Source organism: Arthrobacter sp. zg-Y179, from assembly GCF_020907345.1.
In the GTDB taxonomy this organism is placed as follows: Bacteria; Actinomycetota; Actinomycetes; order Actinomycetales; family Micrococcaceae; genus Arthrobacter_B; species Arthrobacter_B jinronghuae.
Map to the genome: position 1 here is coordinate 1 of NZ_JAJJOB010000014.1, position 56071 is coordinate 56071.

General features: G+C 66.3%; 54 protein-coding genes (1 of these 54 cut by a window edge). 11 read left to right on the forward strand and 43 right to left on the reverse strand.

Annotated features, from left to right (window positions below):
• Window positions 1-611: 611 nt before the first annotated feature.
• The 3 genes from tyrS to LOC56_RS15135 form a co-directional block, all read right to left on the reverse strand.
• Window positions 612-1937, reverse strand: a complete 1326-nt coding sequence (gene tyrS / locus LOC56_RS15125) for a tyrosine--tRNA ligase (RefSeq protein ID WP_229953099.1) — start codon at window positions 1935-1937, stop codon at window positions 612-614.
• 13 nt (window positions 1938-1950) lie between these two features.
• A complete protein-coding gene (locus tag LOC56_RS15130; protein WP_229953100.1) occupies window positions 1951-4212 on the reverse strand; it encodes a HelD family protein in 2262 nt (753 codons plus the stop codon).
• A gap of 149 nt (window positions 4213-4361) precedes the next feature.
• On the reverse strand, window positions 4362-4916 hold the full coding sequence (locus LOC56_RS15135) for an adenine phosphoribosyltransferase (protein ID WP_229953101.1): 555 nt from the start codon (window positions 4914-4916) through the stop codon (window positions 4362-4364).
• Window positions 4917-5136: 220 nt separating this feature from the next.
• On the opposite strand from LOC56_RS15135, the gene LOC56_RS15140 reads away from it, so the two are divergent.
• Window positions 5137-6129 (forward strand): aldo/keto reductase, encoded by a 993-nt coding sequence (locus LOC56_RS15140; RefSeq protein ID WP_229953102.1) that lies wholly within the window; start codon window positions 5137-5139, stop codon window positions 6127-6129.
• Window positions 6130-6187: 58 nt separating this feature from the next.
• Here LOC56_RS15140 and LOC56_RS15145 read toward each other — a convergent pair whose 3' ends face one another.
• Together LOC56_RS15145 and LOC56_RS15150 are read right to left on the reverse strand one after the other, a co-directional pair.
• Complete coding sequence (locus LOC56_RS15145; protein ID WP_229953103.1) at window positions 6188-6841, reverse strand: DNA-3-methyladenine glycosylase; 654 nt, start codon at window positions 6839-6841, stop codon at window positions 6188-6190.
• A 47-nt stretch (window positions 6842-6888) separates the two neighbouring features.
• Window positions 6889-7743: an SRPBCC domain-containing protein gene (locus LOC56_RS15150; protein ID WP_229953104.1), complete on the reverse strand. Its 855-nt coding sequence runs from the start codon at window positions 7741-7743 to the stop codon at window positions 6889-6891.
• A 167-nt stretch (window positions 7744-7910) separates the two neighbouring features.
• Between LOC56_RS15150 and LOC56_RS15155 the strand changes: the two genes are divergently transcribed.
• Entirely contained in the window at window positions 7911-9488 is a 1578-nt protein-coding gene (locus tag LOC56_RS15155; protein ID WP_229953105.1) for an HNH endonuclease, read from the forward strand.
• Between the two features lie 57 nt (window positions 9489-9545).
• Here LOC56_RS15155 and LOC56_RS15160 read toward each other — a convergent pair whose 3' ends face one another.
• From LOC56_RS15160 to argC, 9 genes are all read right to left on the reverse strand, one after another.
• The gene (locus LOC56_RS15160; protein ID WP_229953106.1) at window positions 9546-10067 is read right to left on the reverse strand and encodes a pyridoxine/pyridoxamine 5'-phosphate oxidase; all 522 of its coding nucleotides are present in this window, start codon (window positions 10065-10067) and stop codon (window positions 9546-9548) included.
• 128 nt (window positions 10068-10195) lie between these two features.
• Window positions 10196-11653 carry an argininosuccinate lyase gene (gene argH / locus LOC56_RS15165; protein WP_229953107.1) on the reverse strand — a complete coding sequence of 486 codons (1458 nt, stop codon included), beginning with the start codon at window positions 11651-11653 and terminating at the stop codon, window positions 10196-10198.
• Between the two features lie 4 nt (window positions 11654-11657).
• Complete coding sequence (locus tag LOC56_RS15170; RefSeq protein WP_229953108.1) at window positions 11658-12866, reverse strand: argininosuccinate synthase; 1209 nt, start codon at window positions 12864-12866, stop codon at window positions 11658-11660.
• Window positions 12867-12964: 98 nt separating this feature from the next.
• The gene (locus LOC56_RS15175) at window positions 12965-13501 is read right to left on the reverse strand and encodes an arginine repressor (protein WP_227924562.1); all 537 of its coding nucleotides are present in this window, start codon (window positions 13499-13501) and stop codon (window positions 12965-12967) included.
• Window positions 13498-14463, reverse strand: coding sequence for an ornithine carbamoyltransferase (gene argF, locus LOC56_RS15180; protein ID WP_229953109.1), 966 nt, complete (start codon window positions 14461-14463; stop codon window positions 13498-13500). Before argF ends, LOC56_RS15175 begins: the two co-directional genes overlap by 4 nt.
• Window positions 14460-15788, reverse strand: coding sequence for an acetylornithine transaminase (locus LOC56_RS15185; protein ID WP_229953110.1), 1329 nt, complete (start codon window positions 15786-15788; stop codon window positions 14460-14462). Before LOC56_RS15185 ends, argF begins: the two co-directional genes overlap by 4 nt.
• Window positions 15781-16707 (reverse strand): acetylglutamate kinase, encoded by a 927-nt coding sequence (gene argB, locus LOC56_RS15190; protein ID WP_229953111.1) that lies wholly within the window; start codon window positions 16705-16707, stop codon window positions 15781-15783. Before argB ends, LOC56_RS15185 begins: the two co-directional genes overlap by 8 nt.
• A 13-nt stretch (window positions 16708-16720) precedes the next feature.
• Window positions 16721-17932, reverse strand: coding sequence for a bifunctional glutamate N-acetyltransferase/amino-acid acetyltransferase ArgJ (argJ, locus tag LOC56_RS15195; protein ID WP_229953112.1), 1212 nt, complete (start codon window positions 17930-17932; stop codon window positions 16721-16723).
• On the reverse strand, window positions 17932-18963 hold the full coding sequence (gene argC, locus LOC56_RS15200) for an N-acetyl-gamma-glutamyl-phosphate reductase (protein WP_229953113.1): 1032 nt from the start codon (window positions 18961-18963) through the stop codon (window positions 17932-17934). The genes argJ and argC overlap by 1 nt, the downstream gene beginning before the upstream one ends.
• A gap of 122 nt (window positions 18964-19085) precedes the next feature.
• Between argC and LOC56_RS15205 the strand changes: the two genes are divergently transcribed.
• Together LOC56_RS15205 and LOC56_RS15210 are read left to right on the forward strand one after the other, a co-directional pair.
• Window positions 19086-20048 carry a quinone oxidoreductase family protein gene (locus LOC56_RS15205; protein ID WP_229953114.1) on the forward strand — a complete coding sequence of 321 codons (963 nt, stop codon included), beginning with the start codon at window positions 19086-19088 and terminating at the stop codon, window positions 20046-20048.
• 115 nt (window positions 20049-20163) lie between these two features.
• The gene (locus LOC56_RS15210; protein WP_229953115.1) at window positions 20164-20550 is read left to right on the forward strand and encodes a hypothetical protein; all 387 of its coding nucleotides are present in this window, start codon (window positions 20164-20166) and stop codon (window positions 20548-20550) included.
• A 51-nt stretch (window positions 20551-20601) separates the two neighbouring features.
• Here the strand turns inward: LOC56_RS15210 and LOC56_RS15215 are convergent, their stop codons facing one another.
• From LOC56_RS15215 to pheS, 3 genes are all read right to left on the reverse strand, one after another.
• The gene (locus LOC56_RS15215) at window positions 20602-21207 is read right to left on the reverse strand and encodes an HAD family hydrolase (protein ID WP_229953116.1); all 606 of its coding nucleotides are present in this window, start codon (window positions 21205-21207) and stop codon (window positions 20602-20604) included.
• Between the two features lie 135 nt (window positions 21208-21342).
• Window positions 21343-23880 carry a phenylalanine--tRNA ligase subunit beta gene (gene pheT / locus LOC56_RS15220; protein WP_229953117.1) on the reverse strand — a complete coding sequence of 846 codons (2538 nt, stop codon included), beginning with the start codon at window positions 23878-23880 and terminating at the stop codon, window positions 21343-21345.
• A complete protein-coding gene (gene pheS, locus LOC56_RS15225; RefSeq protein WP_229953118.1) occupies window positions 23881-24978 on the reverse strand; it encodes a phenylalanine--tRNA ligase subunit alpha in 1098 nt (365 codons plus the stop codon). It abuts the gene before it with no gap.
• Between the two features lie 103 nt (window positions 24979-25081).
• On the opposite strand from pheS, the gene LOC56_RS15230 reads away from it, so the two are divergent.
• Both LOC56_RS15230 and LOC56_RS15235 read left to right on the forward strand, forming a co-directional pair.
• Window positions 25082-25579, forward strand: coding sequence for a hypothetical protein (locus LOC56_RS15230; RefSeq protein WP_229953119.1), 498 nt, complete (start codon window positions 25082-25084; stop codon window positions 25577-25579).
• Between the two features lie 38 nt (window positions 25580-25617).
• A complete protein-coding gene (locus tag LOC56_RS15235; protein WP_442860113.1) occupies window positions 25618-26760 on the forward strand; it encodes an Rv2578c family radical SAM protein in 1143 nt (380 codons plus the stop codon).
• On the opposite strand, the gene LOC56_RS15240 is transcribed toward LOC56_RS15235, so the two are convergent.
• Both LOC56_RS15240 and LOC56_RS15245 read right to left on the reverse strand, forming a co-directional pair.
• Window positions 26757-27236: a (deoxy)nucleoside triphosphate pyrophosphohydrolase gene (locus LOC56_RS15240; RefSeq protein ID WP_229953121.1), complete on the reverse strand. Its 480-nt coding sequence runs from the start codon at window positions 27234-27236 to the stop codon at window positions 26757-26759. The genes LOC56_RS15235 and LOC56_RS15240 overlap by 4 nt on opposite strands.
• A gap of 9 nt (window positions 27237-27245) precedes the next feature.
• Entirely contained in the window at window positions 27246-28058 is an 813-nt protein-coding gene (locus LOC56_RS15245) for a putative protein N(5)-glutamine methyltransferase (RefSeq protein WP_229953122.1), read from the reverse strand.
• Window positions 28059-28270: 212 nt separating this feature from the next.
• Here LOC56_RS15245 and LOC56_RS15250 point away from each other — a divergent pair, with 212 nt between their 5' ends.
• On the forward strand, window positions 28271-29524 hold the full coding sequence (locus LOC56_RS15250; protein WP_229953123.1) for an MFS transporter: 1254 nt from the start codon (window positions 28271-28273) through the stop codon (window positions 29522-29524).
• On the opposite strand, the gene LOC56_RS15255 is transcribed toward LOC56_RS15250, so the two are convergent.
• From LOC56_RS15255 to infC, 5 genes are all read right to left on the reverse strand, one after another.
• Entirely contained in the window at window positions 29457-30404 is a 948-nt protein-coding gene (locus tag LOC56_RS15255) for a cation diffusion facilitator family transporter (RefSeq protein ID WP_229953124.1), read from the reverse strand. The genes LOC56_RS15250 and LOC56_RS15255 overlap by 68 nt on opposite strands.
• Before the next feature lie 144 nt (window positions 30405-30548).
• Window positions 30549-31484: a TrmH family RNA methyltransferase gene (locus tag LOC56_RS15260; protein WP_229953125.1), complete on the reverse strand. Its 936-nt coding sequence runs from the start codon at window positions 31482-31484 to the stop codon at window positions 30549-30551.
• Window positions 31485-31502: 18 nt separating this feature from the next.
• Window positions 31503-32156: a 50S ribosomal protein L20, sunset domain variant gene (gene rplT / locus LOC56_RS15265; RefSeq protein WP_229953126.1), complete on the reverse strand. Its 654-nt coding sequence runs from the start codon at window positions 32154-32156 to the stop codon at window positions 31503-31505.
• 118 nt (window positions 32157-32274) lie between these two features.
• A complete protein-coding gene (gene rpmI / locus LOC56_RS15270) occupies window positions 32275-32469 on the reverse strand; it encodes a 50S ribosomal protein L35 (protein WP_146363238.1) in 195 nt (64 codons plus the stop codon).
• Between the two features lie 110 nt (window positions 32470-32579).
• Window positions 32580-33593: a translation initiation factor IF-3 gene (gene infC, locus LOC56_RS15275; RefSeq protein WP_229953127.1), complete on the reverse strand. Its 1014-nt coding sequence runs from the start codon at window positions 33591-33593 to the stop codon at window positions 32580-32582.
• 389 nt (window positions 33594-33982) lie between these two features.
• Here infC and LOC56_RS15280 point away from each other — a divergent pair, with 389 nt between their 5' ends.
• Complete coding sequence (locus LOC56_RS15280; protein ID WP_229953128.1) at window positions 33983-34411, forward strand: DUF1844 domain-containing protein; 429 nt, start codon at window positions 33983-33985, stop codon at window positions 34409-34411.
• A 119-nt stretch (window positions 34412-34530) separates the two neighbouring features.
• On the opposite strand, the gene LOC56_RS15285 is transcribed toward LOC56_RS15280, so the two are convergent.
• From LOC56_RS15285 to LOC56_RS15320, 8 genes are all read right to left on the reverse strand, one after another.
• Window positions 34531-35841, reverse strand: a complete 1311-nt coding sequence (locus tag LOC56_RS15285) for an MFS transporter (protein WP_229953129.1) — start codon at window positions 35839-35841, stop codon at window positions 34531-34533.
• A 33-nt stretch (window positions 35842-35874) separates the two neighbouring features.
• Complete coding sequence (locus LOC56_RS15290; RefSeq protein ID WP_229953130.1) at window positions 35875-36723, reverse strand: SseB family protein; 849 nt, start codon at window positions 36721-36723, stop codon at window positions 35875-35877.
• Between the two features lie 2 nt (window positions 36724-36725).
• A complete protein-coding gene (gene priA / locus LOC56_RS15295) occupies window positions 36726-37475 on the reverse strand; it encodes a bifunctional 1-(5-phosphoribosyl)-5-((5-phosphoribosylamino)methylideneamino)imidazole-4-carboxamide isomerase/phosphoribosylanthranilate isomerase PriA (RefSeq protein ID WP_229953131.1) in 750 nt (249 codons plus the stop codon).
• 22 nt (window positions 37476-37497) lie between these two features.
• Window positions 37498-37656: a hypothetical protein gene (locus LOC56_RS15300; protein WP_229953132.1), complete on the reverse strand. Its 159-nt coding sequence runs from the start codon at window positions 37654-37656 to the stop codon at window positions 37498-37500.
• Window positions 37657-37664: 8 nt separating this feature from the next.
• Window positions 37665-38303 carry an imidazole glycerol phosphate synthase subunit HisH gene (hisH, locus tag LOC56_RS15305; RefSeq protein WP_229950135.1) on the reverse strand — a complete coding sequence of 213 codons (639 nt, stop codon included), beginning with the start codon at window positions 38301-38303 and terminating at the stop codon, window positions 37665-37667.
• Window positions 38300-38917 (reverse strand): imidazoleglycerol-phosphate dehydratase HisB, encoded by a 618-nt coding sequence (gene hisB / locus LOC56_RS15310; protein WP_227924520.1) that lies wholly within the window; start codon window positions 38915-38917, stop codon window positions 38300-38302. Before hisB ends, hisH begins: the two co-directional genes overlap by 4 nt.
• Before the next feature lie 115 nt (window positions 38918-39032).
• On the reverse strand, window positions 39033-40133 hold the full coding sequence (locus LOC56_RS15315; protein ID WP_229953133.1) for a histidinol-phosphate transaminase: 1101 nt from the start codon (window positions 40131-40133) through the stop codon (window positions 39033-39035).
• 109 nt (window positions 40134-40242) lie between these two features.
• Window positions 40243-40659 carry a LysM peptidoglycan-binding domain-containing protein gene (locus tag LOC56_RS15320; RefSeq protein WP_229953134.1) on the reverse strand — a complete coding sequence of 139 codons (417 nt, stop codon included), beginning with the start codon at window positions 40657-40659 and terminating at the stop codon, window positions 40243-40245.
• A gap of 450 nt (window positions 40660-41109) precedes the next feature.
• On the opposite strand from LOC56_RS15320, the gene lexA reads away from it, so the two are divergent.
• Window positions 41110-41922, forward strand: coding sequence for a transcriptional repressor LexA (lexA, locus tag LOC56_RS15325; RefSeq protein WP_229953135.1), 813 nt, complete (start codon window positions 41110-41112; stop codon window positions 41920-41922).
• 107 nt (window positions 41923-42029) lie between these two features.
• On the opposite strand, the gene LOC56_RS15330 is transcribed toward lexA, so the two are convergent.
• Together LOC56_RS15330 and hflX are read right to left on the reverse strand one after the other, a co-directional pair.
• Window positions 42030-44075, reverse strand: a complete 2046-nt coding sequence (locus LOC56_RS15330) for an ATP-dependent DNA helicase (protein WP_229953136.1) — start codon at window positions 44073-44075, stop codon at window positions 42030-42032.
• A complete protein-coding gene (gene hflX / locus LOC56_RS15335; protein ID WP_229953137.1) occupies window positions 44068-45639 on the reverse strand; it encodes a GTPase HflX in 1572 nt (523 codons plus the stop codon). Before hflX ends, LOC56_RS15330 begins: the two co-directional genes overlap by 8 nt.
• Window positions 45640-45807: 168 nt before the next feature.
• Between hflX and LOC56_RS15340 the strand changes: the two genes are divergently transcribed.
• On the forward strand, window positions 45808-46419 hold the full coding sequence (locus tag LOC56_RS15340; protein ID WP_229953138.1) for a class I SAM-dependent methyltransferase: 612 nt from the start codon (window positions 45808-45810) through the stop codon (window positions 46417-46419).
• Here LOC56_RS15340 and dapF read toward each other — a convergent pair.
• The 8 genes from dapF to LOC56_RS15380 form a co-directional block, all read right to left on the reverse strand.
• Window positions 46416-47375, reverse strand: a complete 960-nt coding sequence (gene dapF / locus LOC56_RS15345; protein ID WP_229953139.1) for a diaminopimelate epimerase — start codon at window positions 47373-47375, stop codon at window positions 46416-46418. The two genes, LOC56_RS15340 and dapF, sit on opposite strands and share 4 nt — an antisense overlap.
• Entirely contained in the window at window positions 47372-48307 is a 936-nt protein-coding gene (gene miaA / locus LOC56_RS15350; protein WP_229953266.1) for a tRNA (adenosine(37)-N6)-dimethylallyltransferase MiaA, read from the reverse strand. The genes dapF and miaA overlap by 4 nt, the downstream gene beginning before the upstream one ends.
• Before the next feature lie 66 nt (window positions 48308-48373).
• A complete protein-coding gene (miaB, locus tag LOC56_RS15355) occupies window positions 48374-49894 on the reverse strand; it encodes a tRNA (N6-isopentenyl adenosine(37)-C2)-methylthiotransferase MiaB (RefSeq protein ID WP_331460959.1) in 1521 nt (506 codons plus the stop codon).
• Window positions 49895-49952: 58 nt separating this feature from the next.
• Entirely contained in the window at window positions 49953-50729 is a 777-nt protein-coding gene (locus LOC56_RS15360; protein WP_229953140.1) for a hypothetical protein, read from the reverse strand.
• A gap of 100 nt (window positions 50730-50829) precedes the next feature.
• Window positions 50830-52149, reverse strand: coding sequence for a coiled-coil domain-containing protein (locus tag LOC56_RS15365; RefSeq protein WP_229953141.1), 1320 nt, complete (start codon window positions 52147-52149; stop codon window positions 50830-50832).
• A 171-nt stretch (window positions 52150-52320) separates the two neighbouring features.
• Window positions 52321-53196 (reverse strand): regulatory protein RecX, encoded by an 876-nt coding sequence (locus LOC56_RS16340; RefSeq protein ID WP_331460960.1) that lies wholly within the window; start codon window positions 53194-53196, stop codon window positions 52321-52323.
• A gap of 231 nt (window positions 53197-53427) precedes the next feature.
• Entirely contained in the window at window positions 53428-54480 is a 1053-nt protein-coding gene (gene recA, locus LOC56_RS15375; RefSeq protein WP_229953142.1) for a recombinase RecA, read from the reverse strand.
• A 235-nt stretch (window positions 54481-54715) separates the two neighbouring features.
• Window positions 54716-54940: a DUF3046 domain-containing protein gene (locus tag LOC56_RS15380; RefSeq protein WP_229953143.1), complete on the reverse strand. Its 225-nt coding sequence runs from the start codon at window positions 54938-54940 to the stop codon at window positions 54716-54718.
• Window positions 54941-55045: 105 nt separating this feature from the next.
• Between LOC56_RS15380 and LOC56_RS15385 the strand changes: the two genes are divergently transcribed.
• Window positions 55046-55603: a MarR family winged helix-turn-helix transcriptional regulator gene (locus LOC56_RS15385; protein WP_229953144.1), complete on the forward strand. Its 558-nt coding sequence runs from the start codon at window positions 55046-55048 to the stop codon at window positions 55601-55603.
• Between the two features lie 186 nt (window positions 55604-55789).
• Here LOC56_RS15385 and LOC56_RS15390 read toward each other — a convergent pair whose 3' ends face one another.
• Window positions 55790-56071 carry the 3' portion of a helix-turn-helix domain-containing protein gene (locus LOC56_RS15390; protein WP_269438011.1) on the reverse strand. It continues 144 nt past the right edge of the window, so the window shows 282 of its 426 coding nt (coding positions 145-426); its start codon lies off the right edge, out of view — the gene reads right to left on this strand; it ends in the stop codon at window positions 55790-55792.

Below are 56071 nucleotides of genomic sequence, written 5' to 3' on the forward strand. Positions count from 1 at the left end.
CTAAATTCGAAACCGGCTAAAAAAACCGTCCCATACCCACGGGGTGGGCGGAAACGGCCTGTTCAACCAATCAAAATAAATTGGTATCAATAAACTTGGCACACTATTGAGTTCTCAAACAACAGACGCAATCCGAAAATACTCGGGAAAACAATGTTTTCCTTTTCTTCTTCGCTGCAATGTTTTATATCTTATTCCATTCCGGCGTTTTTTGCAATTCGCGGTTTCCCTCGTCGGGACCCCGTGAAAAGCGTTTTCCGCCGTTCCGGACCCAGCATCAACCGGAGTCTTTCCTGCCGGCCCCGCGAAGGGCGCGCACTGGTTGGACTCTGTTTTTTGTTGGGGTTTGCCGCCATGCTCGGGCGCTTTTCCAGCGTCCCGGCCGCGGCGACTCATGTAACTTTACACATCGCTTCCGGTCCTTGCAAACCGGTTCGAAGTGATCCGCCGCACAAGTCTCGCGTCCCCTTCATCAGGGCCGGCAGCCCCGCCGTTATCCGGCGGGGACTGTCCGAAGTCCTGCGGGGTTCCACCGAAGTGGCCCCCCTTGCTCCCCTGAAAGTCCCCCAGTGGAAGTCCCCAGTGGAAGTCCCTCGAAGGAAGCATTAAAACTATACGGCGGAGACCTCAACGCTTGCAAGGTTCCGCTTTCCACGCCGGAGTACCAGGAACCGGCCGTGTAGCAGGTCCTTCGAATCCACTACTGCGTCGGCGTCCGTGACCTTGATGTTGTTCACGTAGGCACCGCCCTCGGACACCGTGCGGCGTGCTTCAGACTTGGTCTTGGAAAGCTTCGAGGCTACAAGCAGGTCGATGATGCCCAGGGAATCCGGGGACACCACGGCAGCCGGCAGCTGTTCCGTCGCGGCTTTCAAGGTGGCTTCGTCGAGTTCAGCCAGTTCCCCCTGCCCGAACAGTGCGGCGGACGCGGCGATAGCCTTGTCGGTTGCCTCGGTGCCGTGGATCAGTGACGTCACGTCGTAGGCCAGGGCTCGCTGTGCCTCCCGCTTGTGCGGCGCTTCCTGCACGGCACGCGCCAGCTCTTCGATCCGTGCCCGGCTCATGAAGGTAAAGACCTTGAGCCTGTCGACCACATCGGTATCGGAGGTATTGAGCCAGAACTGGTACATGGCGTACGGGCTGGTCATGGTGCCGTCCAGCCAGACTGCGTTGCCTTCGCTCTTGCCGAACTTGGTGCCGTCACTGTTGGTGATCAGCGGGGTGCCCAGCGCGTGGACCGTCTTGCCCTCTACCTTGCGCACCAGTTCGGTGCCGCTGGTGAGGTTCCCCCACTGGTCGGAGCCGCCCGTCTCGAGCACGCAGTTGTACTGGCGGAAGAGCTCCAGGTAATCCATGCCCTGCAGGACCTGGTAGCTGAACTCTGCGTAGCTGATGCCTTCATCGGAGTTCAGGCGCGAGGAAACGATTTCCTTCTTGATCATCGTGCCCACCCGGAAGTGCTTGCCGACGTCGCGCAGGAAATCGATGGCACTCATCGGAGCTGTCCAGTCCAGGTTGTTCACCATGCGGGCGGCGTTGTCACCCTCGAAGCTAAGGAAGCGCTGCACCTGTCCCTGGAGGTACCCCACCCACTCGCCAACGGTTTCCTTGGTATTCATGGTGCGTTCCGCCGTCGGGCGCGGATCTCCGACCAACCCGGTGGAACCGCCGACCAGTGCGAGTGGCCGGTGGCCGGCAAGCTGCAGGCGCCGCATGGTGAGCAGCTGCACCAGGTTGCCCAGGTGCAGGCTCGGTGCCGTCGGGTCGAAGCCGCAGTAATACGTTATCGGTCCCCCGGCCAGAAGTTTTTCCAGTTCCGCCTCATCGGTGGAGACGTGCACAAGGCCTCGCCACTGGAGTTCCTGCCAGATGTTGGCAAAGGAGGAATCATTCTGCTGGGCGTCGAGGCCCTCGGAGTTCACGATATTGTCTGACACGCCTTCTAAATTATCAGTCTTCGGGAATACCTGCCGGGATCCCGCTTGCAGCAATCAGACGCAGCCGCTGCGTGGGGCGCGTCATGGCGACATACAGATCCCCCACCTTGCCCGCTGCTGCGGTAAGCAGTTCGGACGGTTCCAGGATGACGACGCCGTCGAACTCCAGGCCCTTCGCCTCCCGCGGCGAGGTCACCACGATGTCCTGCTCCAGGCCGCCGGCTCCGGAGCCCACACGGGCTCCGTACACCTCGGTCAGTGCGCGGCGGACCGCGGAAAGCCGGTGGTCCTCGGCGATGACGGCGAGCAGACCGCCGTCGAGCGCGTCCAGGTCCTCGGGCAGGGTCTGGAGCAGGCGCTGGATCAGACCGTCTTCGGGCACCTCGTCAATGAACGGAGCCCAGCGCCCCTCGCGCACGGCCTTCGGGGCGGAGACCACAAGACCGGCAGCGTTGGCCATGCGTACCGCGGCCTCGGCGATCTGCGCAGGGGTGCGGTAGTTCACGGTGAGCTCTTCGAGCGTCCACCGCTCCCCCACGAACGGATCCAGTGCTGCCTGCCAGGACGTTGCCCCGGCAGCCGAGCTGGTCTGGGCAATGTCGCCGACCACAGTGAAGGACTTCAGCGGGCAGCGGCGCATCAGCAGCCGCCACTGCATGGCGGAGAGTTCCTGCGCTTCATCGACCACGATGTGCCCGAAGGCCCAGGTGCGGTCGACGGCGGCACGGTCGGCGGCGGTCAGGCGCTGCTCCCCCACCGCGTTGTGGTCTGCCAGGTCTTCCGCAGACAGGATGCCGTGGGCGCCGGAATCCTCGAGGAAGCCTTCCGTATTGGCAATGGCGCTTTCGGCATTGGCGAGGTCGCGCTTGCGCTGTTCTTCCCGGAGGGCGTTCTCCCGGCCGGCGGAGGCGTCAAGCTCGCCGAGGAGCTCGGCGGCTTCGTCCAGCAGCGGCACGTCGGATTCGGTCCACGGCGCGTCGGGGCTACGGCGCAGCAGGTCCAGTTCCGCGTCGGTGAGGTCCGGGGCGGCAGATTCAAGGTGCCCCGGCTTGCTGAACAGCTCGGTGATGAGCTTTTCCGGGGTCAGCGGCATCCAGCACAGGTTCAATGCCACGCGCACGTCGCGGGCACTGCGGACGTCCTCTGCGAGGTAGGCCCGGTCGGTGCTGTTGCCGGCACCGGCCGATTCCTCGAGCTGTTCGGTCAGCTGCTCGGTCAGTTCGCGCAGCAGGATCTTGACGAAGGTGACACGCGCCTCGTTGTGGGGCTTGCCGGTGGCACGGGCCTTGTCACGGGCGCGCTGCACCTGCTTGGGGGTCAGCGTAAGGATGGTGCCCTCGACGTTCAGCTTCCGCGGCTCGCGCGGCAGGCGCTGCCGGTTGGCAACCGCACGCGCGACGACGTCGGCCATGTACAGCCGGCCCTTAACCTCGGCGACGGCCGGGTCCTCTTCATGCGCTGCGGTGATGCCGGGCATCAGCTGTCCGAGGCTGGACATTACGACGCCGGTCTCGCCCAGGGAGGGCAGCACCCGTTCGATGTACCGGATGAAGGCATTGGACGGCCCCACCAGCAGCACACCTGCGGACTTCAGCCGCTCCCGGTGCGTGTAAAGCAGGTACGCGGCGCGGTGCAGCGCCACGGCGGTCTTGCCCGTACCGGGACCGCCCTGGACCACCAGGGTGCCGGACAGCGGAGCACGGATGATGCGGTCCTGTTCGGCCTGGATGGTGCCCACGATGTCGGACATCTGCCCGGTCCGCTTGGAGTTCAATGCTGCCAGGAGCGCGCCTTCGCCCTGCAGTGCCTCCTCGTCCTCGAGCATGGAGTAATCCAGCACGTCATCCTCGATGGCCTGCACGTCGCGGCCCTTCAGGATCAGGTGCCGGCGGCGTCGTACGCCCTGGCGCTCAAAAGCGGTTGCCTGATAGAAGGTGCCGGCTTCGGGCGCGCGCCAATCGACCATCAGGCGCTGCAGCTCCGCCGTCGAAAGGCCGATGCGGCCGATGTAGCGTTCTTCGCCGTCGTCGAGGTCCAGGCGGCCGAACACGAGCCGGTCGTCGACGGCATTCAGCTGCGCGAGGCGGTCCTCGTACATGGTGGCAAAGGCGTCCCGCTCGGAGCGGTTCTGGTGGGAACCGGAGGCATGGCTGCGCCGGATTGCGGCCAGCTGTTCCCGCTTTTCCTCACGCAGCTCATCAAGACGTGAGTACAGACCGGCGACGTACTGACGCTCGTGTTCCAGCTCGTTGGAAGCTGAAGGTGTTTCAGGCATGTTCGAGTTCCCTCTCGCAAAGGCAGAGCGTCAATCTTACAGTGCATTTGGACTTTTGCAGGTCACTAATGTATGCGGTTTCTCTCTCAGCTGCTGCCTGCGAGGAACGCGTGTCGTACCGGCGGTGTCCCCTCATTGAGGGGACGGTCCTAGTAGGCGACCAGAGCGGTAACCGGGGTGTCGCCGAGGCGGTCCCGGCCGCCGAGGTCGCCCAGTTCCAGCACGACGCCGAATCCGGCCACTTCGGCACCTGCCTTGCGGATCAGGCGCGCCGCCGCGCCGAGGGTTCCACCGGTGGCCAGCACGTCGTCAAGGATCAGGACGCGCGAGCCGACGGGCATGTCGTCGCGGTGCAGTTCCAGGGTGCTGTCGCCGTACTCCATGGAGTAGCTCTCGGAGAACACTTCGCGGGGCAGCTTACCGGGCTTGCGCACGGTGATGACGCCCTTGCCGGAGGCGTAGGCGGCGGCTGCCGCGAGCAGGAAGCCGCGTGCTTCCACGCCTGCCACAAAATCGAACTGCCCTTCAAAGGGGGCAATGAGGGCATCTACTACGCCCCGGAGGGCCGGCCCGTCCGCAAAGACTGGAGTCAGATCCCGGAAAACGATCCCGGGCTTGGGGTAATCGGGGATTACAGCGCCCAGGCGTTCGATGGTTTGTTCAATGGACTCGTGGTTATCCGGTTCTGCCGGGGCATGTTTCACCCGTCCACCTTACCCGTTCCACCCGGTTTGGCCGGAGCCGTGCGCGCTCCTGTGGCACTTGTCTCGCCGACTCTCCAGCACCGTCGATGCGGCCGGTGGAGGACCAGCCGGAGGACCCGCCGGAGGAATAAAGGACAACCCGTGCCGGTTGCCCAGTCCATGGTCCCTTGTGACAGGGCCCGGAATTTACCGCACCAACAGTTCAAGGATTGCAACACATATGGCTAACCTGCACGAAGTGCTCAAGAACAAGATCGGATTCGGCACAGCTCCGCTGGGAAACATGTTCCGTGACATTCCCCAGGATGAGGCGCTGGCAACGGTTGAAGCCGCATGGAGCGAAGGCATCCGTTACTTCGACACCGCTCCCTTCTACGGCGCCGGCCTCGCGGAATCCCGTCTGGGCGAGGTCCTTTCCCAGCACAACCGCGACGAGTACGTGCTAAGCACCAAAGTGGGACGGCTGATCCTGGATGAGGAAGAAGAAAAGGGCTCCGGCCTCTTCACCCACGGGCGTTCGAACAAGATCGCCACGGATTACACCACGGACGCCACTCTGCGGTCCATCGAGGAGAGCCTGAACCGGCTCAAGACGGACCGTCTGGACTTTGTGTTCATCCACGACACGTCCCGGGACTTCCTGGGTGACGAGTGGATCTCCAAGTTCGAGGAGGCTCGGACCGGTGCGTTCCGGGTACTCGCCCGCCTGCAGGACGAAGGCGTCATCAACGGCTGGGGCCTCGGCGTCAACACCACCGAGCCCATCGAGCTGGCCATGGACATGGACGAAGCGGCTCCGACCATGAGCCTCTCCGCCACTCAGTACACGCTGCTGCAGCACGAGCGTGCCCTGCAGCGCATGATGCCCATGGCGCAGGAAAAGGGGGTGGGCATCGTCGTCGGCGGTCCCTTCAACTCCGGTGCCCTGCTGGGCGGCGACAAGTTCGACTACGCGGACATTCCTCCGCAGGTTCAGGCACGGATTACTGAGCTGACCTCGGTGGCCTCTCGGCACGATGTGAGCCTGAAGGCAGCTGCCCTGCAGTTCTCCGCCGCTCACCCCGCTGTGGCTGCGGTCATCCCGGGCTCCAGCCGGCCCGGACGCGTCGCAGAGGATGTCGCGGCGATGAAGGCAAAAATCCCGGGCGCCTTCTGGGACGAGCTGCTGGAAAAGAAGCTCATTTCCGCGCAGGCTCCGCTTCCGCGCTCCTAGTAGCAGCTTCGCAGAACGGCGTTCCGGGAAACAGTTATCCGGAACGCCGTTCTGTGTTTCACGGCCGCAGGGCCGTAGCTCCCGCGGACGCCGGCTGCTTGCGCGGCTGGGCGGGACGGTACTTGGACACAGTCGGGTCACCGGTGAGCCAGTACCGCCACGGATATTCGTCTGAACCGCCGGGGCCGCTGACTCCCACTCGCGGTCCGGTTGACAGGAGTTCCCGGCTCACCGGTTCGGCAGGCATTGCCAGATGCAGGGGGTGAGCGAACACATCCGCCCCGTCCAGCGGCCGGGAAATGCCCAGGGCCTGGGCAAGGCGAGCCGGGCCTCGTGCCAGGTCCAGCGGATTGCGCGGATTCCCGCGCCGGACGGCGGCAATCTCCGCGCCCTCGACGATTTCGCCCGCTCGCAGCAGCAGCCCGGTGGCATCGCCTTCCGTTCCGCAGACTATGTTGGCGCAGTAGTGCATGCCGTAGGTGAAGTACACGTAGAGGTGTCCCGCCGGCCCGAACATGGTGGCGTTTCGTGCAGTCTGTCCCCGGAACGCGTGCGAGCCGGGATCGGCGTCGCCCATGTAGGCCTCCACCTCGGTGATCCGCACACTGACGCGTTCGCCGTCGACGTCGTGGGTCAGGACCGCACCCAACAGCTGGGGTGCCGCCTGCGTGGCCGGGACGGCCAGACGTTCTCGTTCACTCGCAAAAGCCATACTCCGACGGTAGCAAGGTTCATTCGCGGGATTTTCCGCGCTGCTGCTCAGCTGCTCCCGGCAGAGGCTCCGTAGAACTCCTTCAGTGCCGCCAGCCTCCGCGAACTGGGATGCCAGGGGTTTCCGGCAACGTGGTCGCCGGCCGCGTCCAGAGCCTGGTGCCACGCGGCGAGCCGGGCAGACGCCGCGTCGCGGTTTCCGCTGCTCAGCGGTTGCCGGACGACGACGCGGGTCCGGCCGCCGTCGTCGTCCGTGACGTCGACGGAGGCCTCCGCACCGAGGCCGAGTTCCGACGTCGCCCGGTCCAGTGCGCGGCCGACCTCGCCGGCGGGTGCGTCGTACCAGCGTTCGAAGACGATCCCAGCCTCATCCACCTGTCCCATCGTGGGCGAGACGCCGAATTCCTCGGCGTACGCGTCGCGGAGGGCCCGCCACTGGTCCATGGACGCGCGGGCAGGTTCCCGGCCCGCGGCGACGTCGTCGAACGCGTCCAGGATCCCCTGCCACCCCGCGGCGCCTTCGGTGAGGAAATCCGCACTTTCCTCGTGCGTACGGAACTGCAGCAATGCACCGTCAGGGGTTTCCAGCACCTGCCAGTCGAGGACGGATTCGTCCCCCAGCGGGTCCTCCCAGGTGAACTGCAGGCTAAGTCCGGGGCTCATCTGCAGCACGGTTCCGGTGACCTCCGCGTTCCCCATGTCCAGCCGGTATTCCTTGCCGAGCTGCCAGCCGGGAGTCACCGTGCCGAGCCACTGGGCCACCTTGTCCCCGTTGGTCAACACTTCCCAGATGTACCCGGCGGGAAAATCGAACCGGCGCTCAAACATCAGGGTGTATCCGCCGGGGCGGCGCTCGATTCTTCCGGCGGGAACCGGCGTTTCAAGGGGGCTGGACTCGGTCATGGCGCGTCCTCCTGGGGTTCTTCCAAGGGTAACTTCGGCGGGGGCGCCGCTGGGAGGGGCTGGTAGGTAGTTTGAGGAAAAAGACGGGTATCCGGGAGGTCCGGTTGCGGGGTGATTTGGCAGGTTTTCGGTCCGGAAATGTCGGTGCGGGCTGAAAGCCTTGAGGTATGGAAAAGCACGGATATGAAACCGGCGGCGGGGTCGGAGGCGGGGGCACTGCCGGGGTGTTTTATGCCCGGCCCGACAGCCCGGAACGCCGGACCAGGTTTCCGGACGGGTTCACCGGCACCCTGGCCCTGCGGAACCCTGCCCGCCTGAACGAGGAAGCCACGGCGGCCGTCCTGCAGCGCCTGCACGCCCTGGAGGCCTGGCGGTACGCCCAGCAGGCCCGCACCCTTCACCGTCTGCACGAACATGTCCGGGACGCCTGCAGCATCCCGGGGAAGCCGGGTGCGGGAGCGTCCGGGGCGGGAGCACATACGGACCATTCGCAGGTGTTCAGCCTGACCGCCACCGAGGTCCAGACCCTGTTGTGCCTCTCCTACCAGGCAGCCGCCCGGCTGCTGGCCGACGCCTTGGACCTCTGCACCGGCTTCACCGCTACCCTCGCGGCTTTGGAGGCCGGGACCCTGTCCTGCCGGCAGGCCGCGACCATCCTGGACCAGTGCCGGTTCCTGGACGGAGCCGAGCAATCCCGTTTCGAGGCGGACCTGCTCGCCCGCGCCCCTGGGCACACAGACGCCCAGTTCACCCGGACCGCGGTAGGGCTGCGCGAACGCCTGCACCCTGAAACCCTCATCCCCCGCCACCGCAAAGCCCTGGAGGCGCGGAAAGTCTGGTTCGAAGCCCGTCCCGAGGGGATGGCGGAACTCGGCGCCTACCTCGCTGCCGAGCAGGGGCAGCTGATCTACGGCGCCCTGACCACCGCGGCCCGCGGCGAACAGGCCGCCGGAGATCCCCGCAGTGTTGGCCAGCTCCGGGCGGACATCCTGACGTCGTTACTGACCGGCGCACCGGGTACCGTGCATGAAGCGCCGGACGGGCAGGCACCGAAGGCACCGCATCGCAGACCGGCGGGACGCGACCGTCCGGTCAGCGAACCGACGCCACCCGGTGCGGGTACCGGTAACGGTGCGGGTGTGGGTACCGCTGCGGGTGCCGCCGGTGCGGGTGCACGGACCGAGATCATGGTCCTCGTCAATGCCGACACCCTCCTGGGCCTGGACGATCAGCCCGCAGAGCTCAACGGCTACGGTCCCATCAGCGCCGAAACCGCCCGGCGGCTGGCGGAGAATGCCTCCCACCTCACCGGTCTCGTGCAGGACCGGGCCAGCGGGGAAATCCTCGGGGTCGGGAAACGCCGCCGTATTCCGCCCGGCCTGCGCCGCTGGCTCCAGGCCCGCGACGGAACGTGCCGCTTCCCCGGCTGCGACACTCCCGCGGCGGGACACACCACCACCGAACTCGACCACACCCTGCCCTGGGCGAGGGGAGGAACAACCGACCATACGAACCTCGCCCATTTGTGCCGGAAGCATCACCGGTTCAAGACTCTCGGCCACTGGAAAGCACACCAATCCATCGCCGAACCGAGTACCGGGATCCTGGAATGGACCTCACCGCTGGGCCGGACCTACCAGACCATGCCTCAACTCCGCCTGCGCGTCACTGGCCAGGAGCGTCCTGGCCGCCGGGCGCAACCCCCACCCCATGAGACCCCGCCCCGCGAGACCCCGCAGTTCTAACGCCGGAATGGAGTGCTCCAGCCGTCCCCGGGATGCCTGCTTGGACCTGCGGGAGACTCAGAAGACCATCCGGTGCCGGACGTGATGCCGGTCGGCACGTGCCTGCCAGAATTCGATCTCCCGCGGCTTCAGTGCGTAGAGCTGCCATGCCGGGTTCGGGCGTCCGTCCGATGCTGGTCGCGCATCCCAGTCGGCTGCCGATGCTTCGGCGGACAGCTCCACTACGGCTCCGGCCACTCGAATCTGGCGGCCAAGTTCCGGCCAGTAGAAGTTCATTGCAGCGTTCGGGTTCTCGGCCAGTTCTCCGCCTTTGCGGGAGGTGCGGGCCGTGGCGAACTGCCAGCCGCCGTCGTCGTCAATGTCCTTGAGGATGAGCATCCGGGAGGAGACATGCCCGTCAGCGTCGGCGGTAGCAAGGGAAAACGCGTGCGGCTGCCGCACCCCGGCGGCCAGCGCGCCGGAAAGCCACTGGCGGAAAAGCTCCGCTGGGTCCTGCGGCCCAGCAGCCGGATCGAAATCGGGCAGGTCCTCGGGAAAGTCCGGGAGGGCACGCAGCCGGACCCGAAAGGAATCGCTCATGGTGCCCAGCGTAACCGCGTGCCGATGTCTCCGCCCTTCGGTGCCGGGCAGCCCGCATCCCGGAAGCGAAAAAGAAACGGACCCCGAGGAGGTGTACTCCATCGGGGTCCATTTCAGGTCGCGCAGGTTCAGCCTACGTAGCCGCGCACCTCGCCGATCCGGCGGATCAGCTCCGCCAACTGCAGCTCGACAGCGGCCCGGGCAGTACCGCCCTGGGAGCTGCGGCTGTCCAGCGAGCCTTCGGTGCTGAGCACGGTGCGCACCTCGGGCGTCAGGTGCGGTGAGATTCCGGCATAGTCTTCGTCGCTCAGGTCCCAGAGTTCGACGCCGCGCCCCTCGGCCAGCTGCACAGCCGCACCGGAGAGTTCATGCGCTTCGCGGAAAGGCACCCCCTGGCGGACCAGCCACTCGGCAATGTCGGTGGCCAGGGCAAAGCCCTGCGGTGCCAGCGACTGCATCCGCTCGGTGTTGAACTTCAGGGTCGCGATCATCCCGGACACCGCCGGAAGCAATACCTCGAGGGTGTCGGCAGCATCGAAGACCGGTTCCTTGTCTTCCTGCAGGTCACGGTTGTAGGCCAGAGGCAGGCCCTTGAGCGTGGCCAGCAGCCCGGCAAGGTCGCCGATCAGCCGCCCGGCCTTGCCGCGGGCGAGTTCGGCAACATCGGGGTTCTTCTTCTGCGGCATGATCGAGGACCCGGTGGAGTACGCGTCGTCGAGCGTGATGAAGGAGAACTCCTTCGTGGCCCAGATGATGATCTCTTCACTGACCCGGGACAGGTCGACGCCGATCATGGCGGCGACCCAGGAGAACTCGGCGTAGACATCTCGGGAAGCCGTTCCGTCAATGGAGTTCCACACCGCGGAATCGAACCCCAGGTCAGCAGCCACGGCATTCGGGTCAAGGCCCAGCGAGGAGCCGGCCAGGGCACCGGAACCGTAGGGAGAAACTGCCGCACGCTTATCCCAGTCGGCAAGCCGCTGCACATCGCGCAGCAGGGACCAGGCATGCGCGAGCAGGTGATGGCTGAGCAGGATGGGCTGCGCATGCTGCAGGTGGGTACGCCCGGGCATCGCCACCCCGAGATGTGCCTGTGCCTGGCCCACCAGGGCATCGATGACCGACACCACGCCGGCACCGATGATGCGGGCGTGGTCCCGCAGGTACATCCGGCCCAACGTGGCGATCTGGTCATTGCGGGACCGGCCGGCCCTAAGCTTTCCACCCAGCTGGGTGCCGGCCCGTTCGATCAGGCCGCGTTCCAGCGACCCGTGCACGTCCTCGTCGGACGCCGCGGGCACGTAGGCACCCGACTTCACATCGGCGTCGAGCTGGTCCAGGGCCGCAAGCATCCCCTCCAACTCGCCGTCGTCGAGCAGGCCGGCCTTGTGCAGCACGCGTGCGTGGGCACGCGAGCCGGCAATGTCGTAGCCGGCAAGCCGCCAGTCGAAGTGGGTGGATTTGCTCAGCTCGGCAAGGGCGTCTGCTGGACCGCCGGCGAACCGGCCGCCCCACAGGGCACCTTGGACGGTTGAACCGGAGGTCCCGGTACCCGCTGCTTCTTCTGGCGACTTGCCGTCTGTCATGTGCTTACTTACCTTCTGCTAGGCGCTGGTCGCGGCCGGAGGCCACCTTGGAGGACATCCCGAACAGCTCGATGAAGCCGCGGGCCATGGACTGGTCAAAGCTGTCGCCGGTGTCGTAGGTGGCCAGGTTGAAGTCATACAGCGATGACTCGGAGCGGCGTCCCGTAACCACCGGGCGGCCGGCGTCGAGGGTCATGCGGATGTCGCCGGAGACGTACTGCTGGGTGTCGCCGATGAAGGCGTCCAGGGACTGCTTCAGCGGGGAGAACCACTGGCCGTCATAGACCAGCTCGGTCCAGCGCTGGCCGACCGTCTTCTTGAACCGTGCCTGCTCGCGCTCCACGGTGACGTTTTCCAGCTCGCGGTGCGCAGCCATCAGTGCCATGGCTCCGGGGGCTTCGTAGATTTCGCGGCTCTTGATGCCCACGAGGCGGTCTTCGACAATGTCGATCCGGCCGATGCCCTGGGCGCCGGCGCGGCGGTTCATTTCCTCGATGGCCTGCAGCGGGGTGACCGGCTTGCCGTCAATGGCGACCGGAACGCCTTCCTTGAACGTGATGATGACTTCATCCGGGGCGGAAGCCGACGCCGGATCGGAGGTGTACTCGTACACGTCCGGGGTGGGGCCGTTCCAGATGTCTTCGAGGAAGCCCGTCTCCACGGCACGACCCCAGACGTTGGCGTCGATGGAGAAGGGGTTCTTCTTGGTGGTGACGATCGGCAGGTTCTTCTCCTCGGCAAAGGCGATGGCCTTGTCTCGGGTCAGGGCAAGGTCGCGGACCGGGGCGATGCACTTCAGGTCCGGGCCCAGGGTCTGGATGCCGACCTCGAAGCGCACCTGGTCATTGCCCTTGCCGGTGCAGCCGTGGGAGACGGTGGTGGCACCGAACTGGCGGGCAGCAGCCACCAGGTGCTTCACGATAACCGGACGCGAGAGTGCGGACACCAGCGGGTAGGCATCCATGTAGAGGGCGTTGGCCTTCAGCGCAGGCATGCAGTACTCGGTTGCGAATTCCTCGCGGGCGTCGGCCACGTAGGCTTCCACGGCGCCGCAGTCCAGGGCCCGCTGGCGGACGGTCTCCAGGGACTCGCCGCCCTGTCCTACGTCCACGGCAACGGCAATAACTTCAGCGCCGGTTGCCTCGGCAATCCAGCCGATGGCTACTGACGTATCCAGGCCACCGGAATAGGCCAGAACAATACGTTCGCTCACGGATTTCGCTCCTCTTACATTGGTTGCGGCCCATACGAGGGCCGCTGGTTGGTTCAGGATGAAAGTCTTGGGTTTTGGTTCAGCGGGCCGGAACCTGGTTACAGGATCCGGCTTTCGGGTGCGGAGCCGTTGTTGCTGGCTTCGTCTGCGATCCGCAGGAAGCGGGCCGCGAGGTCAGGGCCGCCCTCAGGGTCCCGGGTCACCATCATCACCGTGTCGTCGCCGGCGATGGTGCCCAGTACGGACGGCAGCACGGAATGGTCGATGGCCAGTGCCAGGAAGTTCGCGGCTCCGGGCGGAGTCCGCAGCACCACGATATTCGCAGACGCCTCCGCGGTAACCAGCAGTTCCCCGCAGAGCCGCGCCAGCCGTGCATCCAGCACTTCCTGGGTGACGCCGGACTTGGGCGCCCGTTCCCCGCCCTCGGACGGAACGGCATACACCAGGGCACCGTCTTTGCCGCGCATGCGCACGGCTCCGAGTTCCACCAGGTCGCGGGAGAGCGTCGCCTGCGTGACCTGCACGCCGTCGTCGGCCAGCAGTGCTGCGAGCTCGGCCTGGGAACGGATGGAAAGCCCCGTCAGCAGGGTGCGGATGCGCGCCTGGCGCGCCGTCTTCGTTGCCGGCATGGTCATGCCCGTGCCTCCGGAATTCCAGTGAGGCCGGAGTGCGCCATAAGCCAGACCATCAGGGCCTTCTGCGCATGCAGCCGGTTCTCCGCTTCGTCCCAGACCACCGACTGCGGTCCGTCAAGCACGTCGGCGGAAATTTCGTAGCCGCGGTAGGCGGGCAGGCAATGGAGCACGACGGCGTCTTCCGCCGCCTGTGCCATGGCGGCGGCGTCCACGGTGTAGCTGCGGAACAGCTCCTGCCGGGCGGCCTTTTCGGCTTCCTGTCCCATGGATACCCAGGTATCGGTGGCGACGACGTCGGCTCCGGCCACCGCTTCGGCGGCGTCGGTGGTGATCGTGACAGAGCCGCCGGTTTCTTCGGCACGGGCAGCCGCGGCGTCGACAATCCGGGGATCAGGCAGGTAGCCCAGCGGACCGGCCACCCGGACGTGCATTCCGGCTGTCACACCGGCGAGCAGGTAGGAGTTGGCCATGTTATTGGCGCAGTCACCCAGGTAGGCCAGCGTGAGGCCGGCGAGCCTGCCCTTGTGCTCGCGGATGGTCATCAGGTCCGCAAGGAGCTGACACGGGTGGTAGTCGTCCGACAGAGCGTTGATGACCGGAACCGAGGAGTTGGCGGCCATTTCCTCCAGGCCGGCCTGTGCGTAGGTCCGCCAGACGATAGTGGAAACCATGCGTTCGAGCACCTTGGTGGTGTCCGCAACGCTCTCCTTGTGGCCCAGCTGAGACTCCCCCGCGCCGATGATCAGGGGTACGCCGCCCAGATCGGAGATGCCGGCCGCAAAAGACACCCGGGTCCGGGTAGAGGTCTTGTCGAAGATAACGGCAACGGTCTTGCGGCCGGTGGATTCACCGGCGAACGGCTGGTGTTTGTAGCGGTCCTTCTTGAGCGCATCGGCCAGATCCAGGACTTCGGCCTGTTCCGCCTGCGTGAGGTCGGTGTCGACCAGGAAATGACGGGTCATGGTTTTCCTTCAATGATTGTGCCGGTGGCACCGGCTACAGAGTCTGGGGCGGTCGGAGCGGCGGGGGCGGAGGACGCGGCACCCGCGTCGGCGACGCGTGCCCGGGCCGCACGCAGGATGCCCGGCAGCGCGTCCAGGAAGGTGCCGGCCTGCTCCTGAGCGAGGATCAGCGGCGGGGCCAGCCGCAGCGTCGCCGCACCGGTGCTGTTGATGATGTACCCCGCCTCCAATGCGGCCGCGACCACGGCGGGAGCGACGTCGTCGACCAGGTCGATGCCGATGAGGAGGCCCTCCCCGCGCACCTCGGCCACGAAGTCCAGAGCTGCCAGTTCCCGGCGCAGGTAGTCCCCGGTGGCGCGCACATTGGCCAGCACGGATTCCAGCACGGACAGGGTAGCCAGGGCTGCCGCGGCCGCGACGGGATTCCCGCCGAACGTGGTGCCGTGCATGCCGGCGGCCAGCAGCCCGGAGGTCCGCTCACCGAAGGTGATCATGGCGCCGACGGGGAAGCCGCCGCCGAGTCCCTTGGCCAGGGTCATGGCATCCGGAAGGACGCCTTCGGAGGCGAACCACTTGCCCGTACGGCCGATGCCGGTCTGCACCTCGTCAATGACCAGCAGCGCGCCTGCGGCCCGGGTGGCCTCTCGGGCGGCCTGCAGGTAGCCCTCAGGGAGCATCCGCACTCCTGCCTCGCCCTGGATCGGTTCCAGGAAAACGGCGGCTACGGTCTCATCTACTGCGGCCAGCAGCGCGTCGATGTCGCCGAACGGAAGGTGCTCCACTCCCCCGGGCAACGGTTCGAAAGGTTCCCGGTAGGCGGGTTTGGCCGTGAGGGCCAGCGCTCCCATGGTCCTGCCGTGGAAGGCTCCTTCGAGCGCCAGGATGCGGGTGCGTCCGGCAGCGGGGTCGGAGTTCCGCCGGGCCAGCTTAAAGGCGGCCTCGTTGGCTTCGGCACCGGAGTTCGCAAAGAAGACCTTCGAACCCTGCGGAGCGTCGGCAAGCGCCAGCAGCCGTTCGGCCAGCTCCACCTGCGGAAGGCTGGTGAAGAAGTTGGACACGTGGCCGAGGGTGGCAAGCTGATCGGACACCGCCGCCACGAGTGCCGGATGGGCGTGGCCCAGGGAGTTGACGGCAATGCCGCCCAGCAGGTCGAGGTACTGCTTCCCGTCGGCATCTTCCACATAGCAGCCGCTGCCGCGGACAAGCACCCGCTGCGGAGCACCGAAGACGCCCATCAGGGAGGCGCCGTAGCGGTTCAGCCATTCCTCCTGCGCGCCTTGGGCTGCCGTTCCGGGCCTTGCGCCCTGGGTATCCGGGTTATGCATCTTTGTCCTCCGGTACTACCTGGGTGCCGATTCCGGCTTCGGTGAAGATTTCCAGCAGCATGGAGTGCGCCATCCGGCCGTCAACCACTGCGGCGCGGTCCACACCGCCGTCGACGGCGGCGAGGCATGCCTGCATCTTGGGGATCATGCCCGCTTCGAGGCCGGGCAGCATGGCCCGCAGTTCCCCGGCGGTCAGGGAGGAGATCAGCGAGGACTTGTCCGGCCAATCTCCGTAGAGGCCCTCCACGTCCGTGAGCACTACCAGCCGCGACGCGCCCAGGGCTACGGCCAGGGCAGAAGCTGCCGTATCGGCGTTGACGTTGAGCACCTGGCCGGTGGGGCCGCCGTCGGCGTCCACCTCCGGTGCCACCGTGCTGATCACCGGAATCCGTCCGGCGGCAATGATGTCCAGGATCGCCCCGGGGTTGACCCCCACCACTTCCCCGACCAGGCCGAGGTCCAGTTCCTCTCCGTCCACCACGACGCCGGTCCGTACAGCCTCCAGCAGCCCGCCGTCCTCGCCGGACAGTCCGACGGCGTAGGGACCGTGCGCGTTAACGAGGCCTACGAGCTCGCGGCCCACCTGGCCGGTCAGGACCATGCGCACGGCGTCCATCGCCTCGGGAGTAGTCACCCGCAGCCCGCCGCGGAATTCGGAGGCAATACCGAGCCGGTCCAGCATGGCGCTGATCTGCGGGCCGCCGCCGTGGACCACCACCGGGTGCACGCCGGCGTGGTGGAGGAACACGATGTCCTCGGCAAAGGCCCGCCGAAGGTCATCGTTAACCATGGCATTGCCGCCGTACTTGATGACCATGGTGGTGCCCGCGAAGCGCTGGATCCAGGGCAGCGCTTCGATCAGCGTTGCCGCTTTGTCCTGTGCCCGCAGCCGTTCGCCGGCCGCTGCTGGTGTGATCATGCCTGTCCCCCGGTCAGCTGCTGTACGCAGAGTTCTCATGGACGTAATCCGTGGTGAGATCGTTCGTCCAGATGGTGGCGCTTTCCGTACCCGCGTGCAGGTCGATTTCCACGCTGACCGCACGCGGTGCCAGGTCCACGTTCTCCCGGGGGTCTCCGATGCCGCCGTTACGGCAGACCTGAACCCCGTTGATGGTGACGTCGATCCGGTCCGGTTCAAAAGCTGCATCAGTGGTGCCGACAGCAGACAGCACCCGGCCCCAGTTCGGATCGTTGCCGAAGATAGCGGTCTTGAACAGATTGGAACGGGCGACGGCGCGGGCAGCCGTTTCCGCGTCGGCCACAGTGGCGGCATTAACCGTGGTGATGGCGATGTCGTGGCTGGCGCCCTCGGCATCGGTGATGAGCTGCTGCGCGAGCGAGAGGCAGACCTCCGTGAGCCCGTCGGCGAAATCCGCTGCCTCGGGTGCGGCACCTGAGGCAGCGGAGGCCATCAGGATCACGGTGTCGTTCGTGGACATGCAGCCGTCCGAATCGGTCCGGTCGAACGTCACCGCGGTTGCGGCCCGCAGCGCCGAGTCCAGGGCGGGTGCCGGGAGGTCCGCGTCGGTCGTCAGGACCACGAGCATTGTGGCGAGTCCGGGCGCGAGCATTCCGGCTCCCTTGGCCATGCCGCCGATGCGGTAGGTCCGGCCCGCACTGTCCGTGCCGGTGAAGACCGCCTGCTTGGGCACGGTATCGGTGGTCATGATGGCATGCGCCGCGTCGGCACCGGCGTCGTCGGACAGCACGTCGACGGCTGCCCGGACACCGGACAGCAACTTGTCCATGGGCAGCTGGGCACCGATCAGGCCGGTGGAGCAGACGAGCACGTCGGCGGCGCTGAGCCCCAGGAGTTCTGCGGTCTGTTCGGCGGTGGTGTGGGTGTTCTGGAATCCTTCAGTGCCGGTGCAGGCGTTGGCGCCGCCGGAGTTCAGGATGACGACGTCGGCCCGTCCGTCGGACACCGCCTGCCGGGACCAGTGCACCGGAGCGGCTGCCACCCGGTTGCGGGTGAAGACGGCGGCTGCGGCCTTGGACGGACCGTCGTTGACCACCAGGGCAACGTCGCGTCCCCCGGAATCCTTCAGGCCCGCGGCCACGCCGGCGGCACGGAAGCCCGCCGGGGCGGTGATGCCGGTGATTGCGGCACCGGTAGTCGAACCGGTTGTTGATTCGGCGCTCATTACGGTGCCACCCCCTGCTGTGTCAGTCCCGCGGTTTCATCCAGGCCGAGGGCAATGTTCATGGACTGCACGGCGCCGCCGGCAGTTCCCTTGTTGAGGTTGTCGATTACGCAGCTGACAATCACCCGGTTGGCATGGGCGTCGTACGCCAGCTGCATCACTGCGTAGTTGGAGCCGACCACCATCTTGGTGGCGGGCCATTGGCCTTCCGGCAGCACCCGGACGAAATGTTCCGAAGCGTATGCCTGTTCCCACGCTGTGCGCAGAGCCGCAGGATCGACGCCGGGGCGGACCTTCGCGGTGGCGGTGGTAAGGATGCCGCGGGCCATGGGAGCAAGCGTGGGCGTGAAGGACACGGCCACGGGCTCTCCGGCGGCGGCGGACAGCCCCTGCTCGATTTCGGGGGTGTGCCGGTGGCTGCCGCCCACACCGTAGGGACTCATCCCGCCCAGGACTTCCGAGCCCAGCAGGTGCGGTTTCGCGGCCTTGCCGGCGCCCGAGGTGCCGGACGCGGACACGATGACGATGTCCTGCGGCTCCAGCAGTCCGGCGGCAAAGCCGGGTGTCAGTGCGAGCAGGGAGCTTGTGGGGTAGCAGCCCGGGACGGCAATCCTTCGGGCACCCTTGAGCCGGTCGCGGTGCCCGGGCAGCTCGGGCAGCCCGTAGGGCCAGGTGCCGGCGTGCGGAGAACCGTAGAACTTTTCCCACGCGAGGGGATCCTCGAGCCGGTGGTCGGCACCGGCGTCGATCACCAGGGTGCCCGGATCCAGCTGGGCGGCGATCCCCGCGCTGGCACCGTGCGGCAGGGCGAGGAAAACGACGTCGTGTCCCGCCAGCGTCTCGACAGTGGTGTCCGCCAGGACCCGGTCAGCAAGGGAATGCAGGTGCGGCTGCAGCTCCCCCAGCCGGCTGCCCGCGTTGCTGTGGGCCGTAATGGCACCGATGGACACCTCCGGGTGGCCGGCCAGCAGGCGCAGCACTTCGCCCCCGGCATAGCCGCTGGCGCCCGAGACTGCTACGGAAATCGTCATGCCCCCACCATACAGCACATTTATGCACTGTCTCCAATAAGTATGCAAACCGTATGATAGGAACCACATCGGGCAGCGCCGCATCGCCCGGCACGTAACAGCGAAGCAGAAGAGGCCATGCCATGCATAAAGCCATTGTCGTCCCGCAGTCCGGCGGACCGGAAATCCTGCGCTATGAAGACGTTGACCTTCCCCAGCCCGGACCCCGCGAGATCCTGGTAAAGGTAGCGGCAGCGGGCGTGAACTTCATCGATACCTATCAGCGCGGCGGCGTTTATCCGATGTCATATCCCTTCATACCCGGTTCCGAAGCCGCCGGAACGGTGGTGTCCGCCGGGCTTGAATCGGGCTTCCGGGAGGGTGACCGGGTAGCCACCGCGGAGGGCGGCGGTGCCTACGCCGAGTACATGCTGATGGATGCAGAGGTGGCGCTGCCGGTGCCTGCCGGTATCCGGGACGACACCGCGGCCGCAGTGCTGCTCCAGGGTATTACCGCGCATTACCTGTGCAACTCCACCTTCCCCGTACAGGAAGGACAGACGGTGCTGGTGCACGCCGGTGCCGGCGGCGTCGGACTGCTGCTGATCCAGCTGCTCAAGGCCAAGGGCGCGACGGTGATCACCACCGTGTCGACCGAGGAAAAAGAGCAGCTGGCCCGCGGCGCGGGTGCCGACCATGTGCTGCGCTATGACGGTTTCACCGGACAGGTGCGTGCCCTCACCGGCGGACAGGGCGTGGACGTGGTGTACGACGGCGTCGGGCAGGCCACCTTCGACGGCTCGCTCGCGTGCCTGCGCACGCGGGGCATGATGGTGCTCTTCGGGGCTGCCTCCGGGCAGGTCCCGCCCTTCGACATCCAGCGCCTGAACTCCTCCGGTTCCCTGTTCCTGACCCGGCCCACGATTGCGCATTACCTGCTTACACCCGAAGAACGCCAGTGGCGGGCCCGCGAACTGTTTGACGCGGTCCTGGCCGGCAAGCTGGACGTGCGGATCGGACAGACCTATCCGCTGGCCGACGCGTCCCGTGCACACGCCGACCTGGAAGGCCGGAAGACCACGGGGAAGGTGCTGCTGGTTCCCTAACGGACAGAACCTGCTCATACTGGCATTTCCGGGACAAAGCTGCAGCAGGAATACCTGCCGCGGATCCCGTCTCCGCACGGAACACCCTGTGCCCCCTTTGGACCAAGGAGTAAACATGGCCAATATTCTCTCCGGGTCTGCTCCGGCTGCACTTCAGGAGTATTACCGCGTCCTGGCATCCGGACCGCAGGCATACGGTGACGGCAGCGAACTCCGTGCCCTCCTTTCAGACCGGCTGGACTTCACCGGTTCCCTTGCAGGCCATCGCCCCGACGCCACGGACGGCTTCCTGCAGGGGGTCGCAGGCTTCATTGGAACCGTGCGGAGCATCAACATCCTGCGCGAAGTGCACGATGAATCGGGGTCCGCGGTCCTGTACGACGCTGAGCTGCCAGCCGGTCCGGTCCGATTCGCGGAATTTTTTACCTTTGAGGACGGCGTGATCGACAGCCTGAATCTGCACTACGACGGAGCGGATTACATCGCCAAGGGTGGCCGCTGACGGCGGCCTGTTTCGCGCAGCGCCGGGCACTTACCGTCCGAGCCCGTCAAGTTACCGCCCCGAAAGCTCCGCCCGCAGGTCGGTTCCGCCGGTGTGGAGGATCGTTCGGAACCCCAGGTCCTGCGCCGTCGAAATGTTCTGCGGGTTGTCGTCAATGAAGACGATGTCCTCGGGGGCCGCACCCAGACCGGCAACCACCCGCTCGAAGATCCGACGGTCCGGTTTCACCAGGCCCATCTGCCCGCTGAAGTACAGCTTGGAAAAGTAGTGCGCCCAGGGCGATTCCGCGGAATACCTCCGTGACATGCCGTCCGGCATGTTGGAGAGCAGGGCAAGGTTAGCGCCCTCGCCGTGCAGCGTCTCCAAAACTTCCATAGTCCGGGGATTCAGATGCGCCCACTGTGCTGCGTCCAGTTCCTCCAGGGTGTTCACCTCTGCCTGGCGCGCGTCCCGGCCCAGCACGCTTTCCCAGTACTGCGCCGGAGTCAGCCGGCCGGCGTCAAAGTCTTCGCGCCGCTGCCAGTACGGGCTCGTTCCAGGCTCCAGCTCCCGGAGGCCGGTTGCCTGCTCCAGCAACCCCCAGTCCTGCGGAGCAGGAGCCGTCGAAATCACCATGCCGTAGTCGAAGAGGTACCAGCGGGATCCACGGGGAGTCATCGCCACAGCCTAACGAACGGTCCGGAGTGCGGGCAGCCGTTTTGCGTCCTCGGGTTAGAGGGCTGCTGGATTTAAAGCCAGCAGGCCCCGCCGGATAACGACATCCGGCGGGGCCTGCTGGTTGGTTGGATAAACCTAGCGCTGAACGGCACCGAACCGTTCGGCGGCCAGGGCGACGGCGGCCGCCCGCGCCTCGGAGGCTTCGTCCGCGGTCAGCGTCCGGTCCGGTGCGCGGAAGCGCAGCGCGAACGCGAGCGACTTGTGCCCGGGCTCAATGCCCTGGCCTGCGTAGACGTCGAACAGTGCCACGTCTTCGAGCAGTTCCCCGGCACCCTCGCGCAGCGCCTCGCGGACCTGCTCGGCGGGAACATCCTCCGCCACCACCAGCGCCACGTCCTGGGTGGAAATGGGGAAGCTGGAAATCGGTCGGGCCACGATGACGTCGGGGGCGGCGTCGAAGATCGCATCCACGTTCAGTTCCGCAGCCACCGTGCGGGCGGGCATGTCCCGTGCAGCCAGGAGCTTGGGGTGCAGTTCGCCGGCGTAGCCCACGGTTTCTCCGCTGCGCAGGGCAATGCGTGCGGTGCGGCCCGGGTGGAACGCCTGGTGGGTACCCTGTTCCACCACGAGTTCCACACCCAGGACGTCACCCATCAGCTTGGCGAAGTCGACGGCGTCGGCCCAGTCCCAGGCGCGCGGCGTGTTGCCGGCGCCGGGGGCGGATTCGTGGCCGGCCAGCAGGACACCTACGTGCAGCGGCTGATCCGGAATCCCGGCGTACAGCTCATCGAGGACGTCGTCGGACGGCTTGGCGCCCAGCGGCGGGATGCTCTCCGTACCCAGGTGCTCGCCGGGCAGGAAGACCGTGCCGGATTCGAACAGGGCCAGATCCCGGAAGCCGCGCGACATGTTGCGCTTGGCCACCTCGAACAAGCCGGGCAGCACCGAGGTGCGCAGGTAGCCGTATTCGGCGCTGAGCGGGTTGGCCAGCTTGAGCGCAGACCGCGTGCCTTCGGGTGCACCGAAGGTGTTGTTGTCCGCCTCGGTCACAAACGGGTAGGCCAGCACCTCGGTAAGTCCGGCGGCCGCAAGGGACTGCATCAGGCGGCGGCGCTGCTGCTGCAGACGGGTGAGGCCGCGTCCGGGAGGGGCCACCGGCAGGGTGGACGGGATCTTGTCGTAGCCCACCAAGCGGATGATTTCCTCGGTGAGGTCCTCGCGGGTCTCCAGGTCGGGGCGCCAGCTCGGGGGCGTGACCAGGTAGCCGTCGTCGGTCTTCTCGACCGTGGCACCCAGATCCTCGAGCGTGCCGGCGATCTGGGACTCGGTGAAGTCCAGGCCGATCAGCCGGGCGGGGAACTGTGCAGGCAGTTCGATGCGGCGCGGCGCGGGGGCCGTGCCGACGTCGGTGATGGACTCGTCGGCCGTGCCGCCGGCGAGTTCCACCAGCAGATCCACCGCACGCTGCGCAGCGACGTCCGCCACGTTCCAGTCCACGCCGCGCTCGAAGCGCTTGGATGCTTCGGAGGGCAGCTTATGCCGGCGCCGGGAGCGGGCGATGCTGACTTCCTCGAAGTGGGCGGCTTCGATCAGGACGTTCTGGGTTCCGTCGGCAACCTCGGTGGCGGCTCCGCCCATCACGCCGGCGATGCCGATGGCACCGGAGCCGTCCGTAATCAGCAGGTCCTCCGGGGAGAGCCGGCGTTCCTTCTCGTCCAGGGTTTTCAGGGTTTCGCCCTGGGCTGCGCGGCGCACCACGATCTCGCCGGTGAGCTTATCCAGATCGTAGAAGTGCAGCGGCTGGCCGAGCTCGAGCATCACGTAGTTGGAAATGTCGACCACGAGCGAGATGGACCGCATGCCTGCCAGGCGCAGGCGGGAGGACATCCACGGCGGGGTGGGCCGGGAGGTGTCCACACCGCGGACGGTCCGGGCCACAAAGCGGTCGCAGCCGGGATTGCCGTAGATAGGCGCGGCGTCGTCGAGCCGTACCGGGTAGCCGTTGCCGTCTGCCTGCGGAACAACGACGGCGGCAGCCGGGTCGGTGAACTTGGTGCCTGTGGCGTGGGCGTATTCGCGGGCGGCGCCCCGGATGGAGAAGACGTAACCGCGGTCAGGGGTGACGTTGATTTCCGCCGCCTGGTCGTACAGGCCCAGGAGCTCCATCGCGTCCGTGCCCACCTCGGGGTCCAGACCCAGGGTGGAAAGCACCAGGATGCCGTCATGGTCCTCGCCGATGCCGAGTTCACGGACGGAGGCAATCATGCCTGCCGAAACGTGGCCGTAGGTCTTGCGCGGGCTGATGCGGAAGTCTCCGGGCAGCACGGCACCGGGCAGGGTGACAACAACCTTGTCCCCCACCTTGAAGTTGTGTGCACCGCAGACGATGCCCTGCACGCCGGAGGGGTCGATGCCCTTGCCGGTCAGGGTCTGCTCGGCGCCTTCCGGCACCACACGGACCGAGCACCAGTTGATGGTCTTGCCGTTGCTCTGCGCCTCCGGCTCCATGCTGAGCACCTGGCCCACCACGATCGGGCCCTGCAGCTCATCCGTGGGACGGTGAACGTCTTCTTCTTCGAGGCCGACCTTCACGAGGTCTTCCATTACGTCTTCGGCGGTTGCGTCCGCCGGCACCTGGGCATACTCGCGCAGCCAGGAAAGTGGGATTCTCACTTAGATCTCCATCCCGAAGTGTTCGCTGAAACGTACGTCGCCTTCAATCATTTCGTGCATGTCCGAAACCTCGTTGCGGAACATGAGGGCACGGTCAATGCCCATGCCGAAGGCAAAACCTGTGTAGACCTCGGGGTCGATCCCGGCGGCGCGGAGCACGTTGGGGTTGACCATGCCGCAGCCGCCCCATTCGATCCAGCGCGGGCCGCCCTTTGCGCCCGGGTGCCAGATGTCCAGCTCGGCGCTGGGCTCGGTGAAGGGGAAGTAGTTCGGCCGCAGCCGGACCTTCGCCTCATCGCCGAAAAGGACACGGGTGAAGTGTTCAAGGGTGCCGACCAGGTCAGCCATGGTCAGGCCCTTGTCGATGGCCAGGCCCTCGAACTGGTGGAAGACCGGGGTGTGTGTGGCGTCCAGCTCGTCGGTGCGGAACACCTTGCCGGGGCACAGCACGTAAATCGGCAGGTCCCGCTCCAGCATGGAGCGGACCTGCACCGGAGAGGTGTGCGTCCGCATCACCAGGTGCGCCTCGGGCGGCTCCACGAAGAACGTGTCCTGCATTTCCCGGGCCGGGTGGTCCGGCTTGAAGTTCAGTGCGTCGAAGTTGAACCACTCGGATTCAACCTCGGGGCCTTCCGCGATTTCCCAGCCCATGCCGACGAACACATCGGCCACCCGGTCCTGCAGGGTCGAGATGGGATGCCGGCCGCCGATGTGACGGCGGCGGGGAGCTGCCGTGACGTCCACGGCCTCTTCGACGAGGATCCGGGCGTCCCGCTCCGCTTCGAGTTCAACGGTGCGGGCGGCGAGCGCGGAGTTGATCCGGCCGCGGGCGGGGCCCACGAGCTTGCCTGCTGCGGCCTTCTGCTCCTTGGGGAGCTTGCCGATGGTCCGGTTCGCTCCGCTCAGCGGCGACTTCTCGCCGGTGACGGCAATCCGGACCTCCTTGAGCTCGCTCAAGTCCGCGGCAGCGGCAATGGCGGCGAGCGCCTGCTCGACGGCGGCGGCTATGGCGGCTTCATCCAGCGGATTCGGCGGCTCGGGCTGGGTGCCCTCAGGGGAAGTATCTGGGGAACCGGTCCCCGGTGTGGAGTTAGACATGTACTGTTCTTACCTGTTTCCGGCCCTAGTTGGGTTCTGGCTTATCATTGCAAGTCTAGTAGACGCCCCCGACCGGGCCGTCATACTGCCGCAGGGAGGTGCCATGCCGTCCGTACCGATCGTTCCCCGCCCGTACGCAGTCTCCATCCGCCGCTGGATCAACCTGCTGAATCTCTCCACCCCTGCGGGTCTGCTGCTGGCACGAGCCACCGGGTGCAGCATCACCCCGGGTCCGCAGAAGACCACCCTCGCCGGGGACTACCCTCTTCCCCTCCCCCGTGCGGCCGCCTTCACCGTCGGCAACGTGGTCCTCTACCGTTCCTCCTCTGCCCGCCGTATCCAGGCGCCGGACAGCCCGCTGCTGCGCCACGAGATCCGCCACAGCTCGCAGTACGCGCTCCTGGGTCCGTTCTTCCTGCCGGCGTACTTCGCCGCCTCCGCCCTGTCCCGCACCTTCGCCGGGGATCCGGCGTCGGCGAATCCGTTTGAACGGCTGGCAGGACTGCGCGACGGCGGCTACCGTCCGAACCCCGGAAGGCCGCGGCGGCGTCCCCGGGCCGCCGGTCCGGGCCGACCCGGCCGCCCCTTCCGCAGCAGATAGAGCTATTCCTTTATTCGAACATATGTTCTAATAAAGGAATGAGGTGGCAAGGTCAGGAACTAAATGCACCGTCCGCGCAGGGCGACGATCGCCGCACGGGAGAGGTTCCAGGTTCCATGCCTTTGGAAGCTGCCGGCCCGGCGGCATCCGATTCGGTGCTGCCCCTTCCTGCGGGGCCCGGCACCACCGATCCCCTGATTCCGCTGCAGGGCCTGGTCCGCTCCGTACGCACCCCGGACTTTGCCGGCGTGACCTTCCACGAGGTCCTGGCCAAGTCGGTACTGAACAAGGTGGGCGGCGGCTCGAACATGCCCTTTGAATGGACCGTCAACCCGTACCGCGGCTGCAGCCATGCCTGCGTTTACTGCTTCGCCCGCAAAACCCACACCTACCTGGATATGGACAGCGGCGCAGATTTCGACAGCCAGCTGGTGGTCAAGGTCAATGCTGCCGAGGTGCTGCGGCGGGAACTCGCCCGGCCCTCCTGGCAGCACCACCATGTGGCCATGGGAACCAACACTGATCCCTATCAGCGCGCCGAGGGCCGCTACAAGCTGATGCCAGGCATCATCCGTGCCCTGGCGGACAGCGGCACCCCGTTCTCTATATTGACCAAGGGCACCCTGCTGGCTCGGGACATCCCGCTCCTGAAGGAAGCCTCCGCACAGACCGAGATCGGGATGGGCATTTCACTGGCGCTGGTGGACCCGGAACTGGCCAAGCGGGCGGAACCGGGAACGCCCACACCCCGTGCACGGCTGGAGCTGATCAGCCGCCTCCGCGACGCCGGCCTGCCGTGTTCGGTCATGGCCATGCCCATCCTGCCGTGGCTCACCGACGGCGATGAATCCCTGGACGCCCTATTCTCCGCGCTCGCTGCTGCCGGGGCCACGGGTGTCACGGCGGGAGCACTGCACCTGCGCCCCGGAGCCCGCGAGTGGTACCTGCAGTTCCTGGCCCGGCACTACCCGGAGCTCTCCGGCAAGTACGCCGGCCTGTACGGCAAGGGCACCTACGCATCCAAGGAATACCGCGACTGGCTGGCCGGGCGGATCCGCTTCTTCAAAGCCAAGTACGGCTTCACCGGCGGCGCCCGGTTCCTGCGGCCGACGGGGGAAACGGCTCCCGGAGAGGGAAGGCCGGACGCCGCACCGGCTGCCGGCCAAGAGGCACTGTTCTAGCTCCCGGCAGCGACCGTTTGCTGCAGGGCGGTAACGATGGGCAGGTCAGCCGGTATCCAGGGCAGCTCCATCAGTGCCTTTTCGGTGAGGTCCACCCAGCGAAGCTCGTCGTGGTCTTCCAACGGCTCGGGTGTCCCGTCGGTGACTTCTGCCAGCCACACGCGCATTGCGGCGGAACTGTTGAGCGGCCAGCCCTGCGCCAAGGGGCCGGGGACTTCAGCACCCAACTCGACCCGGATCCCCAGCTCCTCAGCCAGTTCGCGGTGCAGCGCCTCCGTGCAGCCTTCCCCGGGTTCCACCTTTCCGCCCGGAAACTCCCATAATCCGGCGAGCGCTTCGGGGGCGCTTCGGCGCGCTGCCAGGAGTTTCGAGGGCCGAACGAGGGAATCCAGGACCGCGGCGCCCACCACCTGCACGCTGGGCGATAAACGGGGAGCCGCCGTACCGGACTGGCTGGAGTTCTCTTGAGAATGCATCCACCGAGCTTAACCGGTTTGCCCGATTCCCTTCGTCCTCCGGAGCGGTGCACTGCCCACGGCAACCGTGGCATCTGTTTCCTCATCCCGGAGAATCTGCGGGGACAGTCCTGCCGCAGCAAGCAGCCCGTCCACGGCGGCGGCCTGTTCCTCGCTGCATTCGATCAGGACTTTCCCCCGGGAGCCTAGCCACTGCGGAGCTTCGCTGATGATGCGTCCCACCGTATCGAGTCCGTCCCGGCCGCCGTCGAAGGTGACGGCAGGCTCGTAGTTCCGTGCTTCGCGCGGCAGCGTGCCCAACGCCGCGGTGGGGACGTAGGGTGCGTTGGCAACAACGAGGTCGACCCGCCCGCGCAGCTCGCCGGGCAGCGCCAGAAAGAGGTTCCCCTGCAGGACGGAGGCCTGCGGAAGATTGCGGCGGGCACATGCGACTGCTTCCGGATGAAGGTCGACGGCATATATCCGGCAGTCCGGTACGGCCGCCGAGATTACCATCGCGACCGCCCCCGATCCGCAGCACAGCTCCACCACCAGGGCTGTACTCCGTCCTGCAAGCACATGGACAGCCTGTGCGGCCAGGAACTCCGTACGCCGCCGCGGAACAAACACTCCCGGCCGCAGTGCCACCCGGAGACCTCCGAAAGACGCCCAGCCAAGAATCTGTTCCAGCGGCTGTCCGTCCAGCCGCCGGGCCACCATAAGCTCCAGCACCCCTGCGCCGGGGGCGTCCGACAGCAGCAGGAGCGCTTCTTCTTCGGCGAAGACGCACCCTGCATCCCGCAGGCGGGACACCAGCCCCTCGGGAATTTCACGGCTCTGCACGCGTTAACCGTGACAGGCCGACACTGCCGGCACCAGTCCCCCGTTCTACCGGCCACACCCCCTCCCGCAGCAGGGAACCTTCTCCGTGCACAGCTGTGCACTAGGCTTGAGGGGACGAAGCCGTCCCGGCGTCCGGCAGGAGCATTTCCTGCTCGTTGACCGTGAACGCCGTCCGCAGCGGCACAGCCGCATCCCCACTCCTGAAAGCGAACATGTCCCGGAGCACCACCGCGCCCATTTCATTGTCCGGCCAGCGCACACCCGGCAACCGCCGTACCACCGCTGCCAAGGCCATAGTCGCCTTGGCCGTGGGCAGTTTCGCGATCGGCACCACTGAATTCAGCATTATGGGCCTGTTACAGGAGATGGTCGAAGACCTGGACATCTCCGTCCCCGCGGGCGGCCATGTGATCTCTGCCTACGCAATGGGCGTTGTGGTGGGGGCTCCCGTGCTTGCGGCACTCGGAGCCCGGATGCCCCGCAAGACCCTGGTACTGGGCCTGATGCTCTTCTTCGCCCTGAGCAACTTATCTTCGTTCTTTGCCGGGGATTACTCCTGGCTGCTTTTCACCCGATTCCTGTCGGGGCTCCCGCACGGCGCCTTCTTCGGCGTTGCAGCGGTTATTGCCGCATCGCTGGTGGCACCGACGCGCCGGGCCTGGGCCATCTCGATGGTCATGCTGGGGCTGAGCATCGCCAACGTTATAGGAGTCCCTTTTGCGACCTGGCTGGGACAGCAGGCAGGGTGGCGGTGGATGTTCGTCCTGGTGGCGGGCATCGGTCTCCTGAGCGTTGCCATGGTGGCCCGTTTCGTCCCGTACCAGGCACCCCTGGCCGGTGCCAGCATCAAGGGTGAGCTTAGCGCCCTCGGACGTACCCAGGTGTGGCTGGCCTTGTTGGTAGGAACGGTCGGTTTCGGCGGATTCTTCGCCGTGTATTCCTACATCGCGCCCACCATGACCGAGGTGGCAGGCATCTCCGAGAACGTACTGCCCGTCGTCGTCGGGCTCTACGGCGTGGGTCAGGTGATCGGCAACGTGGCCGGCGGACGGCTGGCCGATATCAATGTCATGGGCAGCATCTACGCGATCCTGGGCGGCACGGTGGTAATCCTGCTGGCCTACGCGTGGGCGGTGCAGTACGCCGTGACCGCCATGGTGCTGGTTTTCCTGGTCGGGGTGATCGGCTCAATGCTGACGCCGCCGCTGCAGACCAGGCTGCTGGATGTTTCGCCGGGTGCCGAGTCACTGGCATCGTCACTGAACCATGCGGCCCTGAACCTGGCCAATGCGCTGGGAGCGCTGCTGGGCGGCGTCGTTATTGCCTGGGGCTGGGGGTACCGCTCCCCCGCTGTGGTGGGAGCGGTACTCGCCCTGCTTGGTCTGGCTATTGCGCTGATCAGCGGGTCCCTTGACCGGCGTCCTGCGCGTTCTTCGAAGCAAATACATCAGGCTCCAGGTAAATAGCGGTAGCGATCGGCACTGCGGCGCGGATCCGCGCCTCCGCAGCGTTGATGCCGTCGGCAATCTCCTGCCCGGTATCGCTCTTGGCCATGGTGATCTTGGCGGCCACAAGCAGTTCCTCCGGACCCAGGTGCAGGGTCTTGAGGTGGATGATGCGCGTTTCGGGGTCTTCCTGGATGGCAGCTTCAATCCGGCGCACGTCGGCCTGCGTTGCAGACTCACCGAGCAGCAGGGACTTCGTCTCCATGCCCAGGATCACGGCAATAACGACCAGCAGCACACCGATCATGGCCGTGCCCAGCGCATCCCAGATGCCGTTGTGGGTCAGCAGGGTCATGCTCACGCCGAACAGGGCGAAGACCAGGCCAAGGAGGGCACCCAGGTCTTCGAGCAGGACAACGGGCAGTTCCGGTGCCTTGGCGGTACGGACGAACTGCTTCCAGCTCTGCTTGCCGCGCGTATGGTTCGATTCCCTGATGGCCGTGCGGAAGGAGAACGCTTCGGCAATGATGGCACCGACGAGCACTGCCAGCGGTACCCACCACCAGCGGCCCTCGATCGGGTGCGGATCCTGCCACTTGTGGTACGCCTCGTAGAGGGCGAACAGTCCGCCGGCGCTGAAGAGGACGATGGAGACGATGAACGCGTAAACGTAGCGTTCCCGGCCGTAACCGAAGGGGTGGTCGGGACTGGCCTGGCGCCGTGCGCGTTTGCCGCCCACGAGCAGCAGTGCCTGGTTGCCGGAGTCGGCAACCGAGTGGATAGCCTCCGCGAGCATGGAGGATGAACGCGTTAAGGCGAAGGCAATGAACTTCATGACCGCAATGGCCAGGTTGGCGCTCAGCGCCGCGATAATCGCCTTATTACCGCCGCTGGCAGCCATATAAGACCCGCTTCTCGTTGTACTTGGATTGGCTGGTTCAGCTGTCCGGAGACAACTGTTACCAATACGCTATGGGAGAAGTTCTGCCGGGAAAAGACGGCGCTGCGGTTTGCTGCCAGCGCGGTTTGCGGGGGAACCGGCGGGTTACCCGTTCTGTGCGCGCGCGGAGGCGTAGAGGCACACAGTTGCGGCCGTGCCGACGTTCAGGCTCTCAGCCCGGCCGTAGAGCGGGACAGCGACGCGGTGGTCCGCTGCGGCCAGTTCCGCATCGGACAGGCCCTGAGCCTCGTTGCCGAAGAGCCATGCTGTGGGCTGCTCAAGCTGCGGAAGAGCCGCCTCTGCGGCTGCGTCCTCCCCCTCGGAGCGGGAACCGCCGGCGGCCGCGGCTCCGCCGAAGCGGCGCACCGCGCTCAGGTCCTGCAGCCGGTCCAGATTGACGTTGCCGTAACCGTCGGCGGCCAGGACCGTGACTCCTGCCGCCTGCAGGGCGTTGATAACCTCGGCGAAGTCTGCGCCTGTAACCACCGGCAGGTGAAAGAGCGACCCTGCGGTGGAACGCACCGCTTTGGGATTGTAGATGTCCACGCTGGACGCCGTGAGCACTACGGCGTCCGCACCGGCGGAATCCGCTGCCCGCAGCACAGTGCCCGCATTGCCTGGATCCCGCACCTCGCACAACACGGCAACGAGCTTCGCCCCCGAGGCGAGGACATCCTCGAGCGTGGCCGTGGAGGTCTGGCATACAGCCACGATCCCCTGCGGGGAAACGGTGTCAGCCATGGCGGCCAGGACTTCGTCGGTGGCCAGTCGGAGCATCACGCCAGAGGCCAGATCAGCCAGCTCGGGCAGACGATCCAGGCAGGCCTCGGTGGCATAGACCTCGTGGACGACGGCGGGACCGCCGTCGACCGCGGCCGCACGGTGCGCGGAAAGCGCCTCCCGTACGGCCTGCGGACCTTCGGCCAGGAAGCGGCCGGTTTTTAAGCGCGAAGAGCGCCCGGCAAGCTTCGCTACATCACGGACCCGATCGGCTCGGGGGTTGGACATAAGCGGTGCCTGCGGGCGCCCTTCAAGGTTCATCGGCTTGGAGGAACCGACTTAGCCCTGGAACTTCTGGCGGGATTCTCCGCCAGCAGGCTCCAGGCCTGCAGCCTTGGCTGCTTCAACGGAGTTGAACCAGTACTCGGCAACGGTCTGCTCGTACCAGGTGGAACCCGGAACGTGGTACTTGCCCGAACCCAGGTTGCCCTTGATGACGAAGCCTTCCGGGGCGTCGCCCTCGGAAGCCTTGAAGCCGCCCTGAGCGGTGGCAACAGCAGCAGCCGGCTTTTCAGCGGCGGCCGGAGCAGCAGCCTTGGCAACCGGAGCGGCGGCGACGGCCGGAGCCGAGGTGTCGGACGGCAGTGCGTCCTTGGCAAGCTGGACCAGTGCGGCGAAGGCAGCAGCGTCATTGACGGCCAGTTCAGCCAGCATGCGGCGGTCAACCTGGATCTCGGCCAGCTTCAGGCCCTGGATCAGGCGGTTGTAGGTCAGGCCGTTGGCGCGGGAAGCAGCGTTGATGCGCTGGATCCACAGGCGGCGGAAGTCGCCCTTGCGCTTGCGGCGGTCGCCGTAGCTGTACACAAACGAGTGCAGCAGCTGCTCTTTGGCCTTACGGACCAGGCGCGAACGCTGTCCGCGGTAACCCTTGGCGCGCTCGAGAATAACCCGACGCTTCTTGTGGGCGTTAAGCGCCCGCTTCACACGTGCCACGTGCGTACTCCTTTTGGTAAATCTCCCCGACTTCAAAAAAGTCTCTGCACCTGTAAACCCAGGCGGGGAAAGCTTGATGGGTGACGCCGGCCCGGACGGGACGGCTATCGGGGACTGGCTAGATGCCGAGCATCTTCTTGATGACCTTGGCGTCCGCCGGTGCCACGAGCTTGTCGTTGGCGAGGCGGCGGGTCAGCGTGGAAGGCTTGTGCTCCAGGTAGTGGCGGCGGTTAGCCTGCTGGCGCTTGAGCTTGCCGGTACCGGTCAGCTTGAAGCGCTTCTTGGCGCCACTGTGGGTCTTCATCTTCGGCATGTCTACCGATCTCCTTTAGGTTTCCGCGGGCAGGCCCGCGGGGCTTCGGACACCTTTGCGGGTGCCAGGGCTTATTACTGGACGCCGGAACGAGGCGCAGTGCAGTGAAACTACTCTGCAGTTCCGGGCTTGTTCTGGCCGGTGGTCCCCCGCGAGGAGGACGGCTTGCCGGCAGGCTTCGGTGCTGCGGCAGGCTTGGGCCGGGCTGCAGGCTTCGGCGCAGGCTTTGCAGCCGTCGGCTTCGGAACCGCTGCAGGCTTGGGCGCTGCGGCAGGCTTCGCTGCTTCTGCCGGCTTCGCGGGCTCGGCCGGCTGGGCGGGAGCGGCAGCTTCAGCGGCAGGCGCTGCGGCCGGCCTGCTGGCTGCTGCCACACGGCGTGCCTCGGTTGCAGCCTTTTCGGCAGCTGCAGCCCTGGCCCGCTTTGCGGCCTGTTCCTTTTCAGCCTGCTCCTGCTCTGCACGGGCCTTGTCGGCAGCTTCAGCGGAGGAACCCAAACGCAGTCCGTCCGGAAGCAGGTCCGCGAGGCTCTGCGTCATAGGAGCAGCCTTCTCGGAGGTGTTCACCCGTTCGGGTGCCTCTCCGTTCTTCACTGCCTCGTTCGCTGCCTTGGCATCGGCGCGCTGGGTTGCCCGTCGCGCTTCTGCCTTGGCCTCGGCCTTGTTCTTCACCGGGCCAATGACCATGACCATGTTGCGGCCGTCGATACGCGGGGTGGACTCAACCACACCCACCTCGGCAACATCCTCAGCGAACTTGTTCAGCAGCTTCATGCCCATTTCGGGGCGCTGCTGTTCACGTCCACGGAACTGGATCATGGCCTTGACCTTGTCACCGGCGGCCAGGAAGCGCATGGCGTGTCCGCGCTTGGTTTCGTAGTCGTGGGTGTCGATCTTCAGGCGGAAGCGGATTTCCTTCAGAACGGTGTTCGTCTGGTTCTTCCGGGCTTCGCGTGCCTTGACGGCGGCTTCGTACTTGTACTTGCCGAAGTCCATTAGTTTGCACACCGGAGGCTTCGCCTGCGGTGCTACCTCAACAAGATCCAGGTCAGACTCGGCAGCCAGACGAAGCGCGTCCTCAATCCGGACCACTCCGACCTGCTCACCCGCCGGACCTACCAGCCGCACCTCGGGGACGCGGATCCGATCATTGATTCTTGGCTCGCTAATGTTGCAGCTCCTGTGCTCTTCAAAACGGCTACCGCCTGCAAATGAAGAAGGCCTCCAATTGCAAGCGCAATCGAAGGCCCTGTGGGGGTCGGCAGGAACTGCCCCGAAGCCAGTTCGAAGGCAGTTAGCTCCCGGAATAAACCGCAGTAGTACTGCAGCCCGTCCGGGGCCGACCTGAACCCGGCAACTCTGCCGCCAACGAGGGCGGTCAGGCTGACGCGGGTGGGAGGGGTCTCCGCTTGCATACCGGCGACGTAAGCTTCCAGGAGGAAAGTGTGATTTTCATCCCGCCCGTGATGGGCATTGAAAGTAACGACAACCAGTCGGTCTGTGACAAGCTTACCAGTATGAGTACCCCACAGAGCAATCCGGCAGGCGAAGCAACCCGCCACTCCTTCCCGGGAACACCAGCAGAGTCCGAATCTGCGGCAGCAGCACAGCAGGAAGTCGTCGAGCAGATGCGCGACATTGCCGAGGTGCCGGCCATCGAGGTCATTACGACGGCGGCCGTGCACCTGATGAGCGCAGCAGCCGTGAAGTGCGGCCTGGCCGAAGGCGATGACGCCGAGGAGCTCAAGGACCTGGACGAGGCCCGCAAGCTGATTACTGCCCTGGCCGGTTTTGTCACCGCCGCCGCTCCGGAGATCGGCAGCCAGCATGCCGGTCCGTTGCGCGATGGACTGCGTTCCCTGCAGCTGGCCTTCCGCGAAGCTTCCGTTATCCAGGATGCTCCGGGCAAGGGTCCGGGCGAAAAGTTCACCGGCCCCGTCAGCTAGGACTCCGTTCCTCCCCCACACCATTGATCCACCATTGATTGCCCGAAGGGCCTGACGCCGGCGGCTGCCGGTACCGTGGAATCCGCGGCAGGCCCTTCGGGCTTTTTCCTGCCCGGAACCTAGCGGACCGGTTCCGGGCGTCGGACGAACCACCGGACTGTAAGCGTCACCAGCGCCAGCAGGGCTGCGGAGCCGCCGGCCATCAGGAAGCCGGACCAGGGACCAATGACGTCGATGGCCAGACCTGCCACCGGCGCCCCCAAGGCGGTGCCGGCAGTCATTGACGAGCCGTACCACCCCATGGCTTCGCCCCGCCGTTCCTCCGACACGAGGTCAGCCACCCGCTCGGATGCCGAAGACAGCACCGGCGCACAGAGCAGACCCGCGGGAATTGAAAGCAGTGCGAGGCTGAGAGTGCTCGTGGCGAAGGCCATCGGCATGGTCAGGACGGCCATGGCCAGCAGAAGCAGCATCGGCGAGATCCGCCGGTTCATGGCTCCGTAGAGAATTCCGCCGACAGCCGACGCCGCACACCACGCGACGAACACGATGCCGACCTCGGACGGGTTTCCGCCGGCTTCCACCAGCGCCACAATGCCGACGTCCGTGCTGGACAGCAGCAGCCCCGCGCCGACGGAGACCGCAAAGACCACCGCCACGCTCGGGGTAAACCAGCCGAAGCTTCCCGCGAGGCCGTTTCGCAGCCTGCCGAACAGGTTCTGCGGCCCGCCCGGCAGGCCCGCACCGGTCAGTTCCATCGGTGCTTCCTGCACGTTTGCCGGGGCCACGGCGACGGCGGCGGCCGCAGCGGCATCCTGCTCGTCGGCGGCGGTCACGGCGTTCCTGGGTTCGGCGGTCCGGGTCGGCGGGTTGAACCAGATCAGGAGCAGTCCCGCTACTGCGGCGGACACCCCGACTGCGGTCAGTCCGATAACCGACGAGCGCGTTGCTATCACCGCACCCAGTGCAGGGCCCATCATGAAAATCAGCTCGGTGGCGATGGAATCCAGCGCGAAGGCGGTACGCCGCTGTTCGCCCGTGGCCAGCACGCCCAGCGACTGCCGCACGACACTGAAGACCGGAAGCGTGAACACGCCGCCGATCAGCGCCAGGACCAGCAGCCATTCGAAGCTGGCGTGCGGAGCAAGACTCCAGATGACTGCTTCGGCAATGACCGAGGGAATCAGGGCACGCCGCAGGCCCACGGTGTCCACGCGGCGGCCGCGCCAGGGGGCACCCACCGCGATGCCGATGGTGACGACGGCGGCAACGGCACCTGCCGCTGCGTAGCCCTTGTCCATGGTGTTGACCACGTGCAGGGTCAGCAGCACTCCGGCGGCGGAATGCGGGAAACGGGCGATCATCCCGATGAGCAGGACACGGCGGATAGGAGCTATCCGCAGCATCTCGCGGTACAGGCCAAAGTTCACGGCAGTTCTCTTCTGGCGGCTACGCCGGACGGGTCAGCGCGTGATTTTCAGGTCAAGTGAATCCACGCGCTCGACAAACTCGGGGTTGGCAGTCAGGCGCTGCTGCAGTCCGGCCGCCAGGGCAGAAACGTCCTGCGGATCCAGTCCGGGCGCAAGCTGAAGCACCATTCTAAGCTCAGGGCCGACCCCTCCCCCGGCGACCGGGGTACCGGCGGCAGTCCGCGACGCGGTCCCCGGTCCCTGTTGGAGGGTCACCGCCAGGATCCGGGGGTCCGGCCCGGCGGCGGCTTCGGCCGCCGCGACGAGTCCGGGGTCGGAATAGGAGGGCACCCACTCCTGCTGCTGGGCCAGGGCCCACATGGCCGGACGCCGTACCACGAAGGTGAATTCGGCTCCCGGGTCGATAACCAGCAGCTGGGCGTCTTCGGCGACCGCGGAGAGCGCGGCACGGTTGGCGTAGACCGCAACCGGCCGGGCTTCGGGATGCCAGTGTTCCAAAGCGGCCACCGAGGTGAACACCGGCAGCGCCTTGCGGCCGTCCGGCGCACTGAGCGTCACCAGCGCCATATCGGCCTGCTTGTCCGCGGTCAGCCCGTGATCGGATTCCGCTTCCTCGCCCAGCACGGCGACGATCGGCACGAAGACGCGGGCAGTGGCCAGGGAGGCCACAACTTCCGCTTCGCTTCCGCTCCCGGCTATCAGTTTCGCCAGGGCCGCCGCGTAGCCGGCGTCGGTCTGTCCGTTGTCGGAGTCGAAGTTGTGCAGCGGGTTTCCCTCGCCGGCCAGGTCCCGTCCGGACCACGGCCGGCCTGCGGAATCGGTGGGGCCGCCGGCCCCGGCAAGGGCCGCAGCGATGTGGCCGGGCAGTTCGCGCGCTGCCATGCCTAGCGCTCCGGGTGCCCGGCGACGTCGAGGGCCTGGGGCAGCGTAAACGCACCGGCGTAGAGTGCCTTGCCCACAATGGTGCCTTCGAGTCCCAGCGGAACCAGTTCGCGGAGCGCAGCCAGGTCATCGAGGCTGGAGATGCCGCCGGATGCGACTACGGGACGGTCGGTGCGTTTCAGGACCTCACGGAGCAGTTCCAGGTTGGGTCCGCGCAGCGTGCCGTCCTTCGTGACGTCCGTAACCACGTAGCGGGCGCAGCCGGCCTCTTCCAGCCGGGCCAGGACCTCCCAGAGGTCCCCGCCTTCCTGGGTCCAGCCGCGTGCGGCGAGGGTGGTGCCGCGTACGTCTAGGCCGACGGCGATGGCCTGGCCGTAGCGGGCAATGGCGCTGGCGGTCCACCCCGGGTTCTCCAGTGCCGCTGTTCCCAGATTGACGCGGGCAGCGCCGAGCTCCAGCGCCTTTTCGAGGGACTCGTCATCCCGGATGCCGCCGGACAGTTCCACCTTGATATCCAGGGACTTCACTACGCGGCTGAGCAGGTCAAGGTTCGAACCTCGCCCGAACGCTGCGTCGAGGTCCACGAGGTGGACCCATTCGGCGCCGTCGTTCTGCCACGCCAGGGCTGCGTCCAGCGGATCGCCGTAGCTGGTCTCACTGCCGGCCTCGCCCTGCACCAGTCGCACGGCTTGGCCGTCCGCTACGTCAACGGCGGGCAGCAGTTCAAGGACAGGGGTTTCGCTGAAGGGCATTTGGATGCTTTCGGTGGTGGGGTCAGGAAAGGTCGAGGGTCAGCAGGTACGCGCCCAGCAGGGCCAATCCGGCCAGGACCCAGAAACTGATAACAATGATTTTGGACATGCCCTGGCTGCGGAAGGACACCGCTCCGCCGATAAGCAGTCCGGCCAGGCCCATGAGGACAACGCTCCACATATCGGTGCCTAGCCCAGGGTCTTCAGCCAGTTGTTCAGCAGCGCCGCACCGGCGTCACCGGACTTTTCCGGATGGAACTGGGTGGCCGACAGCGCACCGTTCTCCACCGCGGCGATGAACGGGCCGCCGTGATCCGCCCAGGTGACCTGCGGCGGGCGCATGGCGGGCTGGGTGACGTCGAAGTCCCATTTCTGCACCCCGTAGCTGTGCACGAAGTAGAACCGCTGGTCCTCGATGCCCTCAAACAGGGCCGAACCTTCCGGCGGAGTCACGGTGTTCCAGCCCATGTGGGGTACGACGTCGGCGGCCAGGCGCTCGACCACGCCGGGCCATTCGCCCATCCCCTTGGTCCGGACCCCGTGTTCCACGCCTTCGTCAAAGAGGACCTGCAGGCCAACGCAGATGCCCAGGACCGGCCGGCCGCCGGCTACGCGGCGTCCGATCATGCGGATCGCATCCACGTCCTTGAGCCCCTGCATCACGGCGGCGAAGGCTCCGACGCCGGGCACCACCAGTCCGTCGGCGTTCAGCACGTCGTCAGGTTTGGCGCTGAGCGTGACGTTGGCGCCGGCGTGCTCCAGGGCGCGGACCGCCGAACGGATGTTGCCGGAACCGTAGTCCAGGACAGTGACGTTACGGGGACTCACAGTGCTCCCTTCGTGGAGGGGATGCCCTCGACGCGCGGATCGGATTCGACGGCTGCGCGCAGGGCACGGGCAAAGGCCTTGAACTGGGCCTCGACAATGTGGTGCGGATCGCGCCCGCCGAGGACCCGCATGTGAAGGCAGATCTGGGCGTGCAGGGTGATGGCCTCGAACACGTGGCGGGTCAGGGACCCGGTGAAGTGTCCGCCGATCAGGTGGTATTCCTGGCCGGCCGGCTCCCCTGAGTGCACCAGGTATGGGCGCCCGGAGATATCGACGACCGCGTTTGCCAGCGCTTCGTCCAGGGGCACGGTGGCTTCGCCGAAGCGGCGGATGCCGGCCTTGGTGCCCAGGGCGGTCTTCAGCGCCTCGCCGATGCTGATTGCAATGTCCTCGACCGTGTGGTGGACGTCGATGTGGGTGTCGCCGGTGGCCCGGACGGTGAGGTCCATCAGGGAGTGCTTGGCCAGCGCGGTCAGCATGTGGTCGTAGAACGGCACCGAGGTGCTGATGTCGGCACGGCCGGTGCCGTCCAGGTCCAGCTCGACGAAGACGGACGATTCGCTGGTGGTCCGCTCAAGGCGGGCGGTGCGTCCGGTGGCGGTCTCCACAGTCATGGGGTTCCTTCACGAAGATTGGAAGCGGGGCAATAGGCAAAGCCCGGCAGGTCATCAGTTTAGTCCCGAACGCCCCGACTCCCTGAAACGGACATCCCGGGGGCCCGGCGGACGCTCAGGCGGCGAGCAGTTCCCGCAGCCGTGTCAGGAACGCAGTGGTTTCGGCTTCCGTGCCGGCCGTGACCCGCAGATGGCCCTCGATGCCGATGTCCCGGACGAGGACACCTGCCTCGAGCAGGCCTTCCCACACCGCCCGGGGATTCTCCATACCGCTGAACAGCACGAAGTTGGCGTCCGACGGCGCCGGTTCCAGTCCGAGCGCACGCAGTTCCGTGACGATGCGGTCCCGCTGGCCCTTGATGTCTTCCACATTGGACAGGAGCGCATCGGCGTGGGTGAGGGCCGCATTCGCGGTCGCCTGCGTGAGTGCGGAGAGGTGGTAGGGCAGGCGGACCAGGCGAAGCGCGTCCGCGATCTGCGGTGCTGCGGCAAGGTAGCCGATGCGGGCTCCGGCGAGTGCGAAGGCCTTCGACATGGTCCGGGAAACAATCAGCCGTTCCCGGCCAGGGAGCAGCTGTAGCGCGCTGGGGGTATCGGCGTGGGAGAACTCGGCGTAGGCCTCGTCCACCACCACGATGGCATTGGAGGCTTCTCCTGCTTCATAGGCGGCTTCGATCACCTCAAGTTCCAGGGCCGTACCCGTGGGGTTGTTCGGGGTGCACAGGATCACGATGTTGGGTGCCTGCGCCCGGATCTGCTCCGCGGCCGATGCGGGGGTCAGGGAGAAGTCCCGGTCCCTCGTCCCGGTCACGTACGCGGTGCCGGTGCCGCTGGAGAGCAGCGGGTACATGGAATAGGTGGGAGGGAAGCTCATGGCCGTCCGCCCGGGTCCGCCGAAGGCCTGCAGGATTTGCTGGAGAACCTCATTGGAACCGTTGCCGGCCCAGATATTCTCCGCAGCCAGTCCGTGGCCGAGGTATTTGGCCAGGTTTTCCCGCAGCAGCGTGAATTCGCGGTCCGGATATCTGTTCAGGCCGGCGACCACTGATTCAATCTCGGCCATAATGGCCCGGCGCACATGCTCCGGAAGTCCGTGCGTGTTTTCATTGACGTTCAGCAGGATGGGCACATCCAACTGGGGGGCGCCGTACGGGGTCAGGCCCCGCAGATCATCGCGCAGGGGAAGTCTGTTCAGGTTTTCCAACTGTTCGTTCACCACTACAGCTTAGGACGCTGCGCGGTGACGTTGTATTTGACCGACTTCCAGCACCCCTCTGTTACGGGTGCATGCAGGTAAGGATCGTCGGAATGCCCTGGCTGGGAAATCAGCGCGAGACCGGGATGTAAATCTGGCTGCCGACGGGGACGGTGGCGTCCGCCAGGTTGTTGATTTCCACAATGTCCGCCACCACGGTGCGGGGATCCCGGTCCGGAGCGAACTCGGTGGCGAGCGACCAGAGCGAATCACCGGCGGACACACCCACCTGGATGGTGCGTGTCTGCTCCTGGGCGTCCCCCGAAGCCATAGCCGGTGCGGTGAAGAATCCGATAAAGACCAGCAGTGCGGCGGCCACGATCATCAGCGGAGCGCCGACCAGGACGAGCCGGCCGCGCCGCGTCAGGCGCAGCGGGACCGATGCCTGGGTGTCCGCAGCATCGGCAGCGCGGGCGGCAGCAGCGGGCCCTTCCGGGGCACGTTCAGTGAGACTCTGTGCGGTGAAGGGAAGTACGTGTACTGACATGTCAATACCTTTCCGGTCCGAAGGGCAGCTCCGCCGATTCCCCCGCTTCCCGCAAAAGCACCGGGAATTACAGTGTGGCTCGAAACTGCATTCGAACATCTGGTGGGCCCGCCGAGGTGTCGGCGGGCCATTTTGAAACTCAGGGTCATCCTCATACTCGAACGTATGTTCTAACCTGTACTCGAACATTTCTAGCACTTATCTACGAACATTGTCGAGACTCGCTCGAATATATGTTTGAAAATGTGGCTGCGCTCCCCTAGCGTTGAACCTGTTGGAAGCGGCTGGGACCAACTAACCATCCGGCACTGACAAAACGACTTGGCGGGACAGACCACCGCACCCGTTATCACCGCATCACCGCATCACCGCAGGACCGCAGGACAAACCAGATACACCGCAAGAACCATCCGGCCCGCATTCACGGGCCGACTGTGAAGGGAAGCCGACGTGGCCCGTGTTACCAATGGCAGCACCCCCTCCCCTGCCGCGCCCGCTCCGGCAGGACGCACCAAGGGCCTTACCGCCCGCCAGACGAAGATCCTGGAAACCATCCAGCGTTCGGTGAACGCGAACGGTTACCCGCCGTCCATGCGGGAGATCGGCGACATCGTGGGCCTGGCCAGCCTTTCCAGCGTTACGCACCAGCTGAGCCAGTTGGAGAAGCTGGGCTATATCCGCCGCGACCCCAAGCGGCCGCGTGCCATGGAGATACTGGTTCCGCTGATGCTCCGCGATGCTCCCCCGCGCCGCGGCAAAGGCAACGCGGCGAACGCCGGGAACGCCGGGGACGCTGCTGACGGCGCCGCGAAGGGCGGCCTGGGCTCCGGCGGCAGCAACGCACGCACGCCCGGCTCCGGCAGCGTCTCCGACCTCACCACCGCAATCGACACCGCGATGGTTCCGCTGGTCGGACGGATCGCTGCCGGCGGGCCGATCCTGGCCGACCAGCAGGTTGAAGAGATGGTCCCGCTGCCGCGCCAGCTCGTCGGGCACGGCGACCTCTTTATGCTTCGCGTGGCGGGCGATTCCATGGTGGATGCGGCCATCTGCGACGGTGACTGGGTGGTTGTCCGGCGCCAGCCCACCGCCGAAAACGGTGACATTGTCGCGGCCCTGCTCGAAGACGAAGCGACCGTGAAGACCTTCCGACAGCGCAACGGGCACACCTGGCTGCTGCCCCAGAACACCCGCTATGAGCCCATCCTCGGTGACGAAGCCACCATTATGGGCAAAGTAGTCTCCGTAATGCGTTCGCTCTAGGCACACACTGAAAGTCCTGGCGAGACGGTAACAAGGACCACGCAAAAGCAGCACCGCCGGCATACGGCGGTGCTGCTTTTTGTTTCCGGGATCCCGTCAGGCGGGTTTTACTTCTTCGCTCCGGCGGGTTCCGCGGCGAGCCGCTTCAGCGCCTGAAGCACCACGGAACGGTCGGTGGTGGACCAGAAGGGCGGCAGGGCGGCCCGCAGGAAACTGCCGTAGCGTGCGGTTGCCAGGCGCGAGTCCAGCACGGCCACCACTCCCTTGTCTCCGGAAGCGCGGATCAGCCGCCCTGCCCCCTGCGCGAGCCGGACGGCCGCGTGGGTGGCCGAGACGCTCATGAAGCCGTTTCCCCCGGCCTTGGCAACCGCGCGGGTCCGGGCTGTCATCAACGGATCGTCGGGACGCGGGAACGGAATCCGGTCAATGATCACCAGCCGGCAGGAGGCGCCGGGGACGTCCACGCCCTGCCAGAGGGACATGGTGCCGAACAGGCAGGTCTCGTCGTCGTCGGCAAACTGCTGAACCAGGGCGGACATGGTGGATTCGCCCTGGCAAAGGATCGGAAAGTCGACCCGCTTCCGCAGTGCTTCCGCGGCTTCTTCCGCTGCACGGCGGGAAGAGAACAACCCCAGGGCGCCGCCGCCGGAGGCCTTGATCAGCGCCTCCAGTTCATCCAGCTGCTCCGGGGAGGTGCCGCGTCCCGGTTTCGGCAGGTCCTTGGCTACGTACAGCACACCCTGCCGGGGGTAGTCGAAGGGACTGCCGACGTCGGTCCCCGTCCATTTCGGTGCGCCGGCGCCCACCAGCCCCAGGGCTCCGGCAACCGGACCGAACTCCGACCCGATGGCGAGGGTGGCCGAGGTCAGCACCACGGTGTGGCCGTCGAACAGTCCTTCGCGCAGCCGTCCGGCCACGGACAGCGGGGCAACGTTGATGGTGGGCGGTGCATCTTCTTCCGGGGCGGTGTAACCGGTGCCCGGCGAGAAGGTGCTGGCACGCGATGCCCACAGCACCTCCCCCGAATTCACTGCGTCAAGGATGCGTTCGCACAGTTCCAGGACAGCCATCAGGCGCGAGCGTGCCATCTGGCGGCCGCCGTCGACGGCGTCGGAGCCTTCGGGTTTGGAATCGGACAGGGCCGTGCGGCAGGCTTCACGCACGGAGCCCAGCACCAGCTCCTGGTCTTCGGACAGTCCCGCTGCCAGCAGGCCGGAGGGAACCGGGGCAAAGACCGAGTCGAAGGCCCGGCCGGCGGCCGCAAGCGGCTCCATGGTCGCTGAGGTGTGCTTGCGCGCGGCGGAGACCGCTGCGGAAATGACGGTTCCGGAGAGCTGCCCGGTGACCGCGCCGGTGACGCGGTCCTGCAGCTCGTGCGCCTCGTCAATCACCACCACGTCGTAGTCCGGCAGGACCGCCAGTCCCTCGAACGCGCTGATGGCCAGCATCGCGTGGTTGGTGATCACCAGATCGGCGACGGCGGCCTTGGCGCGTGCCTGTTCGCTGAAACAGGCCTCCGCCACCGGGCATTTCTGCGCCCCCAGGCACTCCATCGAGGTGACGGAGACCTGACGCCAGGCACGGTCGCTGACGCCGGGAAGCAACTCATCCCGGTCACCGGTTTCCGTTTCCTGCGCCCATTCCTGCAGGCGGACGACGTCGCGCCCGAGCGCGGAGGTGGGCCCGCCGGCGGGAGCGGGATGGGAAACAGCCTGCTCGTCGCCAAGCAGGAACAGTGTTCCGGCTTCGTCTTCCTCGGGGAACCCGCCGCCGGTCTTGTGGACGCAGACGTAGTTGCTCCGGCCCTTGAGCAGGGCAACGTCGACCTCCCGGGGAAGCTTCGGTTCCAAGGTCTTCAGCAGGCGAGGGAGGTCCCGTCCGACAATCTGTGACTGCAGGGCCAACGTGGCCGTGGAGACCAGCGCGGGTTTGCTGCTCTCCAGCGCGTGGGCGATCAGCGGGATCAGGTAGGCAAGCGACTTGCCCGTACCTGTTCCGGCCTGGACCAGCAGATGGTCGCCGGACTCGATGGCCTCGGCCACCTGCCGGGCCATCTCGTGCTGGCCCGGCCGGTTCTGCCCGCCCATGGCCGCCACCGCGGTGTCAAGCAGTTCCAGGACCTGCTCCGGTCCCTGCGGGGCTTTCCTACCCATTGGTCACGAACTGCTCCAGCTCCGCTGCCAGCCCTTCACGAACCTTCACATGCAGCTGGGTGCCGGATTCGCCGTGTTCCAGGGACAGAATTTCGGCGTCCTCCTGATGCAGGCGGGAGACGACGTCGCCGCGCTCGTAGGGCACCAGCAGTTCCAGGTCCACGCCGGGGCGCGGAATGCCGTCGGAAATCGCCTGCAGCAGCTCGGGGATGCCCTCTCCGGTACGCGCCGAAACGACCACGTGGCGGGACTCGCGCTGACGCAGCCGCTCAAGAACGAACGGATCCGCTGCGTCGGCTTTGTTCAGCACGATGATTTCAGGCACCTTGCGGGCGTCGACTTCGGCCAGGACGGTACGGACGGCCGCAATCTGGCCTTCCGGGTCCGGGTGCGAAGCGTCAACGACGTGCAGGATCAGGTCTGCGTCGGCTACTTCCTCGAGGGTGGAGCGGAAGGCTTCCACCAGCTGGGTGGGCAGCGACCGGACAAACCCTACGGTGTCCGCCAGCGTGTACCCGATTCCGTCTTCGGTCTGGGCCTTGCGGATAGTGGGATCCAGAGTGGCGAACAGGGCGTTCTCCACCAGTACCCCGGCATCGGTGAGGCGGTTCAGCAGCGAGGACTTTCCAGCGTTGGTGTAACCGGCGATAGCTACGGACGGCACCGAGTTGCGGTGGCGGTTGGCCCGCTTGGTTTCCCGTGCCGGCTTCATGCCCGCGATTTCGCGGCGGAGCTTGGCCATCCGCGTGCGGATCTTCCGGCGGTCCAATTCGATCTTGGTTTCACCGGGGCCGCGCGAACCCATGCCGGCGCTGGCACTGCCGACCTGGCCGCCTGCCTGCCGGGACATCGATTCGCCCCAGCCACGCAGCCGCGGCAGAAGGTATTCCAGCTGCGCCAGTTCCACCTGCGCCTTGCCCTCGCGGGACTTCGCGTGCTGGGCAAAGATGTCCAGGATCAGCGCCGTCCGGTCAATGACCTTGACCTTGACGATGTCTTCCAGCCCGCGTCGCTGGGACGGAGCCAGTTCGCTGTCCACGATCACTGTATCGGCGCCGGTGGCCGTCACAATGTCCTTGAGCTCCTGGGCCTTGCCCGAACCGAGGAAGGTGCCGGGATCCGGCTTCAGCCGGCGCTGGATGATGCCGTCGAGGACTTCCGACCCCGCGGTTTCCGCCAGCGCGGCAAGTTCCTTCAACGAGTTTTCTGCGTCTGCGGCAGTGCCTTCGCTCCACAGTCCGGCGAGGACAACCCGTTCCAGCCGCAGCTGGCGGTATTCGACCTCGGTAACGTCTTCGAGTTCGGTCGAGAGGCCCGCTACGCGGCGCAGTGCGCGGCGTTCTTCCAGGTCCTGCTGGTCGCCGTCGTGGACCGAATGCTCGGCGTCGCTGAATGCCTGGGCACGGCCCCGCTGCTTGTCGGCCGGAGCCTTCGCTTCGACGGCGCTGTCCTTGGCGAGGATCCTGTCGATGACCCCTTGGATATCCGAGGGGCTCAGTTCGGGTGTCGAACTGTTCGCAGAAGTGTCTGTCGAACGCACGGGGCGGGAGTTGTTGATGGTCATAATCTCCTTATAGGAACGTACTTTCCATGGTAGGCCAGTGAACCGACAAATCCTCAGGAAAACAACCTTCTCCGCTATGGATCCCTACCGCGCCAGCCACCCTTTACAACTCGTGCGGCCACCCATAAATTCCATGCCGCGCGCCTGCAGCGACTAATCTGGATTGTTATGGGTTCAGACCACTACTTCTCCTCCACACCGTCCGGGCCCGAGGTCCGCAAACCGCTGCGCGTCAGCCTCAACGGGACCGAAAGGACCCTGCAGACAGCCGGTGGCATCTTCAGCCCCGACGGGATCGACAAGGGCACGATGGTCCTGCTGGATGAAGTTCCCGCCCCGCCGGAGACCGGCAACCTGCTGGACATCGGCTGCGGCTGGGGCCCCATCGCCCTGACCCTGGCACTGAAATCCCCGGCGGCCCGGGTCTACGCCGTCGACGTCAACGAACGCTGCATCGCACTAACCCGGGATAACGCAGCAGCTTTGGGGTGCGGGAACGTCACGGCCTCCCTGCCTGAGGAGGTTGACCCGGAAGTACGCTTCGACACCATCTGGTCCAACCCGCCCATCCGGATCGGCAAAGACGAGCTCCATGCCCTGCTGCTGCTCTGGCTGCCGCGCCTGGCCCCGGGAGGCACTGCCTGGCTGGTGGTGCAGAAGAACCTGGGCTCGGATTCCCTGCAGCGCTGGTTGGCCGAGACCCTGCCGTCCGGATTCGCCGTCTCCCGCCACAGCACCGCGAAGTCCTTCCGGACCCTGAAGGTGGAACGCAGCGCCTAGAGCAGGGTTCCGCGGGCCACCAGCACGGCCGGTCCGCTGAGCTCCACATGTTCGTGGCCGTCGGGTCCGGTGAGGAAACGGACGCCGACGACGCCGCCCGGCACCGTCACTGCCCAGTCATCGGGTGCTTCGGCTCCGGCCCAGAAACGGGTGGCTACGGCAGCGGCGCAGGCGCCGGTTCCGCAGGAGAGGGTTTCGCCGACGCCCCGCTCGTGGACGCGCATGGTGAGCAGCCCTACCCCGTCTTCTACGAGCGGCTCGGCCGGGACCACGAACTCCACGTTGGTTCCGTGCTCCGGTTCCGGCTGCACGGACGGTGCTGCGGTCAGGTTGGTCGCGGCCAGTTCGTCCAGTTCCGCGAGGGCCACGACGGTGTGGGGGTTACCCATGCTGACGGAGAGTCCCGGGCGGGGCACTTCCAGTCCGTCTGCGTTGACCACCGTGTCCATCGACTTGGCAGCCGCGTGGTCAGGGTAAATGAACTCCCAGGGCCCCATGTCCACCGCATAGCCGCCGGCCATCCGGGTGACGGTCTTGACCCCGGCGCGGGTACCGATCACCAGGGACGCGCCCTCGACCAGTTCCACCAGCCGCTCTTCCAGCAGGAAGTGCACGAAGACACGCACCCCGTTCCCGCACATCTCCGAAATGCTGCCGTCCGAGTTCCGGTAGTCCATGAACCACTGGGCTTCCGGAGCCGTCTGCAGCAGGGCACGGCCTTCAGGAAGATGCTCGGACCGGACGGCACGGATGAAACCGTCGCCGCCGACGCCGCGGTGCCGGTCGCAGACTGCGGCTACTTCGTGGGCGGCAAGATCATGCGCAGCGTCGGGATCGGCCACCAGCACAAAGTCGTTGCCGGTGCCGTGGCCCTTCGCGAAGGGCAGCCCGGCGAGGGAGGAGGGAAGGCCGGAGGCGGACAGGGATGCAGGTGAGGCAGCAGAAGTATTGGTCACTTACCAAGGATACTGGGCGGGCGCCCTTCACGGACGGCCGCGGCCGCCCGGGCCAGCAGCCGGGGGTCGTTATGCTCCAGCCAGGTGATCCGCGGATCCGCACGGAACCAGGTCAGCTGCCGGCGGGCGAACTGGCGGGTAGCCACCACTGTGGCCTCCGCAGCTTCCGGCACGGACGATTCCCCGTCCAGGACGGCCAGGAACTGTGCATATCCCAGGGCGCGCGAGGCGGTCCGACCGGTCCGTAGACCCGCCGGCTCAAGCCGCCGGACTTCTTCCAGCAGACCTTGGTCCACCATCGTGTCCACCCGGCGGGCCAGGCGTTCGTGCAGCACCGGCCGTTCCACGCTCAGGCCGATCTGCACCGCCGGCGAGACGTACTCCCGCACCGGCATGAAGGAGCTGAACGGTCGTCCGGTCAACTCAACCACCTCGAGTGCGCGCACCACCCGGCGTGCATCGGAAATCCGTTCGGCTGAGACCGGGTCCACGTCCCGCAGCCGGTCCTGCAGGGCGGGCAGGCCCCGGGCTTCCAGTTCGGCTTCGATCCCTGCGCGTACTGCCGGGTCGGTGCCCGGGAATTCCAGGACGTCCAGCGCGGCCCGGACGTACAGCCCGGAGCCTCCGACCAGGATTGGGTACCTGCCCCGCGCCCGGATCCCGGAAATCAGCTCCCGTGCCTGCGCCTGGAAGGCCGAGACGCTTGCCTCTTCGGTCACGTCCATAATGTCCAGCAGGTGGTGCGGCACGCCGCGGCGTTCGGCCTCGGTAATCTTCGCGGTGCCGATATCCATCCCCCGGTAAAACTGCATGGAGTCGGCATTGATCACTTCGCCGCCGAGTTCCAGGGCCAGGGCAACGCCGAGGTCGGACTTTCCGGACCCGGTGGGACCGACGACGGCGATCACCGGCCGTTCGTCGGCGGACGGCATGGGAGCACTCACGGGGGTTGCCGCAGGGGAATTTCCGGGGACACTTTGGGAGGGGTTCACGGGCACTCAGGAACGCGGCGGCAGCGCGGGCATCCCCAGGGACACACCGGTTCGGGTACCTGCGGGTCCGGCCGGTACGCCGCAGGACTCGGCCTGCGAGCGGTCCCAGGCATCACCGGCACGGGAACGCCGCAGCGAGTAGTCTGCGGGTCCGGCGGGGTCGGAGATCAGGTGGAACGCGGCGGCCGCGGTGACCGGTACGGTAACGAGGTCTCCCGGGCGGGGTGCTGGCGCGCCGTCGGGCACCGAGAAGTGCACCAGGCGCTGGTCCCGGGAACGTCCGGAGAGGCGTCCCGTCTCCCCGGATTTGCGGCCCGAGGCTGCGGTGACCATGACCTCAACGGTGGTCCCGACCTGCTTGGCGTTTTCCTCGGCGGCAATCCGGTCCTGCAGCGCCGTGAGGCGTTCGTAGCGCTCCTGCACCACGGCCTTGGGCAGCTGGTCGGCCAGCTCCGCCGCCGGGGTGCCCGGACGCTTCGAATACTGGAAGGTGAAGGCATTCGAGAAGCGGGACTGCTCGACGACGTCGAGGGTAGCGGCGAAGTCCTCCTCCGTCTCCCCCGGGAAACCCACGATGATGTCGGTGGAGATGGCTGCGTGGGGCATCCGCTCCCGGACCCGGTCCAGGATCCCGAGGAACTTCTTCGACCGGTAGGAGCGGCGCATGTCCTTGAGGACCTTGTCCGAACCCGACTGCAGCGGCATGTGCAGCTGCGGCATCACGTTGGGTGTCTCGGCCATGGCCTCAATGACGTCGTCGGTGAATGCCGCAGGATGCGGGCTGGTGAAACGCACCCGCTCCAGCCCCTCGATGTCGCCGCAGGCACGCAGCAGTTTGGCGAAGGCCCCGCGGTCGCCGAATTCCACCCCGTAGGAGTTCACGTTCTGGCCCAGCAGCGTTACCTCGATGGCGCCGTCGTCCACCAGGGCCCGGATTTCCGCCAGGATCTCCCCCGGCCGCCGGTCGCGTTCCTTGCCGCGCAGCGACGGGACGATGCAGAAGGTGCAGGTGTTGTTGCAGCCTACGGAAATCGAGACCCAGCCCGAATACACCGAATCGCGTTTGGTGGGCAGCGTGGAGGGAAAAACGTCCAGCGACTCCAGGATCTCCAGCTCGGCCTTGGCATTGTGCCGGGCCCGTTCCAGCAGTGCCGGCAGCGAACCGATGTTGTGCGTGCCGAAGACGGCGTCGACCCAGGGGGCCTTGCGCAGGATGGTGTCCCGGTCCTTCTGCGCCAGGCAGCCGCCCACGGCAATCTGCATTCCTGGCCGCTTTTCCTTGACCGGGGCCAGCTGCCCGAGGTTGCCGTACAGCTTGTTGTCCGCGTTCTCCCGCACGGCACACGTGTTGAACACAACGATGTCCGCGAGTTCGCCGTCGGACGGCACGTAGCCGGCACCTTCCAGCAAGCCCGAAATCCGCTCGGAATCGTGCACATTCATCTGGCAGCCGAAGGTGCGCACCTCGTAAGTGCGGGGCTGGGCCGCGGGGGCCTCGGGGGCGGGAGAGGAAACAGTCAAACTCACCCTCCTAGGGTACGTCCATTGGTACTGCCGCCCGGTATGCCCCGCGGCAGACTTTTTCCTAGTACCAGTTGTTGGCGTAGTGGAAGCTGAGTGCGGCGCAGGGGTTGCCGTAACGCGAGGCAATGTAGTCCAGGCCCCAGTTGATCTGCGTGGAATAGCTGACCTTCCAGTCGGCTCCGGCAACTGCCATCTTTTCCGCCGGGAGGGACTGCGCAATCCCGTAGGCACCGCTGCTGGGGTTGAGTGCGCTGGTCAGCCACTCCGATTCCTTGGTCCAGAGCGTGTCCAGGCAGGTTGACTGGCCCGCATCCCAGCCCCGGGCAGGCAGGGCCGAGGCAGCATAGGCCTTGGCCGCGGCGGGATCGTCCAGCGGTACGGCCGCCCGGGCAGCTTCTTCCGCAGCCGTTTGCGCAGCGGCGTCGGCTGCGTCGGCCGCTATTTTCGCTGCGAGCTCCCGGTATTCCGGAACCTCCACCCCTGTTCCCGTTCCTGCTTCGGCCGTATCGGGTTGGGCTTTCCCCGCTGCCGGCCGGTCGGACTCGTTGTCAGTCGCAGGACGTTCGTCCGGTCCGGCTGCCCTGCCCCCGCCGTCGTCGGCGTCCTCGGCGTTGACTGCGTCCTGCGGGGCGGTAAGGAGCGGCTCGGCCAGGTTCACCAGTTGGATACCGGCCGTGGACCGAAGGTTTGCCCCCGCAGTGCCAACGGCGGCGCCGGAAACACCAGCCACGGCCAGGGAACCCAGCGCGGTTGCAGTACCGAGGCGGAGCCGGCGGCGGCGTCGCAGGGCTCGTCGGATGCGGGTCTGATCGCGTCGCGTGAAGTTAGTTGAAGTCACAAGCGCAGGACCGTATCGGAGTTTTCTGGGAAAAGTCTCAAAATGGTAACGCTGCTATTGACGTCGATTAGGTAGCCCGTTTCCCGCCGCAGGTACCTGTTCAGTACCAGTTATTGCGCTGCCAGAAACCGTAGGCCGCACACGGTGTCCCATACCGGGACCGGATGTAATCCAGCCCCCAGTTGATCTGGGTCCGGTAGTTGGTCTGCCAGTCGGAGCCGTGGCTCGACATGTTGCTTCCCGGCAGGGACTGCGGGATGCCGTAAGCATCGCTGTAGGGGTTGTCGGCGGTGGTTAGCCAGTTGGACTCGTGATTCCAGAGGATTACCAGGCAGCGGAACTCGTTCCCGTCCCAGCCGTAGTCGCCCATGCGCCCGGATGCGTAGTTCTGTGCACCCGCCGGATCATTCACCGCCTGCCCCGGTGCGGGTGCGGGCGGCGGTGCAGGCTGGACCGGGGCAGGTGCAGGTGCAGGTGCGGGTGCGGGGGCCGGCTGGGGCGCAGGCACCACGACTTCCGGGGGCCGTGTTCCCGGCGGGTTCGGTGCCGCGCCGACCGGCGGATTTGCCTGCTGCTGCCCTTCCGGCGCGGGCTCTCCTGCAGCGGCCCGCCCCGCGGCATCGTGCTGTTCCTGAAACGCCTTCTCGGCGGCGATCCCGCGGAGCCGCGCCTCCTCGGCGGCGGCTGTGCTGCCGTGCAGGTCTGCCAATTGTGCAAGCAGGACGGCCTTGCGGGCTTCTTCGTCCTGCACGGCCTTGCCTGCGGCCGCAGCGGAGGCTCCAGCCTCCTGGAGGGCCTTTTCGGCTTCGGCGGCAAGCTCGGCCCGTGCGTCCCTGGCTTCCTGTTCCTGCTCCCGGAATCCGGCGGCAACCTTTTCCGATGCCACTGCTTCGGCATACAGGTTGCCCGCCCGGGACGAGACTCTATCCATTAGACCCGCACCGTGCAGTGCGTCCGCCGAGGCATCCGTGTCGAGCAGCATCAGAGTCATGCTGTCGGAGGCTGACCCGCCGGACTTGTAGGTTTCGGCTGCGAGCCCGGCGACTTGCCGCATCAATCCAGCTGAATGCCGGGCTGCCGCTTCCCGCTGTGCGGCCATGGCAGCAAGCTCCTTGTCGCTGGCGGCAAGGGCGTCCTTGGCCTCGTTGTAGCGGTTCGCCGCATCCACGGCTGCATCGCCCAGGGATCCGGCGTCCTCGCGCAGGTCAGACAGCAGGCCTTCCAGCTTCTCTGCTTCAGCAGCTTTGGCCGACTCAGAGGATTTTGCCTGCTGGATATCATCCCAGGAAGGGTAGGGATCCGCCGCAGATCCGGGCGCCGCAGTCAGGACCGCCGAGGCGAGCACACCGGTAAGGACCAGGGCACAGAACGGGGTTCTCCGGGCACGCCACGGAGAGAAACGACTTACCGAACGCAACATGGGCCCCGCCAACCTCATCTTTAACATAGTTGGCACAGCATACGATACGGCGCGTCGGATTGACACCACGACGAATGGCGCTGGTTATTTCCTGTTCTGCGCACTGCGCCAACGTGGAGGTCCGCTTCGCCGCGTGCCCTGCCCGGCCGGGGCCGGCCCGCGGTCCGCCGGTTAGACGGAGTCTCCCCTGGCATCGCGGACTTCGCCGATAACTTCGGCCGCCACCCTAAAACCGAGCGACGGGGAATAGCCCTTCCGGGCCAGCATCCCCACCAGTCGGCGGGTCTGTTTGTCGCGCACGCCGCGGTCGGAAAGATCGGCGGACACCTGGAGCTTTTTCCTTGCCAGGGCGCGCGCCGCCTCGAGTTCGTCGTCGGCGCTGAGCTGCTCAAGCGCTTCGGCGGCGAGGTCCGGCGCAATCCCTTTTTCCGTCAGTTCACGCCGCAGGGCACCGCGGGCAAGGGACTTGCTCTGGGACCTGCTGCGGACCCACAGCCGCGCAAACTCGGCATCATCCACGAGTTGCACTTCTTCGAACCGGTCAAGGACCGCAGCTGCGGCATCCGGCGGTATGTCTTTTTCCGCAAGCTTGGTTTCAAGCTGTTTGCGGCTCTTGGGAGAGGCAGTCAGCTGGCGCAGGACGATCGCCTTTGCCTCCGCGTAAGCTTCCTCGGGCGTCAGCGGGACGGCTTCCTCCGGCGGGTCTGCGTCTGCTCCCTGCCGCCCCCGGGCCTGCCGTCCGCGGCCGGACTTCTTCCCGCTCCGTTTCGAACCGGAGTCCCCCGTACCGGTTTCCGCCCAGGGCTCGTCGGCGGGAGCTTCCTCACCGAAGCCGTCTTCCTTGAAGGTGTCGGGGACCTTGGCCGGCGGCTTCCGGCGTCGGGCCGGTTTGGAAGCATGGGTGTCCACCGGTTCGGACGCTGTGCGCGTTCTCTTCGCACCGCCCGGAGCGGCCCCGTCGCCGGCCGGCGTGGCTGCCGCCGTCACGCTGATTTCGGCGAGCCGCCGCTTCAGCTCAGCCAGGGTCTCTTCCTGCGAGGTATCCATAACTATCCGCTCCCGGGACTTTGCTCCCGTTTTCCTCCCCCGGACTTCCACTCCCCGGACCGCCGTGGAGGGAGTGGCTGCGCGTCGCGCGCCTTTCCGGACGGACCGGACATGCTGAACAGGCCGGACGGTCCGAACAAGTCCAAACAGGCCGAACGGGAAGCCGCTCCCTCTCCGGGAGCGGCTTCCCTCTGCCGCGGGTCCGGTATCCCCGGGACGGCGGGCCGGCTGTTAGGAGTCCTTTCCGACTGCCTTCAGCTTGGGTGCTGCGGGCTCTTCAGGGGCAGGAACGCCGATTCCGAGCTTTTCCCGGATACGGCGCTCCAGCTCGTCCGCCAGATCGGGATTGTCCTTCAGGAAGTTGCGCGAGTTTTCCTTGCCCTGGCCCAGCTGGTCACCGTCATAGGTGAACCAGGCACCGGACTTCTTGACCAGGCCGTGTTCCACGCCCATGTCAATCAGTCCGCCCTCGCGGGAAATGCCGACGCCGTACATGATGTCGAACTCTGCCTGCTTGAAGGGCGGAGCCATCTTGTTCTTGACGATCTTGGCACGTGTACGGTTACCGACCGGGTTGGTGCCTTCCTTCAGCGTCTCGATGCGGCGGACGTCGATGCGGACCGAAGCGTAGAACTTCAGCGCCTTGCCACCGGTGGTGGTTTCGGGGCTGCCGAAGAAGACACCGATCTTTTCACGCAGCTGGTTGATGAAGATTGCGGTGGTATTGGTGTGGCTCAGGCGGCCGGCGATCTTACGGAGCGCCTGGCTCATCAGGCGGGCCTGCAGGCCCACGTGGCTGTCGCCCATGTCGCCTTCGATTTCGGCACGCGGAACCAGTGCGGCAACGGAGTCAATGACCACGACGTCGACCGAACCGGAGCCGATCAGCATGTCCATGATTTCCAGGGCCTGCTCGCCGGTGTCCGGCTGCGAAACGAGCAGCGAGTCCGTATCCACGCCCAGCTTGGCTGCATAGATGGGGTCCAGAGCGTGCTCGGCGTCAATGAATGCGGCAATGCCGCCGTTCTTCTGCGCATTGGCGACGACGTGGAGGGCCAGGGTGGTCTTACCGGAAGATTCGGGTCCGTAGATCTCCACCACGCGGCCGCGCGGCAGGCCGCCGATACCCAGCGCAACATCCAGCGCGACGGAGCTGGTGGAAATGGTTTCGGCGGGGGCACGCACTTCGTCGCCCAGGCGCATGATCGAGCCCTTGCCGTATTGCTTGTCAATCTGGGCCAGCGCTGCCTCTAGGGCTTTTGCGCGGTCGGCTGGAGCAGCCATTCTTCACCTCGTGTTGTGGTTGTGGGCGGCCCGTAGGCCGGTCGTCATTTCTTATCTACGACCCTATCCGGCGGCACTGACAAAACGGCTGACCGGAACGTATAACTCGTTGTCTTGTGGATATTCCCGGGCCGCATCAGCTGGGACGGGCCCCTGTGTAGGAGCATATCTTTATCCGAACAAATATTCGAACAGCGAACCCGGCGTGTCCGTTCGGCCGGGAACGGCGGCAGCCCTAGTTTGCCTTGGGCTTGATGTCGCGGCCCAGCCGGCGTTCGGGCGGAACGTCCTGGATGTCGCATACCGCCAGCCATACGGATTTGGGTTCCATGCCCTTGTCCAAGGCCTGCGCAGCCGTGACACCTCCGAGTTGGCCGAGGACCAGATCCGCGGCAAGGACCCGGGAGTAGGCCGAACCGAACTCGTCATCCATAAGCCGCCAGAAATCGCTGATACGCATCAATTAATCCTCTCACGCACGAAACGCGGCAGCGAACCGGACCGCCGCCTTCGAAAGCCAACGTATTCCAGTGCTGTGGAAGGACCGCGATCCTACAATGGGAGGATGACCGAGACATCCGGTCCCGCCGATTTACCCGCCGGCGACGCTACTCCTCCCTCCGGCACCGAGCCGGACAAGGACACGGCAATAGAGGACCTTGAGCAGGAACTCAGCGTGCTGTGGCGCCGCGCCCGCGCCAGCTCCCACCGGATCGCCCGGGAGGTGCACCCCGAGATGGAGCCTTCGGCCTACGGGCTGATGGTCCTGCTCCATCAGCAGGGCCCCATGCGCCTGACGGATCTGGCCGCGGCGGTCGGCGTGGGCAAGCCCTCCCTCAGCAGGCAGGTGGCTATGCTGCAGGCGCTGGGGCTGGTGGAAAAGCATGCGGACCCGGAGGACGGAAGGGCGCAGCCGATCAATCTCACTAAGGTTGGTGCCGCCCGTCTGGAAGGTACGGCCACCGCGCGCAAGGAGCACTTCCGGCGTACCTGGACGGGGTGGGAAGCCGAGGAACTCCATACCCTGGTCCGGCTGCTGCACAAACTGAATGCTTCCGTCCGGCGAGCCGGGGATCAACCGGATGACGAGCCTCCCGGCCCGGACGGCAGCGACGGCAGCTAGGTGCCGGACTGTGCAGGCCCTGGCTGCACCGGACAGAACAAACCCCCGCAGGCACCGCGCCTGCGGGGGTTTCCCTTGGAGATTTCCTCGCCCTGATGCAACAGCATCAAGGAGTATGTCTATGGGGCAACGCAGTCACTACGGCCAATTCCGTTCGGCCGGGTGACGGGCCGCGGTATGCGGTTTCTAGGATGTGCGGGCCAGGTCCCGTGCCAGGTCTTCGGGGAATTCGCGGGCGAACTCCCGGGAAAACTCAGATGGCACGGTGTCTGGAATGGCAACGCCTTCGGCGTTTGCCACCCGGTCGCTGACCTCTCGGAGCATCAGGGACAGGGGCACATCGAGGGCAGTGCAGATTGAAGACAGAAGTTCCGACGATGCTTCCTTCTGTCCGCGCTCAACCTCGCTCAGGTAGCCGAGAGAAACGCGGGCGCTATGCGACACCTCGCGCAGGGTCCTGCCCTGGCG

What these genes read in the sequence shown, in the direction of transcription:
- LOC56_RS15130 (WP_229953100.1), bottom strand. Translation starts at nt 4,212, where the DNA reads ATGCCTGAAACACCTTCAGCTTCCAACGAGCTGGAACACGAGCGTCAG.
- LOC56_RS15140 (WP_229953102.1), top strand. Translation starts at nt 5,137, where the DNA reads ATGGCTAACCTGCACGAAGTGCTCAAGAACAAGATCGGATTCGGCACA.
- LOC56_RS15145 (WP_229953103.1), bottom strand. Translation starts at nt 6,841, where the DNA reads ATGGCTTTTGCGAGTGAACGAGAACGTCTGGCCGTCCCGGCCACGCAG.
- LOC56_RS15150 (WP_229953104.1), bottom strand. Translation starts at nt 7,743, where the DNA reads ATGACCGAGTCCAGCCCCCTTGAAACGCCGGTTCCCGCCGGAAGAATC.
- LOC56_RS15155 (WP_229953105.1), top strand. Translation starts at nt 7,911, where the DNA reads ATGGAAAAGCACGGATATGAAACCGGCGGCGGGGTCGGAGGCGGGGGC.
- LOC56_RS15160 (WP_229953106.1), bottom strand. Translation starts at nt 10,067, where the DNA reads ATGAGCGATTCCTTTCGGGTCCGGCTGCGTGCCCTCCCGGACTTTCCC.
- argH (WP_229953107.1), bottom strand. Translation starts at nt 11,653, where the DNA reads ATGACAGACGGCAAGTCGCCAGAAGAAGCAGCGGGTACCGGGACCTCC.
- LOC56_RS15175 (WP_227924562.1), bottom strand. Translation starts at nt 13,501, where the DNA reads ATGACCATGCCGGCAACGAAGACGGCGCGCCAGGCGCGCATCCGCACC.
- argF (WP_229953109.1), bottom strand. Translation starts at nt 14,463, where the DNA reads ATGACCCGTCATTTCCTGGTCGACACCGACCTCACGCAGGCGGAACAG.
- LOC56_RS15185 (WP_229953110.1), bottom strand. Translation starts at nt 15,788, where the DNA reads ATGCATAACCCGGATACCCAGGGCGCAAGGCCCGGAACGGCAGCCCAA.
- argB (WP_229953111.1), bottom strand. Translation starts at nt 16,707, where the DNA reads ATGATCACACCAGCAGCGGCCGGCGAACGGCTGCGGGCACAGGACAAA.
- argJ (WP_229953112.1), bottom strand. Translation starts at nt 17,932, where the DNA reads ATGAGCGCCGAATCAACAACCGGTTCGACTACCGGTGCCGCAATCACC.
- argC (WP_229953113.1), bottom strand. Translation starts at nt 18,963, where the DNA reads ATGACGATTTCCGTAGCAGTCTCGGGCGCCAGCGGCTATGCCGGGGGC.
- LOC56_RS15205 (WP_229953114.1), top strand. Translation starts at nt 19,086, where the DNA reads ATGCATAAAGCCATTGTCGTCCCGCAGTCCGGCGGACCGGAAATCCTG.
- LOC56_RS15210 (WP_229953115.1), top strand. Translation starts at nt 20,164, where the DNA reads ATGGCCAATATTCTCTCCGGGTCTGCTCCGGCTGCACTTCAGGAGTAT.
- LOC56_RS15215 (WP_229953116.1), bottom strand. Translation starts at nt 21,207, where the DNA reads ATGACTCCCCGTGGATCCCGCTGGTACCTCTTCGACTACGGCATGGTG.
- pheS (WP_229953118.1), bottom strand. Translation starts at nt 24,978, where the DNA reads ATGTCTAACTCCACACCGGGGACCGGTTCCCCAGATACTTCCCCTGAG.
- LOC56_RS15230 (WP_229953119.1), top strand. Translation starts at nt 25,082, where the DNA reads ATGCCGTCCGTACCGATCGTTCCCCGCCCGTACGCAGTCTCCATCCGC.
- LOC56_RS15235 (WP_442860113.1), top strand. Translation starts at nt 25,618, where the DNA reads ATGAGGTGGCAAGGTCAGGAACTAAATGCACCGTCCGCGCAGGGCGAC.
- LOC56_RS15240 (WP_229953121.1), bottom strand. Translation starts at nt 27,236, where the DNA reads ATGCATTCTCAAGAGAACTCCAGCCAGTCCGGTACGGCGGCTCCCCGT.
- LOC56_RS15250 (WP_229953123.1), top strand. Translation starts at nt 28,271, where the DNA reads ATGTCCCGGAGCACCACCGCGCCCATTTCATTGTCCGGCCAGCGCACA.
- LOC56_RS15255 (WP_229953124.1), bottom strand. Translation starts at nt 30,404, where the DNA reads ATGGCTGCCAGCGGCGGTAATAAGGCGATTATCGCGGCGCTGAGCGCC.
- LOC56_RS15260 (WP_229953125.1), bottom strand. Translation starts at nt 31,484, where the DNA reads ATGAACCTTGAAGGGCGCCCGCAGGCACCGCTTATGTCCAACCCCCGA.
- rpmI (WP_146363238.1), bottom strand. Translation starts at nt 32,469, where the DNA reads ATGCCGAAGATGAAGACCCACAGTGGCGCCAAGAAGCGCTTCAAGCTG.
- LOC56_RS15280 (WP_229953128.1), top strand. Translation starts at nt 33,983, where the DNA reads ATGAGTACCCCACAGAGCAATCCGGCAGGCGAAGCAACCCGCCACTCC.
- LOC56_RS15290 (WP_229953130.1), bottom strand. Translation starts at nt 36,723, where the DNA reads ATGGCAGCGCGCGAACTGCCCGGCCACATCGCTGCGGCCCTTGCCGGG.
- priA (WP_229953131.1), bottom strand. Translation starts at nt 37,475, where the DNA reads ATGCCCTTCAGCGAAACCCCTGTCCTTGAACTGCTGCCCGCCGTTGAC.
- LOC56_RS15300 (WP_229953132.1), bottom strand. Translation starts at nt 37,656, where the DNA reads ATGTGGAGCGTTGTCCTCATGGGCCTGGCCGGACTGCTTATCGGCGGA.
- hisB (WP_227924520.1), bottom strand. Translation starts at nt 38,917, where the DNA reads ATGACTGTGGAGACCGCCACCGGACGCACCGCCCGCCTTGAGCGGACC.
- LOC56_RS15320 (WP_229953134.1), bottom strand. Translation starts at nt 40,659, where the DNA reads ATGTCAGTACACGTACTTCCCTTCACCGCACAGAGTCTCACTGAACGT.
- LOC56_RS15330 (WP_229953136.1), bottom strand. Translation starts at nt 44,075, where the DNA reads ATGGGTAGGAAAGCCCCGCAGGGACCGGAGCAGGTCCTGGAACTGCTT.
- hflX (WP_229953137.1), bottom strand. Translation starts at nt 45,639, where the DNA reads ATGACCATCAACAACTCCCGCCCCGTGCGTTCGACAGACACTTCTGCG.
- LOC56_RS15340 (WP_229953138.1), top strand. Translation starts at nt 45,808, where the DNA reads ATGGGTTCAGACCACTACTTCTCCTCCACACCGTCCGGGCCCGAGGTC.
- miaA (WP_229953266.1), bottom strand. Translation starts at nt 48,307, where the DNA reads ATGCCGTCCGCCGACGAACGGCCGGTGATCGCCGTCGTCGGTCCCACC.
- LOC56_RS15365 (WP_229953141.1), bottom strand. Translation starts at nt 52,149, where the DNA reads ATGTTGCGTTCGGTAAGTCGTTTCTCTCCGTGGCGTGCCCGGAGAACC.
- LOC56_RS16340 (WP_331460960.1), bottom strand. Translation starts at nt 53,196, where the DNA reads ATGGATACCTCGCAGGAAGAGACCCTGGCTGAGCTGAAGCGGCGGCTC.
- recA (WP_229953142.1), bottom strand. Translation starts at nt 54,480, where the DNA reads ATGGCTGCTCCAGCCGACCGCGCAAAAGCCCTAGAGGCAGCGCTGGCC.
- LOC56_RS15380 (WP_229953143.1), bottom strand. Translation starts at nt 54,940, where the DNA reads ATGCGTATCAGCGATTTCTGGCGGCTTATGGATGACGAGTTCGGTTCG.
- LOC56_RS15385 (WP_229953144.1), top strand. Translation starts at nt 55,046, where the DNA reads ATGACCGAGACATCCGGTCCCGCCGATTTACCCGCCGGCGACGCTACT.